This is a genomic window from Aliidiomarina sedimenti, assembly GCF_003986955.1.
GTDB lineage: Bacteria > Pseudomonadota > Gammaproteobacteria > Enterobacterales > Alteromonadaceae > Aliidiomarina > Aliidiomarina sedimenti.
Genome location: NZ_PIPN01000001.1, coordinates 865,074 through 922,744 on the forward strand (window position 1 = coordinate 865,074; position 57,671 = coordinate 922,744).

A 57,671-nucleotide genomic window follows, 5' to 3' on the forward strand; every position below is an offset into this window, starting at 1 on the left:
CGCCGCCTGTATCAGGTTCATAAAGAGACCGCCAATCCAAACCATCCATTTACGAAGTTCTCGGTCGGCAACGCGAAAACCCTGGTCGGAAACCAGGATGGAAGTCTGCAACAGCATTTACAGGCATTTTTTAAGCGCTGGTACCATAGCGCGAACATGACTCTGGTTCTGGTCGGGCCGCAATCGTTAGATGAGCTTCATGAACTGGCTTCCACTTATTTTAGCGACGTTGCTGAGATTACCCGGGGTAGCACCGCGCAAGTACCGGAATCCATCAGCGAGCCGCTCTACACCGAGGCGCAAAAAGGGGTCGTTATACATGTGCGGCCATTAAAAAATGCCTGTCGCATGATCCTCACCATGCCCCTGCCCGGCATCAACGACGATTACCCGTTCAAGAGCACAAGCTTACTTGCTCACATGCTCGGCTACGAAGGGCCTGGAAGTCTCTGTTCTGAGTTAAAAACGAAAGGCTGGATTACCGACCTGTCTGCCGGAGGCGGCATCAGCGGCAGTAACTTCAAAGACTTCAATTTTAATATTCAGCTTACCCAGCGTGGCTTAGACAATTATTTGCAGGTAGCGCACTTTATCTTCAATGCTATCGACGCGTTGCGCCAACAGGGTATTGAAGACTTTCACTATCACGAGCGGCAACAAATGGTGGCGCTGTCGTATCGTTATCAGGACGCTATCCGCAGCATTGATTTAGCATCGCAGTTATCCATTAACATGATGCATTACGCCCCTGAACATATTATTTCCGGCGACTATCTGATGCAGGGTATGAACCACAGTAAGCTGTCCAGCCTGCTCGACTACATGCGCCCTGAGCACTGCCGGTTAATGCTTATTCATCATTCACTGCCGGTCAATCAGACGACCTCGCTCTACGACACCGCGTACCGTGCTGAGAAGTTCAGTAGCGATCAGCTGCGCGCGCTCAATCACGAGCCAGAGCAACCGCTGTGCCAGTTCCCGTCACCTAATCCGTTTATCCCCCAACAGGTTGAACCACAGCCGCTGCGTGAGCCAAGTGCAGGATTACCTCGGCTGTTAGCCAGTGCCCCGGCATTGCAGTCATGGCACTTGCAGGACGCCGACTTCCGGGTTCCCAAAGGACACATATACCTGTCACTGGTCCTGCCTGAGGCAACAAATAACACCCTGGCATTCGCTCATGCGCGGGTATGGTGTGAACTGGTTCTGGATAAACTCAATGAGCGCTGCTACGACGCAGAAGTAGCTGGCATTCAGTTTAATGTCTATCCACAGCAATCAGGGATCAGCATTCATGTCAGTGGTTTTTCTCAGCGCCAACCAGAGTTGCTGCAGCAAATTATCAAAGCGCTGACTGATTTCGAGTTTGATGAACAGCGTTTCAACGCCATTCAGCAGCACCTCTATCACAACTGGATCGCCCTCAACCGGCATAAGCCGATTAACCATCTGTTCACGGTTCTTAATCAAACCCTGCAGCGCGGTTGCTATATTGGTCCCGACCTCGCCGCTGAGCTGAAAACGATGACCGCGAGTAAGTTTCAGCATTATATGCCGGAAATCTTCAGGCAAATGAACGCGATTATGCTGATTCATGGCGATTGGCCCATCGATACCGCACAGCAACTAACCACCATGGTTACCCAGGGTCTGGGCTTACAGAACCGTCCCCAGCAAGGTCCACTGCGCGAAGTGCGGCTACTCGAGCCAGGCCGTGACCAGCGGTTTCATTGCCGTCTGCCTCACCCAGACAACGCCATTGCCTATTTCTGTCAGGGGCAGTCGTTAAACCTGGAGGAGAAAGCTCATTTCCTGCTGTTAAACCAACTGATTTCGCCGGGCTTCTTTTCCGAACTACGCACTGAACAGCAGCTGGGGTACATGGTAGGAACCAGCTATGTACCTATGAACGGACGCCCCGGCCTGCTGTTTTATGTGCAGTCCCCGCATGCCAGTCTGGATGAGATGGAAACTGCGATCCGGGATTTTATTCGCAGTTTCTGTGAGCAGTTAATTGAGGTGCCGGATGCTGTATGGCAATCCGCCAAGCAAAGCGTCATTGCTCAGCTAACAGACCGCGACCCGAATTTGCGGGTTCGTGCGCAGCGGATGTGGACCAGCATTAATATTAATGATACCGACTTTAGCCTGGCTCAGGCTATGGCCGATAAAGTGAGCAGTACGCAACTATCAACGCTGGTCGAGTCTGCCAGTAGTCGGTTACTTACCCAGGCCGCTGCGCTGTGGCTTACTTGCGAAAGCGAAGAGAGTCAGGCTGAAGGCCGGGACCAGTAAACTGGTAGCTTCTCCGATACGTTAATCAGGCGTGGAAGCTATCCGGGCTTGGGGTGGCACAGTTGGATGCGCGCAAACCCAGTAAACGTTTATGCGTATTGAACATAGGCAGTAGCAAAGGACCCAGCAAGAGCCCTAACAGACACCAGCGTTTAGCACCCATGGCGTTTTTAAGTGCCTGAATGTAAAAATAAACTGCGGATAACACGCTAATAACGGGTAGAACTAACATACAACCCCCTTTACTTAAGACCCCTATTGTACAAAAAAAGGGCGGTGAAATCACCGCCCTTTTCAATTCGCTTAATTTGTTAACCCGTGTTGTTAGCTCACATTGTTAGCCCACATTGTTAGCCATAGAAGCGAGTCTTGTCCTTAGCCATCTGCTGTAACAGCTCACAAGGCGCGTAACGGCTACCCTGCTCTTTTTCCAGGCGGCGTAACGTCTCAACCACCTGCTCGATACCAAGGCTATCCATGTAACGGAATGGGCCACCCAGGAACGGCGGGAAGCCGATACCAAAGATAGCGCCGATATCACCGTCCCGTGGGGAGCGAATAATATCTTCCTGCAGACACCAGGCCGCCTCGTTCAGCATCGGATAAATACAGCGCTCAACAACTTCATCCTGTGACAAACGTTTCTGCGGCGAAATTCCCAGTATCTGATACACGCTACTGTCGACTTCCTTGCCTTTTTTGCCGCCCTCGTATTTGTAGAAGCCCTTCTTCGTCTTACGCCCCTTACGGCCATCTTCCAGTAACTTATCAAACGCATTTGGCGCGGCAAAACGTTCGCCTAACTCGTCCGTCAGAATCGGTGCAACCTTGGCTCCAACGTCAATACCAACCTCATCCAGCAAGGTGATCGGGCCTACCGGGAAGCCGAATTTAACCAGCGATTTATCGAGGTGTTCGATTGGCTCTCCGTCAAGCAGCAAACGGGCCGCTTCGTTCATATACGGGGCCAGGATCCGGTTCACGTAGAAACCAGCACCGTCCTGCACGACGATAGGTGTTTTACCCTGTGCTTTGGCGAACGCAACCGTGGTGGCGATGGTTTTCGCCGAGGTTCCCGGGTGAGTAATAATTTCCGCCAATGGCATTTTCTCGACCGGCGAAAAGTAATGCAACCCGATCACCTGCTCAGGACGTTCTGCCTTCGCCGCAATCTTGGTGATAGGCAACGACGATGTATTGGTCGCAAAGATAGTCTCCGTCTTCGCATGTTGTTCAATATCTGAGACCATTTTTTGTTTCAGGTCCAAGTCTTCGAATACCGCTTCCACCACCAGATCGACATCTTTAAAACCGGAGTAATCCGTCGTCGCACTCAGCATCAGCATCTGCTTTTCAAGCTCTGACTGACGTATAATCTTGCGCTTCGCCTTAGGCTTGAGCAGCTTATAATGGTAGTTCAGTGCGTTCTTAATACCTTCCTGACCAATATCTTTCAGTCGTACCGGCAGTTTGGCTTTGCTAATCGTGACATGGGCAATACCACCACCCATTAAACCACCACCTAACACCGCAGCTTTTTTTACTTTATCCGGCTGCACGCCATCGGCACCTGTCTCTTTTTTCATTTCCGTAGTGGCAAAGAAAATATTACGCAATTGCTTGCTCTGAGCCGTCATCGCGAGTTCGCCAAAGTTCTTAGCTTCCAGTTCAAGTCCCGCTTTGAAGCCTTTACTCATACCGTGACGTACGGTATCGATAATGCGGTCAATCGCCGGGTAGTTGCCCTGCGCTTTTTTCTGCGCCTGTTCCCGTGCTTTATTGAACAATACTGAACTGAGAGGCCCTTCCAACACCTTTTGCATGGTGCCCTGCTTCGCTTTGGCTTTCTTTGGTTTGCCTTTCTTGGCCAGCTCTACCGCCGCATCGAGAAGAATACTCTCAGGCACAACATCATTCGCTAACGCCAGCTTTTTCGCCTGCTTCGGTCGCAACTGTTTACCCGTCAGCATCATCGTTAAGCCCTGCTGGACGCCGACAATGCGTGGTAACCGCTGAGTACCGCCAGAACCTGGCAACAGACCCAACTGCACTTCCGGAAGCCCCATCACGGTCTTTGCTGAGTCCGAAATAACCCGGCCGTGACATGCCATCGCCAGTTCAAGACCACCACCGAGACAGGCACCATGAACCGCGGCAATAAACGGAATCCGTTGTCCTTCGATACGGTCAAATAACGCTTGCCCCTGGCGCGCCAGGCTCTCCGCATCGGCTGCCGTCTCACATTCACTGATCATGCGAATATCAGCGCCCGCCACAAACGACCCGGGCTTACCGCTGATAAGGACAACCCCTTTGATTTCACTGTCATCTTCAATTTTATCCAGCAGCGTCGTTACTTCATCTGCAAAGCTCGACTTCAGCGTGTTCATACTTTCTCCAGGGACATCGATGGTGATAATCGCAATGCCATCGTCCCGCTTGGTTAAAGTAAAAGCGCCCTGCTGCGTATCCATTTGCGTTAACTCACTCATTATTCTGTCTCCAGGATCATCGCTGCACCCAGACCACCTGCTGCACAGGCCGTCGTTAGTGCGGTGCCGCCACCGCGTCGTTGCAGTTCATTCAACGTTTGGGTAATTAAACGAGTGCCGGTCGCGGCAAACGGATGACCATACGCCAGTGACCCACCCATAACATTGAACTTGTCCATATCAATTTCGCCAATCGCCTGACTGCGGCCAAGCTTCTCTTCAGCGAACTTCTTGCTGGCAAACATTTTCACGTTGGCCAGTGTCTGCGCCGCGAAGGCTTCGTGCATTTCAATTAAATCCAGGTCACTGAGCTGCATTCCGGCGCGCTCCAGTGCCAGCGGGGTGGCGTACGACGGCCCCATCAACATGTCTTCCCAAACGTCGATGGCACTGAATGCATAGCTACGAATATAGCCAAGTGGTTTGTAGCCAAGCTCTTTTGCTTTGCTTTCAGTCATCATGATAACCGCGGAAGCACCATCGGTCAGAGCCGTCGAATTGGCGGCTGTCACCGACCCGTGTTTACGATCAAAGACCGGCCGTAACTTTGCATAGCCATCTTCTTTTGAGTCTGAGCGAACCGTATTATCACGCTCCAGGAAGTCAGTGTACGGCGCAACATGGGCTGCCATCACTTCTCTGCTCAGCTTGCCATCTTCCCATGACTGGTGGGCTAAGGTATGCGAGCGGTGAGCCAGTTTGTCCTGATCCGCCCGGCTGATTTGATGAGTCTTCGCCATTTGTTCAGCCGTTTCGCCCATGCTCAGACCCGTTGAGTACTCAGCAATTGCAGGCGGAACGGGCAACAGGTCTTTAAAGCTCAGACGCTTAAATATTTTCAGCCGCGCACTCAGACTACGAGCTTTGTTAAGGTCGACCAGCGCGTGCGCCAGTTTACGCGACACCCCAATTGGCAATACCGACGATGAGTCTGCACCACCAGCAATACCGACCGAAATATTACCGGCCATCATCGCTTCAGCAATATTCACTGTCGACTGGAAACTGGTCGCGCAGGCCCGGCTAACACTATACGCATCGGTGGTAACCGGCAGCGTAGTCCCTAATACAATTTCCCGCGCAATGTTCGGCGCAGAGGGCATTTGCACGACCTGACCAAACACCACTTGCTCAACCAACGCTGGATCTAAATCGGAACGGTTGATAAGCTCCTGAACGACCATTTTTCCCATGTCCAGAGCTGGAACGCCGTGGAAATAAGTGGCTTGTTTTGCGAACGGTGTACGCAGACCATCGACGATGGCAATACGCTCCCCGTTCGCGGTCTTAATCGACTGTGCTGAAGCTGACATAGAACTCCCCTATACGGTTACTGGTCAGACCACGAATTATTACCCTGATTCTAACGTCAAATTTAGCAGATTTAAACCATTGATTTTCGGTACACTGACCTTATTACCCGAACTATCCTGGCACTTTAATATCAGAGTGTGTGCATAAGAATAGACGAAGACGCAACAATCACGAGAAGGACATAGCATGGCAGTTCACGCCTTTAAACAATTACGAGACTTTCTCAACAGTCAGGTTATCGGCCAGCCGGAGCTGACTGAGCACCTGCTCATTGCCCTCCTTGCGGATGGTCATTTATTGGTTGAAGGCCCGCCAGGCCTGGCCAAAACCCGAGCAGTCAATGCTTTGGCTAAAGGTATTGAAGGTGACTTCCACCGGATCCAGTTCACCCCGGATTTACTCCCGGCCGACCTCACCGGAACCGACATTTACCGGCCTGAAACTGGTGAGTTCAAGTTCCAGCGCGGTCCTTTATTTCATAACCTGATCCTGGCCGATGAAATTAACCGTGCGCCGGCGAAAGTTCAGTCCGCGCTACTTGAAGCAATGGCGGAACGGCAGATCACGGTGGGAAAACGAACTTATAAGTTGCCCCCCCTGTTCACCGTGATGGCAACCCAAAATCCGATCGAGCAGGAAGGGACCTACCCGTTACCAGAGGCGCAACTGGACCGTTTCTTGTTGCATTTAGTCCTTGATTACCCGGACGCAGAAACTGAACAGCGCATTTTGCAGCTAACCCGCAACGAATCCATTCAGGGCGAACACAGCATGCCGCAACCGCTTAGTCAGAATGCTATTTTCGCGGCACGTCAAGCCACCCTCAGCCTGCATATGGAAACCTCAATCGAAACCTATCTGGTCCAGCTGGTGATGGCCACTCGCCGCCCCGCCGCTTATAGCGACGAGCTGGCAAGCTGGATTGAGTATGGTGTCAGTCCGCGTGCTTCAATAGCACTTGAGCGTTGTGCCCGGGCGCGTGCCTGGCTGCTGGGCCGGGACTTTGTCACCCCTGATGACGTTGCGGCAGTGGCGCATAATGTGCTGCGTCACCGCTTGATCCTTAGCTATCAGGCAGAAGCCGATGGTGTCACCGCGGATAAAGTTCTGGATACCATTTTACAATTAGTGCCTGCGCCATAAACCGATGTCAATTCAGCGAATTCAGCCTCAACAAACCAGCACAGAGTGGTTAAATGCGTTACAAAGTAGCGGCCACAGCCTGTGTCTGGACGAACTCCTCGCCTACCGCCAGTTGCGTACGGTCCAGCTTGGCCGGCAAAACCGGCTACCGGCCCGCGGCCGCAGCGGCAGTAGCCTGAGTAAATTGAAAGGCCGCGGCATGGAGTTTGATGAAGTGCGCCACTACCAAAGCGGCGATGACATTCGCGCCATCGACTGGCGGGTCACCGCACGCACCGGCAAAGCACACACCAAGCTATTCCGCGAAGAGAAAGAACGTCCATTGTTCTTTTTTGTCGACTTAGGCCCCAGCATGCAGTTTGGCAGCCAGCTGTTGTTTAAATCGGTCCAGGCCGCCCACGTCTGTGCGGCGCTTGCCTGGCAAGCTGCCTACCGTGGTGATCGCATCGGCGGTCTGGTTTTTAATCAACGCCGCCATGTCGAAGCCAAACCTCTGGGGCGCGATAAGGGCGTGTTGCGTTTTCTGCATCATGTCACCGAACTGAATAACGAAGTTGGGCCAATGCCAGTCGCCGGGACTTTTGCCAGCAACCTGAAACGTTTACGCCAGGTGGTTAAAACCGGCGCTCAGGTCTATTTACTGAGCGATTTTCATCAACTCAACGAGAGCATGGTCAGCGACTTGCGAGCGCTTAGTCAGCACAATGCGGTGCAGGCTATTTTGCTCAGTGATCCGCTTGAACACGAATTACCGCAGGTCCAAGCAACCAAAGTTCAGGCCGTGGATGAAGACTTTACCCGCGAGTTCTGGCTTGGCGATAAACGGACCAACGCTATCTATAAACAGCAAAGCAGTGCCTGGCTGGACAAACGGGTACAGCTTCTGGCGCAGGCACGCATCAGCACCACCTCGATCGATGCCAGCCAGCCACTGTCACTGCAGTGGCAGGAGTTGCAGCGATGAGTTCAGATCTTGGCTTACATGACATTGCCGATACCTATAGTGTCAGTTGGTGGCCTCTGGCCTGGGGTTGGTGGGTACTTATCGCTCTATTGATAGTACTTCTCGGCGGTGTGTGTTTCTGGCTTATACAGCGGGCCCGTCAGCGGCGCGGTATGCGCCTGTTGCGGGCACAGCTTAAACACCCGTTACCCTCGTTGTCTGCCGTCAATCTGACCCTCAAACAGGCTGCCTTGCTCTATTACCCACGCCAGCAAATAGCGGCGTTGCATTCTGAACAATGGCAGGCGTTTCTCCTAGAGCAGTTGCCGCCACACAAGCAAGCCGCTTTCGCGCCGCGCTTTAATCAATTTCAGGCGGTCCAGTACCAGCCGCACGACGCAGCTACGGTTGCCGCGTATCAGCAGCTAATTGCTGACTGGGCGAGTGCGGCCTGGCCACCTAAGCATCGCCAGGGAGCTGCGTAATGTTTGAATTTGCCCTTTGGTGGGTCTGGTTTCTGCTTCCGTTACCCTGGATAGTTCGTAAAGTCAGCCCCGAGCAACGTCAGTCACAAATTCCGCTTAGCCTGCCCAGAGCCGCGCGTTTTATTTCGCCGCGACAGGTTCAGCACCCCGGAAGAATTCGCCTTTGGTTACTCCCCGGCCTGGTTTGGCTTGCATTAATAGCCACCCTCGCACAACCGCAATGGGTTGGCGAACCGGTTCCCATGCAGCAAGAACGGCGTGAAATGATGATTGCGCTCGATTTGTCAGGCAGTATGCAGGCCGACGACATGACGCTTAATGGGCGTCAGGTCACTCGTTTACAAGCCGCTCACAACATTCTTGCTGAATTCATCGAGCGTCGCCATGGCGACCGTATCGGCCTCATCGTGTATGCCGACAATGCGTTTGTGTATTCGCCGTTAACCTCCGATCTGACGGCGCTGGCTCAGCTTGCCCGCGAGGCTCAACTGGGACTGGCTGGTCAGCGAACCGCGTTGGGCGATGCCATAGGCCTGGCCATCCGCACCCTGCGTGAACGTGATTCCGAGAACAACGTTATCCTCCTGCTCACCGATGGCATGATCAATTCAGGCGCTATCGATGCCCGTGAAGCTCTGACTCTCGCACGCAATGGCGGCATCCGCGTACATACCGTTGGTATCGGATCGGATGAAATGGTGGTACAAAGCTGGTCTGGAGAGCGACGCATCAACCCCAGTGCCGAACTGGATGAAAGCTTCCTCAATGAGCTTGCGTCTGTTTCTGGCGGTGACTATTTCCGGGCCCGTAACGAAGCTGAAATGCGCCGCGCGTATGACATTATTGACCAGTTAGAACCCGTATTGGGTGACGACCAGTATATGCGCCCACGCACCGCTCTGGCCCACTGGCCATTGTCAGTCGCTTTTACCTTAAGCCTGTTCTTGCTGCTGCAACGACGCCTCCACCTGCGCCAGTTACGCGCTCAGCCACGAACGAGGAGACGCTAATGGAAGACTTTCACTTCCTCCGCCCCGGGTGGTTATTCAGTCTAATCGGACTTGTTGTCCTGCTCCCCTGGCTGTGGTCACAACTGGGTCGTAACAGTGGCTGGCAAAAAGTCATTGCCAGTCATTTACAGCCGGTTCTTTTGGCTCCCAGCGGCGCAAGCAGTCGTCGCACCGCGCCACTGCTGATACTTTGTGCCGCCTGGGTAATTGCCAGCCTGTCCCTGGCCGGCCCGGCCTGGGAAAAAGCCCCAGCTCCGGTATATCAAACCGAACGCGGTACGGTGATCGTGATGGATATGAGCATGAATACCCGGGCCACTGACATTAGTCCTGACCGTCTTACCCGGTTACGCTTTAAGGCTTTGGACCTTGTCGCTGAACTGGATGACGCCCAGATCGGCCTTATCGCCTATGCCGGCGATGCATTTGCAATATCCCCGTTAACCCACGACCACGGTAATATTCAGGCGATGGTGCCCGCCATGTCACCAGAGATCATGCCAGTGGCTGGCAATTATCCACTACTTGCGATGCGCGAAGCAGACCGCATGTTGCGCGATGCCGGATTCGAACAGGGTGAAATTTATTGGTTTGCAGCCGGCATGGAACAGGATGATCTGCAGGAACTCACCCAGTTTTTCCGCTCACGTCAGCATCGGGTCAGTACTATTATCGCTGGCGATGACGAAAGCACGCCCATTCGCTTAAGCAGTGGCGAAATGCTTCGCGATACCCTTGGCCGCATAACCATGGCCCGGCTTAACCCGAGCTTCTTTGAGCGTGTCAGTGTCGCCACCGGCGGTGTTAGTGTGCGGGTAGAAGCCGGTAACAGCGATATTCAACGCGTTATTGACCAGGGACCACTGAATGAACGTGCCGGCGAGCAAGCCGATGATATGAGCAGTGACCAGTGGATTGACCGCGGCCCTTATCTGGCCTGGCTGTTACTTCCTCTCGCCTTGCTAATGGCACGTCGGGGTGCATTGCTATGTCTGCTTTGCCTTCCTTTCGCAGCGTTCCACAGCCCGGTCTCAGCACAGCAGCAGACGCAAAACGAAGTGCTTGATAACGCATTTCAAAATCGTCAGCAGCGCGCTGATGAAGCCTATCAGCAAGGCGATTATGAAAAGGCTGCCTCTCTTTTCCCCGACCCCATGATGCGCGCCAATGCACTGTATCGTGCAGGTGACTACGCAGCGGCCTTAAGCGCTTATTCGGAGACAGGCGATAGCGCCGAGCGCTGGTACAACAGCGGCAACAGCCTCGCCCAGCTTGGTCAGTTCGATGAGGCGATCGAAGCGTACCAGCGTGCCCTGGAAAAGCGTCCCGGATGGTCTGAAGCGGAGCAGAATAAAGCCAAAGTGGAGCAAATGCGCGAACAGCAGCAACAAAACGAGTCGCAAGGTGAGCAACAGAGCGAAACCGATGAGCGGGAACAGTCCGATCAAAACGAACAGGGGCAGTCTGACGATCAGCAGCAATCTGATGAGCCGGAAACAGGGTCTGATAGCGCACCGTCTCCGCCTTCGGATGAGCAGCCTGAAAATCAAGCCGAAGAGGAAACAGAAAGCGAGCAGTCAGAACAGCAACAAGAGTCGGAATCCGAGCCCGGCGATGAGTCAGAGCTGGACGGACAGCCACCAGCGACTGCACAAGATCAGGAGAGACTAAACGAGGATGATCTTAGCGATGAAGAGCGTGCCGAGCTTGAACAGCTGTTACGACGGATGGAGAGCGACCCTGCTATTCTACTGCGTAACCGCATGCGACTGGAGGCAGAGCGTCGCCAGTATAATCAACCACCAAGAGGAGCCCGTCAGCCGTGAGTCATGCTAAATACTGGTTAAGTCTAACCCTGCTCGCGATTGCCCTGCTGCATTCCGGCTCTGCATTTGCGCTCACCGTCAACGCTGAGGTCGATAAAAATCCGGTCATTGTTAACGAATCATTCACCCTGACCGTCACCGCGAGCGATGATTTACCACGCAACGCATTTCGCAACGATACATTGCTGCGTGACTTCGTCGTCGGCGCCACCTCCGTTGACCGTTCAACACGACTTATCCAGGGTCAAATGAGTCGGCAAACACGCTGGCAAGTCACCTTAGTGGCGCGACGTCCGGGCAGCTATCAGATCCCCGCTTTCGAGATAGACGGTCAGCGCACCTCACCGATTCAGCTCGAGGTGATTGAAGCCAGCGAGAGCGAGAACGAGCGAGGCCCCGTGTTTGTCACTGCCAGCATCGACAATGACAATCCTTACATTCAGCAACAAGTCCGTTACACCGTTCGTTTGCACCTGGCACAGGTACTCGAAAGCGGTTCAATAAGTCCGCCCGAAATCGACCACGCCGATATTCAGCAAAGTGGTAATGACGACGAAACTCAGCAGTTAATCGATGGCACACGCTACCGGGTAATTGAACGAACCTATTTTATTACTCCCCGTCGTAGTGGTGCGATTACCATAGGCGGTAGCCGCTTTGACGGACAAATTCGCGATAGTAGCGAACGTAGCTTCGCCTCATTCAGCCGTCCACAAAGTGTGACTGCATTGGCGCCCGATATTGAAATCAATGTGCGGCCGCAGGTTGAAAGCTTCGATGGTCGCTGGTTACCCAGTAAACAAGTGGTCCTGAATGATGAGCTTGATGACCAGCAGCGCTTCATCGTTGGTGAACCTATAACCCGTCATATCACGCTAACAGCTCAAGGAGTCCGCGACGAACAGCTGCCTGATATCAGCACCGATTACCCGGCTGGTCTGCGTTACTACGCTGAGCGAACCGAACGGGAAAGCTACAGTCGAGATGGCGAACGTATTGCGCAGGCGACCTTCCGTGGGGTGATTTTACCGTCACAGCCAGGCACCTTTGAATTGCCAGCGGTCGAAGTAAGCTGGTGGGATGTCGAAGACGAGCAAATGCGCACCGCGCGTGTTGAAAGCCGGGAAATTACCGTGCACGCCCCGGCAGGTGGAATGCCTTCTCCCTCAGCTCAGCCCGCCGACGGGTCCTCCACTGAAGATCCCGCGGCAACCGATTCTGCAACAGGGGGTGAAACTGAAGATACAGCAGAGCGCTCCGCCGATGTCAGCAGCCCAGGTGCAGACCGCACTGCCACGGACGCTGTATGGCAAATTACCAGTGTCGTACTATTCATTCTCTGGTTGCTGACCCTGGTCATCTTTGCCTGGTTCTACTGGCGTACTCGACATCGTCAGCCTTCACCACAGCCGGCTCAGACAGCCAGTGACAAGGTTCCGGCTGCAAGCCGCAAGCCACTGCAGCAGCTGAAAGTTGCCTGCCGTGCCAATCAGCCTCAGGCCGCACGCCAGGCACTACTCGCCTGGGTCAACAGCACCACCACGGAGCATCATTGTGCAACCCTCGATGACGTCAGCAGCTATTTCGCCAGTACGTCATTGACCGCTCAATTAAACGCCTTGCAAGAGGCACTCTACCGACCACAAAGCCAGTGGCAGCAAGGTGATGCGCTATGGCAAAGCATTCAACTGCTGCACCGGCGCCACAAACAGCAAACCGATAACCACCGCCTTCCCCCGCTCTATCCCACCGGGCGTTAGCGCAGCGATGGAGCCACGGAAAACAAAAAAGCTCGTGTCTTATGACACGAGCTTTTTAATTTATTGCTGAAGAACTAAGTATTAAAGATTACGGGTAATACTCGCGTCTTCTTTCAAAGCTTCCATAATTGCACGGTAAGCAGCGTCTGCGTAACGGTTTTCAAAACGCTGACGCAGTTCACTAGCACCATCGTCACTCACTTCACCTTCGGTGACGTCAGTCAGCGCGACAATGGCTACGTCGCCACCGCGTAGCTCAGCGATATCGGCTGAAACCGCATCGTCAGACGGCGCTGGTAACCGGAATAACTGGCTAACCACGCCTGCTGGTAACTCCGAGTCGTTGCGCGAAACGTCGCTAAAGCTTTCAGCCTCAACACCCTCAGGCAGTTCGCCAGCGCGGTATTGGGCCAGCAATTCATTCGCTGCCCGACGAGCTTCGTCACGCGCTTTACGCATCACCAAAGCTTGTTCAATATCACTGCGCACGTCATCCAGCGGCGTCAGACTCGCGGGTTCATACTCGTTCACACGCACAACGTAACTGCGCTCATCGACTTCAACCAGTTCACTGTTGAGGTTGTCGCGCAACACGTCGGAATCAAACACTGCATTCAGTAAACGCTGATCTGCAAACTCATTCACGCCCTCACGGTCCATCCATTCGCTGCGCTGGATGTCCAGCCCAGTTTCTTCAGCGGCTGGTTGCAAGCTCTCTGGTGCTTCGAAACTAACCCGCGACAGGGTCTGCTGCAGCGTAAAATACTGCTGCTCAGCTTCCTGCTGGCGTAAGTTTTCTTTAATGGTCTCAGCCACTTCTTCATAGGGGTCAAGCTGAGTTTCGCGTAGTGAGGTCAGTTTAACCAAGTGAAAACCAAATTCTGATTCAACGATATCAGATACATCACCCTCATTATCCAGCGCAAAACCTGCATCTTCGATATCAGGGTCGATCATACCGCGTTCAAGGCGTCCTAACAGGCCGCCATCCTGACCACTAAAGGTATCGTCCGAATACTCAGCTGCCAGCTCGGCAAAGTCTTCACCAGCTTCTAGGCGGCTGGCAATGTCTTCAATCCGACTGCGCGCGTCGGCGTCATTACCTTCGACCAGAATATGCGCGATCTCGCGACGTTCAGGCGTTCGGAAATTGCCAGGGTTCTGCTCATAGAAGTCCCGTGCCTGAGCATCATCAATGCTGACCGACTCAAGAATGTCATTAAACTCGAGCACGATATAGTCAACGCGAACTCGCTCGTCGGTTTCAAAACGCGCTTCGTTTTCGGCATAAAAGGCTTCGATTTCGTCTTCGCTGACACTCACAACATCGGTGTAGCTCTGTGCTGGTACGCGGATGTACTCACCGCTACGACGCTGATTCTGAAGGCGCTGATACGCTTCTGCTTCGCTCGGAAGCATGAATTCAGACATCAACGCGCCTTGCAGGAAGGTGGTGCGGCCAAGTTCGCGCACCATGTAATCGCGAAATTGCTCAGGCGTAAACCCAGCATTCGTCAGCAACGCTACATAGCGGTCATTGTTGAACTGACCATTAATCTGAAAATCCGGCATGTTGCGGATAGCATCACGGATCTGCTGTGGACCAGGGCGAAAACCCTGCTCACTTGCAAACTGAGTCGCCAGACGTTCTTCGATCAAACGTTCAAGCACACCCTGACGGAATTCGCCCATGTAATCTTCGTCGGCGAACAGCGTTTCCACAAAATCGCCAAGTTCGTCTTCCATCTGAGCACGTTCATTCTGATACGCACGGTCAAAGTCCGTACGAGAAATCTTTTCGCCATTCACCTCGGCCACATGGTCGTCGGCATTTCCACCCAAATAGCCACTCACCCCGGTCAGGGCAAAGGTAAGGATAATCAGGAAAAGGATAATTTTAGCGACGGGTCCCTTGGAACCTTCACGAATCCTATCGAGCATAATGCAATCTCTTTATCGGGTTAATTACTGTCTGCTATTTGTTAAACTAACTATAAAAAAAGCGCACCGAATCCGGTGCGCTTCTTAAGTCGTCACCTCGCCAGATACTAACACAATTAGTCTCTGCGGGTGCAGTTTTCGCTAACAAAAATGGCGGAGTGGACGGGACTCGAACCCGCGACCCCCGGCGTGACAGGCCGGTATTCTAACCAACTGAACTACCACTCCAAATTAAAGGCACCCTCGCGGGTGCCTTCAATGTATTTCTTTGTTGCCTTGCTTAGTTAACGGCGTCTTTTAACGCTTTACCAGCTTTAAAAGAAGGCACTTTGGCAGCAGAGATCTGGATAGTTTCGCCAGTTTGCGGGTTGCGGCCAGTGCGCGCAGAACGCTCACGAACGCTGAAAGTACCAAAGCCAACCAGAGCAACCTGGTCGTCATTTTTCAAAGCTTCTGTTACTGCATCGATCATCGAGTCTAAAGCACGACCTGCAGCCGCTTTCGAGAGTTCAGCATCTGCTGCAATTTTGTCTATTAGCTGAGACTTGTTCACAGTATCATCCCCTTACATTGTTATTATGGAGTTCCTTGGAACCATCAAAAAAATGGGCCAGAAAAGTTTATAACAAGCTTATATCTTTAGTTCAAGGTACTAGTGCTTTTACTAAAGTATTTGCGAAAGTCCTCTATACCTTGCTCAGCAAGGGCTGGAGTAACTTTCCTAAGGCTATCACAGTCGTTGCGTATGAAAAGCCTTTTTCAGCATTTTTAACAAGTTTTTCGTTAAAAAAGTGCCTCTCGCCTATTTTTTCTTCCCTGCACCCGCCACTTTTACTGCATTTACCGGGTTATTCTCCAATGCCAGCTGTAAAACCTGGTCAATCCATTGCACCGGATGAATGTCTAAATCACCCTTGATGTTATCTGGAATTTCCTTTAAGTCACGTTCATTATCTTTCGGGATCAGGACGCGGGTGATCCCACCACGGTGGGCTGCCAGTAGTTTCTCTTTCAGCCCGCCGATAGCAAGAACTTCACCACGCAGGGTAATTTCACCCGTCATGGCCACATCCGAACGCACCGGATTTCCCGTCAATGAAGACACTAATGCAGTGACCATTGCAATACCAGCACTGGGTCCGTCTTTGGGCGTCGCGCCCTCGGGCACATGCACGTGCACGTCGCGTTTCTCATAAAAGTCGTCGGCGATACCAAGCTTGTCGGCACGGCTACGAACCACCGTCATGGCGGTGCTAATCGACTCTTTCATCACGTCACCAAGCGAACCGGTGAAGGTTGTTTTCCCTTTCCCGGGCACACTGGTCGCTTCAATGGTCAGTAAATCGCCACCAACCTGAGTCCATGCCAGCCCAGTCACCTGACCTATCTGGTTGCTCTCTTCTGCTTTGCCAAAGTCAAAACGCTGCACACCAAGGTAGTCTTCAAGCTCTTTGCCGGTAATGGTTATCGACTTGGTATCTTTCTTAATCAATATGTTACGAACTGCTTTACGGCATAGCTTAGAAATTTCGCGTTCCAGATTACGCACCCCAGCTTCACGGGTGTAATAGCGAATAATTCCGGTAATAGCATCATCCGCAATTTTTAGCTCATTCTTACGTAAGCCATTTCGCTCCATCTGTTTCTCAACTAAATGGCGCTTGGCAATATTGAGCTTTTCATCTTCGGTATACCCGGATAGCCGGATAACTTCCATCCGATCCAGCAATGGCGCTGGAATGTTCATGCTGTTTGATGTCGCCACGAACATAACGTCAGACAGGTCGTAATCAACTTCCAGATAATGGTCGTTAAAGCTGCTATTTTGCTCCGGATCCAGGACCTCAAGCAACGCCGAGGCGGGGTCGCCGCGCATATCGGACGACATCTTATCGATTTCATCCAGCAGGAAGAGCGGGTTACGTACCCCGACTTTGGCCATTTTCTGGATCAGTTTGCCCGGCATCGAACCAATGTAAGTCCGACGGTGCCCACGGATCTCAGCTTCATCCCGCACCCCACCGAGCGCCATGCGAATGTACTTGCGCCCCGTCGCCTTAGCAATCGATTGGCCAAGCGAGGTCTTACCAACGCCGGGAGGCCCGACCAAACATAAAATCGGACCTTTTACTTTACTGGTACGTTGCTGCACCGCCAGATACTCGATAATCCGCTCTTTAACTTTCTCCAGACCATAGTGGTCGGCATCCAGAACTTCTTCGGCTTTGGCCAGGTCTTTCTTCACCCGTGAACGCTTTTTCCACGGAATCGATACCATCCAGTCAATGTAGCCACGCACCACTGTCGCTTCTGCCGACATCGGCGACATCATTTTCAGTTTCTGCAGCTCGGCTTTGGTTTTGTCGCGGGCTTCCTCCGGCATTTGTGCATCTTCAATCTTCTGTTCAAGCTGCTCAAATTCGTCGACACCGTCCTCGCTCTCACCAAGCTCTTTCTGAATCGCTTTCATTTGCTCATTCAGGTAGTACTCGCGCTGGCTCTTTTCCATCTGTTGCTTCACGCGACTGCGGATTTTCTTCTCCACCTGAAGGATATCGATTTCACCTTCCATCATCGCCATCAGATGTTCAATACGCTCACGCACATCGATGATTTCCAGAGCATGTTGCTTGTCAGCCAGTTTCAACGGCATATGTGCCGCCATCGTATCGGCCAGCCGGTCAGCATCCTCAATCCCCTGCAACGAGGTAATAACTTCCGGAGGAATTTTCTTGTTCAGTTTGACGTAGCCTTCAAACTGATTCATCGCTGAACGGACCAGAATTTCTTCTTCTTTCTCATCTAAAGGCGCAACGTCAAGCAGTTCAACGTCACCCTGAAAGAACTCATCGCTGTCTTCAAATTCAACAACTTTACCGCGCTGCTTACCTTCAACCAGCACTTTTACCGTGCCATCGGGTAATTTCAGCATCTGTAAAATAGTGGCAACCGCACCAACCTGATAGATATCCTCAGCGTGTGGCTCATCGACGCTGGCATCTTTTTGCGCGACCAGGAAAACCTGCTTATCACGGTCCATCGCCTCATCAAGGCAGCGAATCGATTTCTCCCGCCCGACAAATAACGGAATCACCATATGCGGGTAAACCACTACATCACGCAGTGGCAGCACAGGAAGGCTTAAGCGCTCGCTGTTCTTATCTGTCATCATTATCTCCATTTCGGCGCTAATAAAGTTACTATGTTAAATATGAGGTCTTGGCTATAAAGTTCAATAGCTAGCACAAAAAAAGGGCCAATAAGGCCCTTTTTTTCATTCAACTGCTGATTTATTCAACTTATTCGCCAGATGCCTTCGCATCTTTCTTGTTGCCATAAATCAAAATTGGGTCAGATTCACCGTTAATTACCGTTTCGTCAATCACCACTTTACTGACATCTTCCTGAGATGGCAGATCATACATGGTGCCCAACAACACATCTTCAACGATAGAACGCAGACCACGAGCACCAGTATTGCGTGCCAATGCTTTACGCGCTATCGCACGTAAACCGTCATCACGAAACTCCAGTTCAACCTCTTCCATTGCCAGCAACGCTGCATACTGCTTGGTCAGTGAGTTCTTCGGCTCTTTTAAGATTTGCACCAACGCATCTTCATCCAGCTCATTGAGGCTGGCTACCACTGGCAGACGCCCAATAAACTCTGGAATCAGACCGTATTTGACCAAATCTTCCGGTTCAACCTGAGCCAGAATATCGCCACTCGGTTTGCTCTTCTTGGCTTTAACTTCCGCCGAGAAACCAATACCTGCACCAACCGCCAGACGCTGCTCGATCACTTTATCCAGGCCCGAGAACGCCCCACCACAGACGAACAGAATCTTAGAGGTATCAACCTGCAAGAACTCCTGTTGTGGATGCTTACGTCCGCCCTGCGGAGGAACCGATGCGATGGTTCCTTCAATCAGTTTAAGCAGTGCCTGCTGCACGCCTTCGCCTGATACGTCCCGGGTAATCGAAGGGTTATCTGACTTGCGTGAAATCTTATCGATTTCATCAATATAAACGATACCACGTTCCGCTTTTTTCGGGTCGTAATCACATTTTTGCAGCAGCTTCTGAATAATATTCTCAACGTCCTCACCCACATAACCGGCTTCGGTCAGGGTGGTGGCATCCGCCATCGTAAAAGGCACATCGAGGAAACGGGCTAAGGTTTCTGCGAGCAGCGTTTTACCACTACCCGTTGGCCCGATCAGCAAAATATTACTTTTGCCAAGCTCTACATTTTCGTACACACCAGAATTGAGCAAACGTTTATAGTGATTATAAACGGCCACCGACAGGACTCGCTTCGCGCGGTCCTGACCAATTACGTAATCATCCAGGTTTTTCCGGATGTCATGCGGCGTCGGTACGTCATCTTCATCACGCTGCGGAGAAATTTCTTTAATTTCCTCGCGCAGAATGTCATTACACAGGTCGACACACTCGTCGCAAATAAACACCGAAGGGCCGGCGATTAACTTGCGTACTTCGTGTTGGCTTTTGCCACAGAAGGTACAGTACAGTGCTTTACCTTCTTTCTCGCCGTCGCCGCTTGTTTTATCTGTCATCTAACTCTCCAGCGCTGATTCTCTGCTGACTGATTCTCCTGACTACTATTTGTTGCCTCGATGAGTCAGTACAGAGTCCACAATACCATATTCCACCGCACTCTGCGCACTCAAAAAGTTGTCACGGTCGGTATCCATAGCGACCCGCTCAACATCCTGACCGGTGTGCTCAGCTAAAATACGGTTCAGTTTATCTTTAATATACAGAATTTCTCTGGCATGGATCTCTATGTCCGATGCCTGGCCCTGGAAACCGCCTAAAGGCTGGTGAATCATCACCCGCGAGTTTGGCAGGCAATAGCGTTTGCCCTTAGTCCCCGCGGCCAGTAAAAATGCGCCCATGCTGGCGGCCTGGCCCATACACACAGTGCTCACATCATTTTTGATGAATTGCATGGTGTCATAAATGGCCATACCGGCGGTAACCGAGCCACCTGGTGAATTGATATAGATATTAATGTCTTTTTCCGGATTCTCAGATTCCAGAAATAGCATTTGCGCCACTATCAGGTTGGCCATATGTTCTTCAACCTGGCCACAAAGGAAAATAACACCCTCTTTCAGTAACCGGGAATAAATGTCAAACGAGCGCTCACCCTTCGAGGTTTGCTCAATGACCATAGGCACCAATGCGGCCATTGGATCAGGGGTAGAATTGTGCATAAAACGAAATGCTCCTTAATAAAAATGGCTCGAGTGAAATCCCACCCGAGCCATTAAACCAATTCCGAACTAATTCAGCAATGCTTATTGCTGTGGCGGATTCATCACCTCGTCAAACTTCATCTGCTTCTCAGTGGTCTGAGCTTTTTCCAGAATCAGTTCAACTGCCTGCTCTTCCAACGCCATATTACGAACCTGCTGCATAAGCTGTTCGTTGGTGTTGTAGTAGTCGATCACTTCTTGTGGATCTTCATACGCAGACGCAGTGGTTTCGATCAGTTCTTTGACCTTAGCGTCATCTACTTTCAGTTCGTTGGTGCGAATAACTTCACCTAGCAAAATACCCACTTGCGCGCGTTCTTTCGCTTGCTCTTCAAATAGCTCAGCAGGCAGTTCAGGCATGTTCTTGGCGTTGTCGCCAAAACGCTGCAGGGCCTGCTGACGTAAGGTGTTCACTTCCTGCTCTTTCAGTGCAGTCGGAACTTCAACGTCGCTATTGGCAGCCAACAAGCCTTTAATCACCTGTTGCTTAACCTTGTTATTGACCGCGCTTTTCAGTTCGCGCTCCATGTTTTTCTTCACTTCAGCGCGCAGCGCATCGACACCACCTTCGGTGATACCAAACTGAGCCACGAACTCATCAGTCAGTTCAGGCAATTCCTGCTCTTCAACTTTCTTCACGGTGATCGCGAATTGAGCCTTCTTACCTTTCAGGTTTTCAGCGTGGTAGTCATCCGGGAATGCTACGTCGATGGTTTTTTCTTCGCCGGTCTTCATGCCAACGATGCCATCTTCAAACCCTGGAATCATGCTGCCTTTACCCATTTCCAGTGCGAAGTCTTCAGCTTTACCGCCTTCGAACTCTTCACCGTCGATGCTACCTACGAAGTCGATAGTGACACGGTCGTCTGCTTTTGACTTCCGCTTCACTTCTTTCCAGCCAGCGTGTTGTTTACGCAGCGTATCCATCATGGTGTCGACGTCAGCGTCAGTCACGTCCGCGACCGGCTTTTCAACTTCAACTTTTTCCAGATCTTTCAATTCAATTTCTGGATACACTTCAAAAATCGCAACGAATTCTAGGTCTTTACCTTTCTCGTTGGTTTTTGGTTCAAATTTTGGTGCGCCAGCTGGGTTCAGCTTTTCCTGAATCATCGCTTCAACGTAATGCTGCTGCATAGTTTGCATCGCAACATCCTGGCGAATGGCCTGGCCATAACGCTTTTCAATCACGCTTACCGGTACTTTACCCGGGCGGAAGCCATCGATACGGGCACGACGAGCTTCTTGTTGAACCTGCTTCTTAACTTCGTTATCGATTTTTTCTGCCGGCACTGTAATCGTTGCGCGGCGCTCTAAACCTTGAGTTGTTTCTACGGAAACCTGCATTACTAACCTACCTCAACATCACCTGGATGGCTGCTCATCGAGTCGCTTATTTGAATCGCTTGGATGAGCTCACGTTAAAAATTGACGCGACATTATAGCCAGCTGCGCCGCTCACGTCGAGAACTGCGGCCAAATTTCTCAACAAATACTGCTAATTGACAACGAAGTGGACTAAGGTAGTTTTAACAGACTGCTCGGACAGCTGAGTCAACAATAACAATCATAAAGCAGGAATCACTTACCATGCACAACACATTCTCAGAGGCCCTTATTGAGCAGTTACCAATAGGCATTCTATGGCGCTACCTCGAGCCTGACACGGCTAGCCAACGCGTCTATTGCAATCCCGCCGCCCAGCGCTTATTGAAGCTCAATAAACGCGACATATCAATGCCTGAAATCGCCGCTCTGGCGCTGACCCTGGATACTGAACTTAGCATCAAAAAAACCAGCGAAGCTTTGTTACCCAACCCGATTCAACAGGCACTGGATGGGGAACTGATTGACCGCCGGGATCTGCTGTTCGGCCAGCTCCCGCTCCATCTCAAATCGCTTCGCTTCAGCGTCAACCAACAACAGGTCTGCGCGGCTCTGATCCAGCCACGTGATCATCGCCTGTTTATAGAGTCAGCAGAAACCGGTGACATGTCAGGTATTGAGTTATCTCTGCGCGATACCCTGGCATTTGATAAATTGATATCTGAACTCTCTTCGCGGCTGATTAATGCTGAAGGCAGCCAAATCGACCAGCATATAGAAGCCGCATTGGCAGCCATGGGCCAGTTCGGTCTGGCGGACCGCTGTTATGTATTTCAGTTTAACGCCACCCTGGACCAGATACATAATAGCCACGAATGGGTCCGCGAGGGAGTAAGTGCCCATCTTGACGAGCTACAGCACATTGCGCAGGAGGATCTCCCCTGGTTCTTTGCCAACATGCGCGAAGAAGGGCTAATGGTAGTTCACGATGTCGCCACATTGTCTGCCGAGGCGAGCAACGAACGCGAACTATTCGACAGCGAAGATATTCGCTCAATCGTCTGTGTGGCTATGCAGGCAGGTGGCCAGCTGATCGGCTTTGTTGGTTGCGATATGGTCGCCCGCCAGCGTCACTGGTCAGAAGCGGATATTCGCCGCCTTAAGCTTGTGGGAGAAATCATTGCCCAGGCATTGCAAAGCCAACAATATCTGAAAGCGCTTAGCGCCACCCAGCGTCAACTGATCGAAGCCAACCAGCGATTACATCAACTGGTTGGTGAGGATAGTCTGACTGGTTTAGCCAACCGCCGCCAGTTCGACCATGAACTGGATACCGAAATGCGTCGTTCGATGCGCCAGCAGCAACCACTAAGTCTGATGATGATTGATGTCGACCACTTTAAATCGTTTAATGACACCTATGGTCATTTAAATGGTGACGATGCCTTGCGCACCGTCGCCAATTTATTACACAGCCACTTTAAACGCAGTGGCGAACTGGTCTGTCGTTTTGGCGGTGAGGAGTTTGCTGTGTTATTACCGGGCGCCAATAAAAGCCAGGCGGTGGAAAGCGGCGGCCACCTGCTGGAAAAAATGGCTCAGCTTGGTATTCATCACGCCGCTGCAGAAAGCGGTTTGCTAAGTCTTAGTATTGGCATTGCCTGCGCGCCGGAAGACTGTGGAGATGACCCCTCCGCATCGGCAGCGATTCTCGCTAACAACCTCTTACAACAAGCCGACCAGGCTCTCTACCAAGCGAAAAAGGAAGGACGAAATTGCGTTATCAGTACTCTGTTGCAACCGAGCCAGGCGTTGTATGACTCAGATGAGTAATCGCACACATCGAACCACCACTGAGGGGCCGTTTCTGCGCCACTGGCAGGCTGAAATTATTCGTCAGCGTGAACTGCACTGGGGCCCCGTGGCTGACGACGCGGCACGACGGATGGCGGCTACCTGCAGCAACCCGGATGACAAATTACTGACCCGTGCGGCTCGACTTTGCCACGACCTCGCTCTTGATAATGACATTCAGCGCTATCGGCGACTACTCACATTAACCCTAAGCCTGCTGGCCCTGCTCGCAGTGATCAGCGGAATCGCCTTAGCCAGCAGCATAAGCCCCCAGCACGCTCGCACCATTAGTTTATTAGATGCCATGATAGCCTTATTGCTGATTAATACACTGCTCATGATCGGCTGGGCGGCTGGCATGCTTATCCGCAGCAAGCCAGGCGGGATAGGTGCCTTCTTACTGCACTATATGCCTGGTTTGGTACGCAGTCCGTCGTTACTTCCCATTATGCAGGCGCATACCAGCCTGGCACTGCACCAGGGGTTGATGCGACCCGCCTTATCGGCCGTTACTCATGGCTTCTGGTTACTGCTGCTCGCGACCACCTTTATCACCCTGGTAATCCGTTTTATTGGCTTCGATTACCAGTTTGTATGGCGCACCACCTTACTCAGCGAAACCAACGTGGCTACCCTGGTCGAGGTCCTTCATATTGTGCCGGGGCTTTTTGCGTTTGAGCAACCGTTGGTCACCTTCGGCGCCACTGGCGATGCAGCAAGTCAGCGCGCAATTGCTATCTGGTTACTCGCTTGCCTGTTCTTTTATGCCATAACGCCAAGAGCGCTGCTCTTCATTGGCTGCGACCTGTACCGCCGCTACCGCTTAGCCAACTTAAAGGTAAACTGGCAGCTTGCCGGCTTCAGTGAGCTGCGTGAGCAACTCGCCGATGCGCCGTCAACTGATACGGATACCAGTGACAACAGTATCAAGGTACTGCCAACACAAACTACTTATCGCCATTCTGTAATCAACAGCGATCCGGCATGGTTTACCCTCGAATGGCCACTCAGCGAGGCTCTATATATACCGCTGGCGGAACTGCCGATAACGCCTTTAGGTAACGTCAGCTCACGCGAAGAACGCCAGCAGCTGCTGACCGGGATTGCCCGCCACCCGCGCCAAATAATGGCAGTTATCAACCCCGAACTGACCCCTGACCGCGGCAGCCTGCGCTTGCTTGCGGAGATCAGTTCACACTGTCCGCTGGCGTTATTTGTACCCCCGGGAGGACGCAGCCAGCTATGGCGGAACAGCCTCGACGAGCATCTTAAATTGCCAGTCTTACAGAACAAAGAGGAGGCTGAGGCATGGCTTCGCACCCTTTAAAATTAGCCATCGTTGGTCACACCAACGTGGGCAAAACCTCTTTACTGCGAACGCTCGCGCGGGACAGTCTGGTCGGCGTGGTCGCGGCAAGCCCGAGCACCACTCAACAGGTTGTGGCTGGTCGTATTCGTACCGATGATGGCGAGCAAATTGAGCTGTTTGACACCCCGGGACTGGAAGATGGAATTGGCCTGTTTGATTATATGTCCCGTTTGCAAACCGCCACCAACCGGCATGACGGCCCTGCTCTGTTGCAGTCGTTTCTGAGCAGTCCGGAAGCAAAGGGCCAGTACGCTCAGGAAGCCAAAGTCATTGCTCAGCTGTTAGCCAGCGATGCTGCACTCTATGTCATTGATGCCCGTGACCCAGTCTTACCCAAGTTTCAGGACGAACTGGCGGTTCTTAGTAAAAGTGCCCGCCCTATTCTGCCAGTGCTTAACTTTACTGCCAGCAAAGCCCATAACGCTGAAGCCTGGCATCAGGCCCTGGCGCGGGTCAATCTGCATGCATGGGTCGAATTTGATAGCGTCACGCCTCAGCTGGATGGCGAAATAACCATTTATCAGCGTCTGCAGACCCTGCTCCCTGCATGGCGCGATCACCTGCAGCGTTTTATACATGGGCTTGCCAGCACTCAATCACGGCGTTATCACAATGCCTGCCAGCTTATCGCTGAGTTAATGATTGACTGTGCCGCCTTGCGGGAGCGTATCACGCCGCAGGCAGACGACGCTTTAAAGCAGCATATCAACAGCTTGCAGCAGCACGTGCGACGACGTGAACAGAGCTGTGTTCACGGCTTATTGAAGCTTTATAATTTCACCCCTGAAAGTGTCAAAATTGACGCCATTGCGATTCAGAACGGACGCTGGGAACTCGACTTGTTTAGTCCACAAAGCCTGCGTCAATTTGGTATTAAAGCCAGTGGTGGTGCCGCCACTGGTGCTGCCGCCGGCGCTGGCATCGATGTGTTATTGCTGGGTAGCAGCATGGGTGCAGGGACACTGATTGGCGCCGCTGCCGGCGGGCTATGGCAAAGTTGGCGTAATATGGGCAAACGACTGCAACAAAAATGGCGTGGTTATCGTGAACTCACCGTGGATGACGCCGTACTTAAATTATTGCTCAGTCGCCAGCTTCAACTGTTGCAGGTACTCACTCAGCGAGCCCATGCCGCCACGCAGCCAGATGCGGTCGACAGCGAGCGGCTTTATAGCCGTCTGCAACAACAGGAGTACCTGTGGGAGCTCATACAGCGCGCCCGCAGCCACCCTGAATGGTCGTCGGTGCTAGCGCCCTCCTTTATCGATTCAGAAGCTCGTCAGCATTTACACACTAAACTAACCGAGCAGTTGACAAAGGTACAAATTCCGTCAAAGTAGGAGTTCAGAATCATAATAATAAAAGTGCGTATGGCAAATTGGATAGCAACACTTTCACTTAGTATGCTGTCGCTGACATTAGTGGCGTGCAGCTCGACTCCTCCCTCATCGCCACGAAGCTCGGTGGCTGCAGAGGGTAATACGCTGGTCGTCGATGGTTTTATCAACCAGAATACAATAAGCCAGATTAAACAGTTTACCGCTCAGCAGCGTTTCACCAGTCTGCGGGTAAACAGTGAAGACGGAGAACCGCTGGCGGCATTGCAACTGGGTAACTGGATTCATCGCAATGATCTGGACGTTACCGTAGATGGCGTATGTCTGCGTGCATGTGCCAATTACATTTTTACTGCGGGCAACGATAAGCACTTGCGGCCGGGCAGTATTGTGGCATGGTCAGGTGGTGCACTCGAAGACTCCTGGACGCAGCAATATCAGAACTACCTGATGCCTGGTGTGCGTTACATTCTGGAAAATTACCTCGATCGCCTCTATCGCCGCGAAGCCCGTTTTTTTGAACGCACTGGTGTCGACCAGAAAATTACTATCTATGGTCACCATCCGGAATCAGGGTGTAGTGAACAACAGGCGAAAAACGGCTTTTATTACTCGGTTCCTCACTTACTGCGCATGGGCGTGACTAAAATCTATACCGACGCCCACTGGAGCGATGCTTTTGCGCATTATCCCGAGCAATACTGTGAAGTTGAGCTAAGCTCTGAACTAGAGGTTTTTACTATATAAAACAATAGAGTGAGGTATTAATGGCGGTTCATAAAGGACGTATCAGGATGCCGCAGGTGATGGTCAACCACGAAGGTGGCCCCCGTCATATCGGTGTTGAACTTGAAATGAGCGGTTTGTCCATTGATCAGCTCGCCGAAGAAGTCGCCACTCAGCTAGACCTCACTATCGAAAAAACCAGCCGTTACCAGTATAACCTGCGCGGTGATAAAGACGGCGACTGGCTGGTTGAACTCGACTTTCAGCTGCTCAAAAAAATGGGCGAAGAGGAGCGAGACGAAAAAGACTTCGGCAATGACATCGAAAGCCTTCTTGAAATGGTTTCCAAGCCTCTGGTGCCGCATGAATTAGTCAGTCCGCCATTAGAGCTTAAACGCCTCCCCGAAGTTCAGGTACTGATTGAACGCTTACGCAACGCGGGCGCTAAGGGGACCTCTGAATCGGTGCTGAATGCCTTCAGTATGCAACTGAACCCGGAAACACCGGCGCTCGACGTAACCACGCTGACAGCCTATCTTAAGTCATTTCTTTGCCTCTACGAGTGGTTGTTTGAAGAAGCCTCGATCAATATGACGCGGCGTATCACCACCTATGTCGACCCGTTTCCCCGTAAGTACGTAAAGAAAGTCCTTGCGCCAGACTACTGGCCAGAGAACTGCGAAACTCTGATCCGCGATTATCTTATCGACAACCCAACCCGCAACCGGGCACTGGACATGTTGCCGTTGTTTTCGCACATCGACGCCGATCTGGTCGAAGAATACACCTCCGATCCTTTGATTAAATCGCGTCCGGCTTTCCATTATCGACTGCCAAACTGCGAAATTCATTTACCTGACTGGGGCATCCATCTGGCCTGGGACGGTTGGTTGCAGGTCGAAGCACTGGCGCAGGACAAACGACGCCTAAATGCCTGTGCCAAAGCCTACACACGAGTTTTGAACGCGCCATGGTGGCAACGCTTACTCAGTGGAAAAGGCCGTGCCTGGCATCGCCAGTTAGACCGCAAGTGGCTGGTTAGTTTGGGCAATTCTGATTGTTGATGGTTTCCAAAGCAAGCAAACCCGTTATCGCCATTACCGGACCCAGTCGGGGTGCATGGATGCCTCGACTCTGCGTGGCACTCGCTGTGCGCCGTTATGGTGGCCAGCCGCTGCAGTTGCGCCCGGGTGATGATGTAACCTCAGTTGATCCGGATGGGTTGGTTATTACTGGGGGGCATGACATTGACCCGGTGCTGTACGCTGGCGAACCTGAGGTCCACCCCAACTACGACAAAGAGCGTGATGCCTTCGAAGGCGAGGTAATCCGCTACGCGTTACAGCATCACCTGCCACTGCTTGGTATTTGCCGCGGGGCCCAGTTGCTCAATATATGCCGCGGCGGAAGTTTGCACCAGGAACTGAAAAGCCGGCGCCAGCATACGTCGAATCGCTGGACCATACTGCCGTTAAAAACCTTGTCTGTGCGTATTCCGAGCCAGCTGCATCAATTGCTCCGCTGCAGTCCGTGTAAAATTAACAGTCTGCACAATCAGGCGATTGCCGAGGTCGGCGAAGGGTTTGAAGTCAGTGGCCGTGATTTGGATGGCATCGTTCAGGCTATCGAAGACCCGGGCGAGGACTTTTTGATTGGTGTGCAGTGGCATCCGGAACTACTGATTTTTATTCGCCGTCAACGGCGCTTATTCAAACGACTGGTCAAAGTCGCGACGTTACGCCTGAATGCTCGCCCCCAGTGATCCTGTTAGCTCGACAAAGTCTGCATGTGCGGTATCCGGTATCTCCACCCGCATCTGCACCTTATCGCTGTATCGAGTCTCGACGAGTTGCCCCTGATGCTGGTCGAGAAAATGACGAACAACCTGCTCGTGGGCAAAATTGCAGTGAACATCAAGCGCGGTCATCGGCTGCTGTTCAGTAGTTGGTAACTGAGACAGCACCCGTTCCGCGGTACCCGAATACGCCCGCACCAAACCGCCCGCGCCCAGTTTAATGCCACCGAAATAACGAATCGCTATCACCACCACATTGCCGACCCCCTTATGCTGAATGACGTTCAACATTGGTTTCCCGGCAGTTCCCGACGGCTCACCATCATCATTGGCAGCGGCATGCGTTGCAACCTCTGGCCGGCCCAACAAGTAAGCCCAGCAATGATGACGCGCATCAGGATAGTGCTGCTGCGCTTTGGCAACCCATTGCAGGGCTTCTTCCCGCGTCGCCGCAGGAGCTGCCCAACCAATAAAGCGGCTCTTTTTAATCACTAATTCGTCAGCCACAAAAGCCGCCGCGGTTTTAAACGTCATGCGCTTTTTCTAATGCCTGTTGCAAGTCGCTCAGGAGTTCCTGCGCATCCTCAATCCCGGTCGACAAGCGCAGCAAATCAAGCGGCACCGGTGTGTTTTCGCCTTCGATACTGGCCCGATGTTCAATCAGACTTTCAACACCGCCAAGTGACGTGGCGCGCTTCCATAACCGCGTATGTGCGGCCGTCTTTATCGCGCTATGTTCGCCACCGGCAACCTGAATTGAGAGCATACCGCCAAAACCACCGGGCATTTGTTGTTTTGCCAGCGCATGATCCGCGGCACTGGTTAAGCCTGGGTAATGCACCTTACTGACCAAAGGGTGATTATTTAATGTGGTAGCAAGCAGCATGGCTGTTTCACAAGACTGACGCACCCGAATATAAAGTGTTCGCATCCCCCGCAACAGCTGATTAGCGTCTTGCGGGCTCAACACTGCGCCACCGCCCCGGCGGATACTGCGGATGCGTTGCCAGAACGGCGAATCACCCGCACAAATCAACGCGCCAGCAATGACGTCAGAATGACCATTCAGATACTTGGTCGCGGAGTGCATTACGATATCCGCCCCCAGCGCGAGTGGCTGGCTTAACACCGGCGTTGCGCAGGTCGAATCGACCGCCAGCAAGACATCACTGCGCTTACAAAGCGTAGCAATTGCCGCAACATCACTCAGTGTCCACATTGGGTTGGCCGGGGTTTCCAGCCATACTAAGCGGGTCTCGCCCGGGCGAATAGCAGCGTCTACTGCATCAACGTTAGTACAATCGACCAGCTCGACATCGAGCCCCCATTCCTTGGCAAACCCAAGCAGCCAGTTACGTAACGACCAATACATCACCTTAGGCGCTATGACATGATCACCCGGCTTGAGTGCCTGAAACACTGCCACCGCAGCGGCCATACCCGAACCAAAAAGTAACGCATCCTGACCCTGATCGAGTTCCGCCAGCAAACGCTCAACAGGTTTATAGGTTGGATTATCGTCCCGTGAATAGACATGACCACTGCGATATTGATTATCAGCGTCACGCAAATAGGTCGTCGCGGCGTACGTAGGTAGTACAACCGCACCGGTCTTATCGTCAGTTAAACCTAAGCCCTGAGCAGTTAATGTCTGCCCTGACCAAGGGGATTTCGAGTTTGCCATGTGTTGCTTCCCTGGTTGCCCCCTGGCCGCTGGCGGCGAATCAGTCGCCGCGCAAGTCGCTCAGGGTCTTTCGTATGTCTTGTAGTTGGGTGGAAATTTCTTCATGTTCATCCCCCGGCATATTCTCCGAGCCAGAGGTTAATAGTCGGTTTGAATCCAGTTCCCAGCTTTCCAGAACGCGGATTTTTTGCTCTAACGAGAGTGCTGGCTCAGTTGCCACTTCTGCGGGTGCCGAGAAATAATCTGACGGACTTTGAACCACTTTTTCAATATCCATAACCTGCCTCGATGTCTTAGTTGCTAAACGTATCTATCTATTAGTTAAGCAGAATTCAAGCACTTAGCAACCATCGATAACAAGTTCCCGCTATTTCTCCCACTAGCTTACTTTACTCACTACCGATTGCGTAATACTCTCTGCGCCCAACGCCACAAATTTTGCGATTCAGATCTATTTTGCCAAAAATACTATCAAGTTCAGACAGCGAAGCAATAGCGAAAACTCGCCATTGGGTCGAGGCATTTATTGTGCCTTTGAATATTTGCCCCTTTGCCAGACGCGAAGTCGAGCGCGCGAGTATTCGTTATCAACCTTTGGCATTTAGCAGTGACGATGAGTTTTATGATGCCCTGCTCGCTGAGCTGAATCTGTTGCAAGATGACAGTGAGCTGGAAACGACGCTGCTAATTTTACCGCAACTGGATGACAGCTTCGAAGCTTTCCTTAATACCGCTGGGTATGCAGAACAGATCATAGCGCTTGAAGGTTTTACCGGGACCTATCAGGTTGCCCACTTCCACCCTGAGTATATCTTTGCCGACAGTGATCAGTCAGACGCCGCCAATTACACCAATCGCGCGCCTCATGCATGCCTGCATTTGCTCCGCGAAGCCTCGTTAGAACGGGCAATTCGGGCACATAAACAGGCTGATCAGATCCCGGCAGACAATATCAAAAAATTAAGACAGCTAGGTCTCGACAAGATGCAGCAACAATTTCTTGCTTTATGCGAGGCGCCGAAAAAACACGAAAACGAGAATACCGATTAGAAAACCAGATAGTGAAACACAAGAGGAAGTAGATAACAGGAAGAGTAAAGATGGTCGGCGATGCAGGATTTGAACCTGCGACCCCTTGGACCCAAACCAAGTGCGCTACCAAACTGCGCTAATCGCCGACAAATAGGAAATGGGGTGGATGATGGGACTCGAACCCACGACAACCGGAATCACAATCCGGGGCTCTACCAACTGAGCTACACCCACCACAGGGTTGTTCTGATCGCTGAATCGCGTTGCCGTGGCCGCGCAAGTATAGAGTGACTGGCACGCCCGGCAGGATTCGAACCTGCGACCGACGGCTTAGAAGGCCGTTGCTCTATCCAACTGAGCTACGGGCGCGCTGCACGTCCTCCAGCTCACTGAAGAAAGTGGTCGGCGATGCAGGATTTGAACCTGCGACCCCTTGGACCCAAACCAAGTGCGCTACCAAACTGCGCTAATCGCCGTACTTTCTACGCCCGTTATCAGCTTCAGACACTGCTTCCCGAAGGAACAATTCGTGGCTGACAACGGGGGCGAATATTACCGTTAAGCTTAGGAAGCGTCAAACGTTTTTTCCGGAAAACTGTTTGTTAGCCTATTTTTGAAGCAACCTGCTCAGGGTTCCTCCAGTTTTACTCAAAAGTGCTGCCTTTATCTGTCCTTATTGCGGATTTTTTGTAACAATATTCAGCCATCAGCGGCATAGATCTCTCGTCGATACCTTTTAGTGATACCAGGTGGCATCTCAACATGGCAAATTCAGAACACGCAGCATTGATTGATGGCAAAGCCATCGCCCATACCATTCGCCAGGACGTTAAAAAACAAGTAGCAAAGCATATCGCCGATGGCCATCGCGCGCCTGGTCTGGCCGTGGTTCTGGTGGGTCAGGATCCCGCCTCACACGTTTATGTGGGCAGCAAACGTAAAGCCTGTGAGGAAGTCGGTTTTGTCTCCAAAGCCTATGACCTGCCGGTGACTGTCAGCCAGCAACAGCTCGAAGCGCTTATCGACGAACTCAATGATGCCGCCGATATCGACGGAATTTTAGTCCAGCTGCCGCTGCCTGCAGGGCTTGATGCAACCAAAATCATTGAACGGATTAAACCGACCAAAGATGTTGATGGCTTTCATCCATACAATATTGGGCGTCTCGCACAACGTATACCAGTCCTTCGCCCCTGCACACCGAAAGGGATAATGACCCTGCTTGCCTCGACCGGCGTCGACCTGCACGGGCAACATGCCGTCATTGTCGGTGCCTCCAATATTGTTGGCCGCCCGATGAGCCTGGAACTCCTGCTCGGTGGCGCAACCACCACGGTTTGTCACCGTTTCACCAGTAACCTTGAAAAGCATGTCCGCGAGGCGGATATCGTGGTCGTCGCGGTCGGTCGCCCGGCGTTTATTCCAGGCGAGTGGATTAAACCTGGCGCCGTGGTTATCGATGTAGGCATCAACCGTATGCCAGACGGTCGTTTATGTGGGGATGTGGAGTTTGAAAGCGCCGCTCAGCGCGCCAGTTTTATTACCCCGGTACCAGGTGGGGTCGGTCCGATGACGGTTGCCAGTCTGATGGAAAACACCCTGCAAGCCTGTGTCGAACTGAACGACCACTAGTCCTGCTCCAGCTCTGTCATTGAAACCCGCAGCGGTGCCTGTAACTGAGCCGCTGCTTTTCCTTTTACCGCCATCATGGGTGCCCGCCCGACCCGCTGCAGATTACAGTACTGCTGGTTAATATCCAGCGAGTAACGCAAAAAATAACCGATCATGTCGGCAACCATAGGTACCTGCAGTGGCTGGCACCAAACCAGCTCAATTTGCAGCGTCCGCGCTCTAAGCCATAACTGACGCTCATCGAAGGGCATTGCATCCAGTCGGGCCAGGGCAAAGTCGGTGTCCAGCTGGTAATAACGCCGTCCTTCGTCTGTAACCAGCGTCCCATAACGACGGATCTGAGTATTACTGGGGTGAACCCGTTTAACCAAAGGTACGTGAAGCACACGTCCGGGCATGGGTCGCATCCGCTTCTCCACTACTTCAAAGGTTCGCAACCGATTGAAACCATCTAAACTAGCCTGACGTACCACGTGCATAGCCGTGCTCTGTACCAGCTGGAAGCACAAAAACAGCCATAACAACTGAATCCCTCCTAAGCCGATGACCATCACCAGTGGTAACACCCACAGCGTCTCAACCAGGCTTTGCCCCCGCTCCGCCTTCACAGCACGTCTGCGGTGGGCAAAATACGCGGGGTCAGCAAAAGCAAGGTTTCGCTGCGCAGCTGCGTGGTATCACGGCGCCCACCAAACAGAAAACTGAGCAGGTTACGTTGTTCACGCCAGTGGCGCCGTGAGTTTTGCAGCCCCGATATGAGCAGGGTTTCACCGTCTGCGACCATCGCTTTCATGAAAAATTTCTTGCGGTTGGTGTGCGGAGTTTGAATTGTCTTTTCGCCAGAGGTGATCTGATCAATCGCAATCAGATCAGAAAGACTGGTCGACAGTTGCATCACCACTTGCTGATTGGCCACTTTCGGCAATACGTACAATTCAAAGCCGGTCGTAACCACCCCGGGGATAAGCAGATCACTACTGCCAACATTGGCGGTGGCTGTACTGCCCGCTGACGCCAGGTAGGTCGCATTGTCCTGCAGCACTATTTTGGCGATCTGATTATTCAGGCTGACTACCCGTGGGTGCGTACTCACCTCAACCACACCTTGCTCAGACAACGCGTCGATGAGTACCTGAGACCCGTCAAAGCGGCCACCCTGGCGGGTATAACCGAGCTCAGCGGTATTGCTCATGCTACCGGCAGACTGAGCGAACGAACTGGCAAAGTTGACGATGCCGCTCCCTGACGTCGACTGATAAATCAGATCCCAGTCAATCCCGACTTGCTGACTATCGCTGAACGACACGTCGATAATCTGCACGTCAACCGCTACTTGCCGGGTTAGACGCTGATTTTGCTGCAACAGGTACGCTCGCACCTGTTCCACGTATTGGGGGTAGTCCCGTACCAGTACCGAGGTCGAACTTTGGTTAATAGCGAGCTCACCTTCAGCAGACAGCAACAGGGTCAGCGCCAGTTCAAGATCATTCCAAACCGATAAGGATTCACTGGTAAAGTTGAGGTACTGGCTGCTATCTTCGCTTGCAGGAGCAGTCTGCAACACCGACTGCTGAGTGGTAGTGCGCTGTGCCGGCGTATCTTCACCGAGGAAAAAATTGGTCGTTCCGGCGAGAAAGGCGACATCAAACTCAGCCATCTCGAAGCGCCGCGCCGTCACCATCTGCGCCTCCTGCTGCAGATAAATCCCGGTGAGCAAACTAATTTGCTGCAAAGCCTCACTCAACGTGCCGGAAAAAGCAAGAGTTACTGGCTGCTGTGGGTCAATCTGATCAAGTAAACGCACACTCACCCCTTCCGGTAACAACAGTTCACGCAGTGCCTGTTGCAACGGATAACCATCGAAGGTGAACTCGGTCCACTGCTGTCCCCAGCCGGGTTCAGGCCCGTCCATCGGTAACGAAGGCACAAAGAAACCACTATCCAGCTGCACCAGTGAAGGTTTGCTTGTGCGTTGCGGCTCAGCATAGGCCGCAGCGAGACTGTCTTCAGCATGCGCATACGCCTGCTGATACCCTTTAGAGGCACTGCAGCCTGTGAGTATCACTATCATCACCGCAACCGCGCCTGCGCGCGTCTCGCCGTTCACAGCGCCTGCTCCATGGCAGGTCTGACTACCGCAATGTGATTCGCGTACAACGACACCTGAAGCTGATAGGGGGTTGCCAGTTGCTCAACCAGGGCTAACCCGTGCTGACCCTTTAACCTGTAATCCGATGGCCACTGCTGGTCGCTGGCTGCCGTCCAGACCACCTGCTGAATTTGCAGATGTTCACGCAACAAGCGCTCGAGCTGAGGGCGCAAAGGACCGGCTCGCAACCTGAAGGTCACCAGCGGCTGCTCTGCAACCGTTTTGGCGACCATAGCAGGGATAACTAACGGAGGGCACACGCTGAGCGCGAGTGCCCGGGGACTCACTACCATTGGGGGGACCACAATCGCTATCCATGCGAACTTGTGCATCAGCAGGCTCCTTGCTGAAAATAATAAGCGGAACCCCAAATTTAGTTAGTGACAGCTAGTCACGCAATCGAACTAGCTGCTTTTCTTCGTACGCTTTGTCGTCTTTGTACTGGTTTTGCGTTTCGTTGTGGCTTTTTTACGCGGACTGCTTTTCTTCCCTTCGACCTGTTTCCAGACACCGTTCTCATAATGGGCCTGCCAGCCGGTCGGCTTTTTATCCACTTCTGTCATCACATACTGTTTCTTTTCCTTGCGACTGAAGCGAACCACAGCATCGTTGCCGTCATTGTCTTCAGTGGGTGCTTCAGCAAGGTAATGAAACTTTTCCGCCAGGCGATCCTTAAAGCGCACCAGTTCTTTGACCGTCACCGCCCTGGTCTCACGCGATTTAGGGAAGGTACTGGCCGACAAGAAGATGCCACTGGCGCCATCCCGCAACACGAAATAGGCATCCGATTGCTCACATGGCATCTCAGGCAGGTGTACCGGGTCTTCTCGTGGTGGCGCGGCTTCACCACTTTTCAATAACTTACGGGTGTTCTTGCATTCATCATTGGTACACCCGAAGTACTTGCCAAAACGGCCACTTTTTAGCTGCATGTCAGAGCCGCAGCGGTCACACTCGATCAGCGGACCATCGTACCCTTTGATCTTAAACGTACCCTGCTCGATAAGATGACCATCACAGACCGGATTATTACCGCATACATGCAACTTGCGTTTTTCATCCAGCAAGTAGCTGTCCATGGCGGTTCCACACTGAGGGCAACGTTTCTTCGCCCGCAGAGCCAGCGCTTCGGCTTCTTCGTTATCTTCGTCCACCTTCACTGCTTCATCACCGGAGACCAGATTAAGGGTCTGCGTGCAGCGTTCTTTGGGTGGCAGGTTGTACCCGGAGCAGCCCAGGAAGACTCCGGTCGACGCGGTACGAACACCCATCTTGCGACCACATTTCGGACAGTCGATATCGGTAAGGACCATTTCGTTGCTGCGCATGCCACCGTCTTCCGGCGGTAGCTCAGCTTTATGCAGATGGCCTTTAAAGTCTTCATAAAACTGGTCAAGCGCCTGTTTCCAGTCCGCCTTCCCTTCAGCGATATCATCCAGCCGCTGTTCCATTTCCGCGGTGAAGTTATAACTCATCAATTCAGCAAAGTTTTCAGTTAGCCGATCGGTGACGATCTCGCCCATTTTTTCGGCATAGAAGCGTCGTTGTTCGACCCGGACATAGCCCCGATCCTGAATCGTTGAAATGATCGAAGCGTAAGTCGACGGTCGACCAATACCGCGCTTTTCCAATTCTTTAACCAGAGAGGCCTCAGAGAAACGCGCTGGTGGCTTGGTAAAGTGCTGCTGCGGATCCAGTGCTTCAAGCGCCAGCGTATCGCCTACTTTTACATCCGGCAGTGACGCGTCCTCTTCGCCTTTTCGTTTCCCTGCTGGCTGTACTTTGGTCCAGCCAGGGAAGCGCATCACTCGACCGCGCGCTTTCAGCTCATAATCGCCAGCGGCGACCGTTAATGAGGTCGAGTCATACTCGGCAGGCGTCATCTGACAGGCCACAAACTGGCGCCAGATAAGCTCGTACAAACGCTCCGCATCACGGTCCATGCCTTGTAACGTGCCTGATTTAATCATCACATTAGACGGTCGAATGGCCTCATGCGCCTCTTGTGCATTGGCCTTTTTGCCGTAGAAGTTAGGCTTTTCCGGTAAATATTTAGGACCAAACTCATCTTCGATAAACTTGCGTACGCTACTCAGCGCATCCTGACTCAAATGGGTCGAGTCGGTTCGCATATAGGTAATGTAACCCGCTTCATATAATCGCTGCGCCATGGTCATAGTTTTCTTCACCCCAAAGCCCAGCCGGGTACTTGCCGCCTGCTGTAAGGTTGAGGTAATGAACGGGGCCGTAGGACGGCTTTTGGTTGGCTTATCATCACGCGCACTAACCGCATACGACGCCGTTTTTAACGCATCCACAGCGGCCATTGCCATGGCTTCATTGGTTGGTTTGAAAGCCGAGCCGTTAAAGCGCATAACCTGCATCCGCAGGTCCGCTTTTTGCGCCGCAGTTAAGTCCGCATGGACGTCCCAGAATTCTTCCGGAATAAAGGCTTTTATTTCCCGTTCACGTTCCACCACTAAACGTACAGCCACTGACTGCACGCGCCCGGCACTTAGGCCACGGGCTATTTTTTTCCACAGCAATGGCGAAACCATGAAACCGACCACACGGTCCAGAAAACGCCGGGTCTGCTGCGCTTCAACACGCGACACATTCAGCTCCGATGGCTGTGCGAATGCATCCTGAATGGCTTTTTTGGTGATCTCATTAAATACCACCCGCTGATAGCGCTCTTCATCCCCACCAATCAGCTCTTTAAGGTGCCAGGCAATGGCTTCCCCTTCGCGGTCCAAATCCGTTGCCAGATAAACCTTATCGGCTTTTTTAGCCAGACTTTGTAATTCTTTGACCACCTTTTCTTTACCCGGCAGCACTTCATAGTATGGTTTCCAGCCATGCTCAGGGTCGATCCCCATGCGCCCGACCAGGTTAATATAATCGCGTTCTGCGCGGTATTTAGCTTTCTCATCCGGTGCCATCTTACGCACCTCAGCTGGCGACTTAGTCGGCGCCTTTTCCACACTTCGGGTTGGCAGATCACGCACGTGCCCGACACTCGACTTCACGATGAAGTCGTTGCCAAGGTACTTATTAATAGTTTTTGCTTTTGCCGGAGACTCGACGATAACGAGCGATTTTGCCATGGCGTTATTAAACTCTTTGGTCGGAATAAAGAACAACGAGGTCTTATATAAGCCCTCGTTGCAGGTTATTCAAGCGAATGTGTAAGTTGATTCCTTTTTTAAGATATATCGGTAAACGAGCCGAGTGACAACCCACAGTCTTCACAATAGATGGAAATTCGGCCACTTTGCATACTTATCCAGCTTTGGTCAATCCTGCTACAGGCCTTGGCAATTAAGGCTTTCAAAGCGACTGAAGACACGTATAATGGCCCAGTTGGAAATTTGAATTGTTTTAGGGAGCCGAGCTAGATGCAGCATTTTGAAGTCAATTTTGACGGTCTTGTAGGCCCAACGCACAATTACGCGGGTTTGTCGTTTGGCAATGTGGCGTCGCTGAGCAATGCCCAGGCAGCCTCAAATCCGCGCTCTGCGGCCAAGCAGGGTCTGCGCAAAATGAAAGCGCTGCATGACATGGGCATGGTCCAGGGTGTGCTTGCTCCGCAGGAACGGCCGGATGTTGATACCCTGCGGCGCTTAGGATTTACCGGCAACGATGGTGACGTTCTGGCCAAAGCAGCCAGCCAGGCGCCTGCTATTTATCGCGCTTGCTGCTCAGCATCAAGCATGTGGACAGCCAACGCTGCCACCGTGTCACCCAGTGCCGATACTGCCAATGGCAAAGTCCATTTTACCCCGGCCAACCTGACCAATAAATTCCACCGCTCACTGGAACCTTTAACCACCGGGCGCATTTTAAAGGCGATGTTCAATAACTCACGTTACTTCGAACACCACCTTCATTTACCTGACAATGAGCATTTCGGGGATGAGGGCGCAGCCAACCATACGCGCCTCTGTCAGCAGTATGGCAATGCCGGCGTAGAGGTCTTTGTCTATGGTCGTTACGCCTTCGATAGCAGCAAGCCGGCACCACAGCGCTTCCCTGCCCGGCAAACCTTTGAGGCCTCTCAGGCAGTGGCCCGTTTACATGGACTGAGCGACGACAATACGGTATTTATGCAACAGAACCCGGATGTCATCGATCAGGGTGTATTCCACAACGACGTGATCGCGGTTGGCAACCAGAATGTGTTGTTCTACCACGAGCAGGCCTTTGTCGATACCCACAGCAAACTGCACGAAATAGAAAGCAAACTAGGCGCTCAGATGCACTTCATCGAAGTGCCAACATCGGCGGTTAGTGTGCAGGATGCAGTCGACACCTACCTGTTCAATACCCAGTTAATCACGCTACCGGATGGCAAGATGATTATCGTGGCGCCGACCGAATGTGAAGAGCATGCGGGCGTGTCCGCCTACCTGCAGGAACTTGCTGCCGGCAATGGCCCGATCAGCGATGTGCGTTACTTCGACGTTAAACAAAGTATGCGCAATGGCGGCGGACCGGCCTGCCTGCGACTGCGCGTGGCACTGAATGACGAAGAGCTAAAGGCCGTCAATCCGCACGTGGTGATGAATGATGCACTCTTTGAACGTTTGAATCAGTGGGTAGATAAACATTATCGCGACGAGTTAGCGGTGGCCGATTTAGCGGATCCTCAGCTGCTGCTTGAGTCGCGTACTGCACTGGACGAACTGACCCAGCTCATGCACCTGGGCTCGGTCTATCCGTTCCAGCAGGACTAGCAACACGCGGCGCGGGAAAATTTTAAAAGGGCCCATAATTATTCCAATTATGGGCCCTTTTTAGTGCTGCTCAATTAGCGATTTTAAATCATCTAATCATCCAGATTATGCAGCTCCAGATTCGTCTCTGCCTCGCCTTCTTCGTCCCGCGTCGAGTCATTGCGCGCCGCATCGAGACGATCCAGATAGCCCTGACTCACGTCACCAGTCACATAGTGGCCATTGAACACCGAGGTTTCAAACCGTTTGAGCTTGGTGTTTTCACTCGCTACTGCCGCAATCAGGTCGCTTAGGTCCTGGTAAATCAGGCCATCTGCTTTAATAATTTTGCACACTTCATCGACTTCACGGCCATAACCAATCAGTTCGTTGGCGCTCGGCATATCGATGCCATATACGTTCGGAAAACGAATTTCCGGTGCCGCAGAAGCGAAGTACACTTTCTTCGCGCCAGCATCACGCGCCATCTCAATGATCTGCTCAGACGTGGTCCCACGTACAATAGAGTCATCCACCAGCAACACGTTCTTGCCTTTGAATTCGGCGCTAATCGCATTTAGCTTACGACGCACCGATTTACGCCGTTGGGTTTGTCCCGGCATGATAAAGGTACGGCCAATGTAGCGGTTCTTAACGAAACCCTGCCGGTAGGGCAGGTTTAGCACGCGCGACATCTCCAGGGCGATATCACAGGCTGTCTCCGGGATCGGAACGATAACGTCGATGTCCAGATCTGCATAGTCGCGCTTAATCTTCTCACCCAGCTTGCGGCCCATATTAATGCGGCTCGCATACACTGAGACCCCATCCAAAAATGAATCAGGACGGGCAAAGTAAACATACTCAAAAATACACGGATTATGCACCGGGTTGTCTGCCACCTGACGGCTGTATAGCTGACCCTGCTCAGTAATGTAAATGGCTTCGCCTGGCTCTACATCACGCATGTAAGTAAAACCGGTGCCGTCAATGGCCACACTTTCAGAGGCTACCATGTACTCGGTACCCTGCTCGTTTTCACGCTTCCCGATCGCCAGCGGACGAATGCCGTAGGGGTCACGAAACGCTACCATGCCATGTCCAATCACCATCGCCACCACCGCATAGGCGCCGCGAGTCAAACGATGCACTTCGGCTACCGTCTTAAAGATATGCTCTTCAGTGAGTTGCATCGCATCGGTTTTGGTAAGCTCGTGGGCAAAGATATTGAGCAGGATCTCAGAATCTGAGGTGGTATTGATATGGCGCCGGGCTGAATCAAATAACGACTGTTGCAGTTCCTCAGCGTTGGTCAGATTGCCGTTATGTGCCAGCGCAATGCCAAATGGTGAATTCACATAAAATGGCTGAGCTTCGGCTGAACTGGACGAACCTGCAGTCGGGTACCGCACGTGGCCAATGCCAACATGGCCCGATAACCGTTTCATATGGCGTGTATGGAATACATCGCGCACCAGACCGTTGCCTTTACGCAAGCGCAAGGTGCCACCGTCAATGGTCATAATACCCGCCGCATCCTGACCACGATGCTGTAACATGGTTAACCCATCATACAAAGCCTGATTGACTGGTTGGTTACCTACTATCCCAACAACACCACACATGCTTTTGTCCTCGCTAAACGTCTTGTTGCAAAAAGCTTGAAGAGTTCTCCAGATAACTGAAGAACCACTGAATATAAATCTTAAAATGAGGGATAAGGCGGGAATCCTGCCACCAGGTTTCATCACTCATGTCGGTAAAGGAGTCGGCAAAGAAGAGCAGCGCACTAATAATCAGCACCCCGCGCAGCGCACCAAACACCAAGCCTAATACCCGGTCCGTGCCACTCAGGCCTGTTTTAACCACAAGCTGACTAAGCATGAAATTGAGCAGTGCACCGACAATCAACGTCAGCACAAAGAGAATCGCAATGGCGGTTGCATTGCGCACCATGTCATCCTCAATCCGGCCCAGATACAAAGCGAGGTCGGCATAAAAATGTTTGGCGATAAAGAATGCGCCGATCCAGACTGCCAGCGACATGGCTTCTTTGACGAAACCGCGAACCAGGCTGATCAGCGCAGATAGCGCAATCAACCCTAAAATAAGAAAATCGACCCAGAGCATAGTTATTCCGGTGTTGGCTGATAGGGGACGAGCTGACCTTCGAGGCCTGTCAGTGCGTTTAGTTCCGCCAGTTGGCCACGTAAACGCTCAGGGTCAAAATCGGGGCCGACCATCAACACCTGCAATTCACCATTATTTCCGCGGACGGTTCGGCTAAATGCATTATACCCCTCGTCCTGCAGTTGGTTGACTAAACGTGTAACATTATCGGTATTGCGAAATGCACCGAGACGAACGACCCAGGCTGGCATGTCGGAGTTCTGGTCACCCCCGTCGTTTGCATTGTCGTCTACATTGTCGTCTGAATTCTGGCCAATCGTAACGCTAACAGGTTCAGGTGGACTGGAAAACTCTTCTTCTTGCACAGGTCTTGGCTGAGCCTGATCGACCCGTTCTTCAAAATCTTCCGGGAACTCAACGGTGGATTGTTCGACCGTCAATGCAGGACGCAGTGGAATGGTTTCCAACGCCTCGTCGCGCGAACGTTTTTCGCCGTCCAGTAAGTCAGGCAGAAAAATAACGGCTAACGCGACTAAAATAGCGGTACCTACGATGCGATTTTGCAACGGACTTGCCAAGCGCTCAGCCCTCCAGTTCGTATATGGCCTGAATTGTCAAAAACGAGCCGAAGCATAACACGATATCACCCTCTTCGGCATCTGTTAGTGCAGATTGATATGCGCTTGCCACTGTCGCAAAGGTTTTACCCTTACGGTCAGCCAGCGCAGCAGCCAGCCTTTCAGCAGATGCCCCGCGCGGCCCCGGTGTCGCGGCAAGATACCAGGTCGACACCTTATCGGTGAGGCAGGCTAATGTCCCTTCTATATCTTTATCTTTCAGCATGGCGCACACAGCCAGTACTCGCCTACCCGGCCAGCGCTCACTCAGTTGCGAGGCAAGATAGGCGGCAGCATGAGGATTGTGTGCGACATCAAGAATAACGCAGGGCGACTGGCTGAATACCTCCAGCCGACCAGGCAATCGAGCCTCTGACAGCCCTTTTTCAATGGCTGCGCGATCAGGGATGACCGGAAGATGCTGCAGCACCGTCAAGGCAGTCGCCGCATTGACCAGCGGTAATTGAGGAAGCGGGAGCTTATCCATTATCACCTGATGGGACGGATTGACATAGCACCAGTGGTTTTCGGACGTGCGCTCAAAACTGAAATCCGTATTCACGCAGATGAGGTCGGCGCCAATGGTCTGTGCGTGGTCAAGTAGCCGCTGAGGCGGATTAGGATCGGCACATATCGCAGGTTTCCCTGGGCGATACACCCCTGCTTTTTCAAAGCCTATTTGCTCGCGGTCATTGCCTAAAAATTCAACGTGGTCGATACCGACCGTGGTCACCACAGCGACATCAGGTTCAACCAAATTAACCGCATCAAGCCGCCCACCGAGACCGATTTCGAGAATTGCAATATCGACCGAGTGCTGTTCAATCAGCCATAAAGCGGCCAGAGTCGCAAATTCAAAATAGGTCAGGCTGGTGCTGCCACGGGCTGCTTCAACTGCCGCAAAGGCGCGACAATGATCAGCATCCTCGAGTTCACGACCATTAATACGGACGCGCTCGTTGTAACGCAAAAAATGAGGGGAGGTATAGGTCGCTGTGCGTTGACCAGCAGCTAACAGCATCTGTTCCAGGTAGCGAACCGTCGAGCCTTTGCCGTTGGTGCCAGCGACCGTGACAACAAAAGGCGCAGGTTTAGCAGCAGAAAGCGCATTGGCCACCTGACCAATGCGCTCTAAACCGAGATCTATTTCTTTATGATGCTGCTGTTGCAGATACTCAAGCCAATCGGCCAGCTGCCAGTCAGTACGAGCTTCAGGCAGTGAGGACTCTGTGCTCATACAAGTCAGGACTCAGAGGTATCAACCGGCTCTGCCGGTGCATCCAGTCCCTGCATTTTCGCAAGCAGTGACGCCACCCGGTCACGCATGTCGCGACGATCTACAATCATATCGATAGCGCCATGTTCGAGTAAAAACTCACTGCGCTGAAAACCAGCGGGCAGTGTTTCACGCACGGTCTGTTCGATCACCCGTGGCCCGGCAAACCCGATCAGGGCTTTAGGTTCACCGATATTAACATCCCCAAGCATTGCCAGACTCGCAGACACGCCACCCATAGTCGGGTCAGTCAGTACCGAAATATAAGGTAAGCCTTTCTCGCTCATACGCGCCAGCGCTGCTGAGGTTTTGGCCATCTGCATCAGCGAGAACAACGCCTCCTGCATACGGGCGCCGCCTGATGCGGCAAAACATACCAGCGGCATATTCTCAGCCAGGCATAACTCTACTGCTTTAACGAAGCGAGCACCAACCACGGAGGCCATCGAGCCGCCCATAAAGTTGAATTCGAATGCAACCGCGGCGACTGGGATGCCTTTCAGCTTGCCGCGCATCGCCACCAGTGCGTCTTTCTCACCCGTTGCTTTTTGCGCCGCGGCAATCCGATCTTTGTATTTTTTTGAATCGCGGAACTTAAGAACGTCCTGTGGTTCCAGGTCAACGCCCAGCTCCTCACGGCCATCCGCATCGAGAAATCCATCCAGGCGCTCGCGAGCCGTGACTCGCATATGATGGCCACACTTCGGACAAACGGATAAGTTACGTTCCAGATCTGCGCGGTAGAGAATGGCCTCGCAGCCGGAGCATTTGCTCCACACCCCTTCCGGGATATTGCGGCGCTTATTGGCTTGCGGTTTGGCAAGAATTTTTTCGATCCAGCTCATAAATTGCGTAACCTTACATACTTAATTCTGCGGCAATTAAAGCATACTACGCCGTCAAATTGCAGTAAAAAGTGGTCTTAGTAGTTGCCCGCACCCCCGTTTCGTCGAGTAATGCAGGCAGGTCTACCAGAATAATGGCCCCCACGCCCAGCGCGGCAGCCCAAAGTGTTCAGGGTAAGTAACATCAACCAGATACAAGCCATTTGGCTTTGCCGTGGCTGCGGCCAGGGTCCGGTTTCGTCCTTCCAGCAATTGCGCCAGCCAGTCAACGGGCTGCTCGCCTTGCCCTATCATTATCAACGAACCGACGATATTACGCACCATATGGTGCAAAAACGCATTCGCCTTTACTTCCACCAGAATATAATCGCCGCGCTGTTGAACATCGATTTCCTGCAGGTTGCGATACGGCGTATTGGACTGGCAATGAGCCGCCCGGAACGCGCTAAAATCGTGTTCACCAAGCAATACCGGGGCCGCTTGCTGCATCCGTCGGACATCGAGCTGGTGATAAATATGAGTCACGCCAGCAGCAAGGATCCCCGGCCGTGTCGGACTGTTGTAAATGACATAGCGATAACGGCGGGCGGTCGCGCTAAAACGCGCATCGAAATCGTCACTAACCGGATGCATCCAGCGTACCGCGATGTCTTTTGGCAGGTTACTATTCACCCCTAACGTCCAGGCCGGTTCGGCCCTGTCCACATCGACGTCAAAATGAACCACCTGCCCCGTGGCATGGACACCTGCGTCAGTGCGTCCGGCGCAGATAACGCCCACCGGATGGGCAGCAATTTTGCTTAGCGCTTTCTCCAGACAGCCTTGCACGGTTGGCATGCCTTGCTGGCGTTGCCAACCGTAATACTGCTGGCCACTGTACTCGACCCCTAATGCAATGCGCATAGTGATAACGCCCTCATTAAACTACGATTTCGATTGGGCGCACATTATACGCATTTTGCTCCGCGGTTTAACTATCGATACGGGCTAACAACTCTTTCGCTTCATCCAGCAGCTCATCAGACGCCTGAGCAATCACAGCTTCAACGGTCTGTCGGGCTTCTTCTGTTTCTTCCATTTCCAGATACGCACGAGCTAAATCAAGCTGAGCCGCTAAGTTGTCTTCTTCATCAGCGTGGCGCGAAGACTCTGACTGCTGGTCATCATCTTCCGCACTCTCGTCGCCACCCGTGCTATCCGCATCGTCCATGATGTCATCAATTTCGAGGAATTCATCATCGCTCTGCTCTTCGTCGTCATCAAAATCGAGTGACTCTTCAGCGTCCAGTTGTTCTGATTCTTTGACATCGGCAGGTTGCTCGTCGGCCGTTGCCTGGTCATCTTCTTCGTTATCAGTTTCGGTCGCGGTCGCGGCCTCCGCATCGTCCTGCTGTGACTGTTGAACCATTGCATCGGACTTAGCCAACAGCGATTCGATATCCTCTTCATCGATTTCATCATCCAGATCATCGTCTTCCAGATCTTCCATCATTTTATCGAAATCGAATTCATCGTCATCGCTTTCGTTATCCAGATCCAGAGGCTCGTCATCGTCGTCACCGGCAGCAAATAATTCACCCGGTGCCGGCTCTTCTTCGTCCGTCAACTCATCGTCCGCCTGCTCATCCGGGGCGCTCGCCTCAGTTTCTTTCGCTGGCTCGTCTGTCGCGGTGGCAACTGGCTGTGCTTCGTCGCCGTCGGCCTCATCGAGGTCGCCTGCATTCTCTGTATCGTCGCTTACTTCGTCGAGAGCACTCTCATCAGCGGCGTCCTCGTCAAGACCTTCTACGTCCAGCGAGTCGTCTTCGAGATCAAGACCTTCAGAATCGCTGTCGTCCTCTTCGGTGGCTGTAAACGGGTCATCGCTAACTAAATCATCCGCGTCATCCTCGTCATCACCACCGGCAAACAGGTCATCGAGGTCTGACTGACTCAGCTCGCTGTCACCTTCATCCAGGTCATCACCTGCATCGGTCTTGTTGCTATCGTCTTCAGTGGTGGCCGGCTTGTCGTCCTCAGCATCGTCCTGTGGATAATCTTCTTCCAGCGTATCAAACTCACTCAGATCAAGATCATCCATATCATCATCGAGCTGAATGCTGTCGTCATCGTCTTCATCCGGCACCAGCATTTCGTCTTCCAGTGCCGACAGGTCATCCCCGTCATCATCATCCATGTCATCAAATTCAGCCATCGCCTCGTCCAGCTCGAAGTCATCTTCATCCTCGTCGCTGGTGGCCATCATACTGGCGGCAGTCGCGTTGTCGGTGGTGGCTTTGCTACCGCTCGCAGACGCGGCTACTGGCGCAATCGCCGGGCCGCGTCGACGCAATACCATTGAAGCAATAATAATCAGCAATAAAGCAGGCACAAATGCCAGAAGGCCCAGAGCTAACGGATTAGTCATGATGCGGTTGGCGAGATCTTCTTCCTCCGCCACTTCTTCCATCGCCTGCTGTTGCATCCGCAGTTCCTGCTGATCTTCCATCAGCGCCTGCAGTTGTTGCTGGAACTCATTTTCATCAACCATATTGGTTTGAATCTGATCCAAGGCAACGGCTATCGCATCAATGCGCTCGCGCAGTTCTTCGTTGGCAGCGTAAACAGATTCAGTATTGTCAATTGACTGAGCTAACCGCTGGCGAAGGTCACTGAATTCTTCTGCATAGTTGTCCCGAATTTCTTCTAATGCCTGTTGCGCATCAGTGCGGGTTTGCGCTAGCAGACTATTACGTTGCGCTGCCGTAATATCGGCTTCACGGCGGTTGTTCTGCACCTGCCGGTTACTCTGTTGTAATTGGTCACCGAGCTCAATCTGGCGCCGGGCCGCCTCGGGGTTAACCATCTGGATTTCCTGCAAACTAGGCAGTCGCAGGAAAAATCCGGTTTCCATGGCGTTCGGATTATTATTAATAAAGGCATGCGGGTTCGCCTGCACAATGGCCGCCATCACCTGTTGCACGGTGACACTCGAATGCGGTCGGGCCTGGCTGGCAATACTCCATAAGGTATCTGCACTAGTGATAGGTCCATAACGTTCGTTGCCGTTGCGGACATCACTTTGTTCCGAGCCTGCTGGCCCTCGAATAACAACCGGGTCGCTTTGCTGCGCGGCAGCGGAAAAAGCGCTCAGGGTAGCTAGAATCATCGGCACGATGAGCAGCACGGATCCAGATTTCATAAGTATTCCCTATGTGTTTTATTTTTATCTAAGGGCCCAATTTCGGACGAAGGCAGTGGGCCGTTCCAGAACACACTACGCACCTCATACTATAAACCAGGCACGTACCTGATTCTATAACGGCAGCAGGACAAAAAACTATATGCTGATTTGACTCAGCAGACGCATTTTTTAATGTGCCTCACTCCCCCTACCAGTAGTCACGTAGTAAACACTCACCGATTTGCACACTGTTGGTTGCTGCGCCTTTACGGATATTGTCACCAACCACCCACAGGTTAATTCCATTCGGATGCGAGATATCATTGCGTACGCGGCCGACAAAGACCTCATCGTGTCCGGCCGAGTCGCCGACCTGGGTTGGAAACTGCTCGCGCTCATCCATTAACTTAACGCCTGCAGCGTTACGGAGTAAATCTTTCACCTGCTGCGCGTCAATTGGCTGCCGTGTTTCCAGATGGATCGCTTCGGCGTGACCGAAAAATACCGGCACTCTGACTGCTGTCGCGTTAACCCGAATATCAGTATCGGCAAAAATTTTCTGCGTTTCCCACACCATTTTCATTTCTTCTTTGGTGTAATCATTGTCTAGAAACACATCAATTTGCGGAATGCAGTTAAACGCGATCTGCCGGCTGAAGGCTTCAATGGTCGGTTGTTTACCATTCAGTAACTCAGCAGTCTGGGTTGCCAGTTCAGTCATTGCTGACGCTCCCGCACCAGATACAGACTGGTATGTCGACACGTTAATACGGTCAATACCGACTGCCTCATGAATAGGCTTTAACGCTACCAGCATCTGAATCGTTGAACAGTTCGGGTTAGCAATGATATTGCGGTTACGAAAATCCGCCAGTGCGCTGGCGTTGACCTCTGGCACCACCAGCGGGATGTCCGGCTCATAGCGAAAATGTGAAGTATTATCGATCACCACACATCCAGCCTCTGCAGCGATCGGCGCATACTGCGCACTGACACTGCCACCGGCAGAGAAAAAGGCCATATCGACCTCACTCCAGTCAAAGCCCTCAACGTCCTCAACGGTCAGGCTTTCACCACGAAACTCAACTTCCTGCCCTGCCGAACGGGCACTGGCCAATGGAACCAGTTTGTTAACCGGAAATTTACGCTCTTCCAGACATTCCATCATTTGTTTACCAACCAGGCCAGTTGCACCTAATACTGCTACATTCACCGACAAAGACATCGTGATTCCTCAATTCAAAATAAAAAACCTAACTCCTGCAAACGCTGCTTTGTTGCCTCGTTTACACCGTCACCGCACTGCAGGCGATGACTTTTCAATTCATAACGTACCGCATAATCGCGCCGCAACTGGTCGAAACCTTGCGCATTATGACCATAACGCCGCATCAGGCTGTCATCCTGCCATATCGGATAGTTGCTTAAAAGCCACTGGGTTAAGGTCGTTTGCTCTGGCATTTGCTGACAGTGCCAGTTTACCATGGGTGGCGTCGGCATCAGCGCCGTCCACTCAGGTTGATGTCCACCCCAGCCAAACTGTTCGGCGCAGGCATCATACAACATCCGGGTTCCGTTCACCTTGCCGTTTAGACTGTGTCCGGCAATATGCGGCGTAGCGATATCAACCAGCGCCAGCAATCCGCTGTCGATGGTGGGCTCTCCTTCCCATACATCGAGGACCAGCCTTACCCTGTCCGACGCAGACTCCTGCAATTGTTGACGCAAGGCGGTGTTATCGATCACGGCGCCACGCGAGGCATTGATCAGAATCTGCGGAGCAGACAAGCGGGCAAGTTCTGCTGCACCGAACATATGATAGGTTGGGTCGTTGGTGCCCTTCTCCATCGGCACATGCAGGCTGATAACATCTGCCTGCAATACCTGCGCGAAACTGGCACTGACAAAGCTGGCCTCACGCCTGGCTCTGGGCGGATCGTAATACACCACATTTAACCCCAGCGCCTGCAATCGGCGTCCGGTCGCGCTGCCCGTGTTACCTGCACCGACAATGGCAGCGGTGAGCCCAGTCAGCGCCAGCGCATATTTTTGCGCCACGGCCAGCAACGCGGTCAGAACATACTCAGCCACCGATTCGGCATTCGCACCCGGGCTACTGGCAAAGGCAATATCGCGGGCCTGCAAGGCATCGGTATCAATATGTTCAGTGCCAATAGTCGCGGTGCCGACGAATTTAAGCGCCGCCGCTTTATCGAGAAGGCTGTCATCCACCCGGGTGATCGAGCGAACCAGCAGCACCTCGGCGTCCTGCAATTCGTCGTCCGCAGGTTCACGCCCGCTAAACGTGACCACCTCACCATGCGCAGAAAACACCTGCGGGGCGTAAGGAATATTGTCCGCGATTAGAAATTTCATAATGACCGTTCGATACTCCCCGTCAGTAGCGCCGCACCTGAGTTCATAAAAAAAGGCAGCCATGGCTGCCCTTTTACTATATAAAAAATCGTCTTAATTAGCTGTTAAATTCCCGCGCTCACGCTTAGCTGGTAAATTTGCGAAATACCAGACTTGCGTTAGTGCCGCCAAAACCGAAGCTATTTGACATAACCAGGTTCAGGTCGGCCGCTTTGCTCTCGCGCACAATGTCCATGCCAGCCGCTTCATCGTCCAGATCATCAATATTAATTGACGGGGCAACAAAGCCATCGCGCATCATTAACAACGAGAAAATCGCTTCATGCACACCAGCCGCACCTAACGAATGCCCGGTCATTGCTTTGGTTGCACTCAGCATGGGTGTCTTGTCACCGAAAACCTGGCGAATCGCTTCCAGCTCTTTAACGTCACCGACCGGCGTACTGGTACCATGGGTATTTACGTAATCAACTGGCGCATCTAAATCCTGCATTGCCATTTTCATACAACGTACAGCGCCTTCACCTGACGGAGCGACCATGTCGTAGCCATCAGAGGTAGCACCGTAACCCACGATCTCAGCGTAGATTTTTGCCCCACGCGCCAGCGCAGTTTCAAGCTCTTCAACCACCAGAATGCCGCCACCGCCCGCAGGAACAAATCCATCACGGCTTTTATCGTAGGTTCGCGATGCTTTTTCAGGGGTGTCATTGTATTTAGTGCTCAACGCACCCATCGCGTCGAACTCCATACCCAGCGTCCAGTGCAACTCTTCACCACCACCGGCGAAAACACGATCCTGTTTACCTAACTGAATAAGCTCCAGCGCGTGGCCAATGCAGTGAGCACTGGTCGCACAGGCTGAACTAATCGAGTAGTTAACACCTTTAATTTTTTTCGGTGTCGCCAGACAAGCTGAGGTCGATGACGCCATGCAACGTGGCACCATGTATGGGCCAACACGCTTAACGCCTTTTTCGCGAAGAATATCCGCGGCTCCAACCTGGTGCTCGCCGGAGGCGCCACCTGAACCAACCACTAAACCGGTTCGTTCATTGGAAATCTCTTCATCGCTTAAGCCAGCATCGGCTAATGCCTGCTCCAGCGCAATGTATGCATAAGCTGCGGCATCACCCATAAACCGCTTAGCTTTGCGGTCAATAAGTTCGTTCACATCCAGTTTCACGTCGCCCCAAACCTGACAACGTAAGCCCATTTCAGCAAAGCTTTCCGAGCGGGTAATGCCCGAGCGGCCTGTTCTCAATGATTCAAGAACTTCTTCCTGGTTGTTACCAATGCTTGATACCACACCAAGGCCAGTAATAACTGCACGTCTCATTCTATTGTCCTATCTTACAATTTGTCGGTATCATAGCGCGTTCAGTAGCAAACGAAAATGGTCGCGTTGAGTGGTCAGCTTAGCTGAGCTTTCCGACGCTGTCTCCTGCGTTGCTATAACGCTGACATTTACTGGATTTTCGCCTAACCGCTGGGGCTATATTTTGAGTCATTCTATTCAGCCTGCCGCCATCCATTTCAACCAATCAGGCATGCCAATATCCGATCTCTTTGATGATATTTATTTTTCCAATCAGGATGGCCTGGCCGAAAGTCATTACGTTTTCCTGCAGGGCAACCGGCTACCTCAACGTTTTCGCAATCTGCCCGCCGGCACACCGTTCGTGGTCGCCGAAACTGGCTTTGGCAGCGGTCTCAATATGCTGTTGACCGCCTTTGAATTTTTACGCCATGCGCCAGCCGACGCTCATTTGCATTTAGTCAGCTTCGAACGTTACCCCATGACCAGCGCCAGCATCCGCCAGGCATTGCAACATTGGCCGCAATTGCAAGCGCTGGTGGAGCAACTCGTTAGCTGTTACCCGCCGCTGGTCAGAGGCTGTCACCGGCTGAATTTACATCCGCGTATTACTCTGGATTTGCATTTCGGTGAAATACTGGACGCTCTGCCAGCCTGGCAGGTTGCGAATCCGAAGGTGGTCAACGCCTGGTATCTGGACGGGTTTGCGCCCAGTAAAAACCCACAAATGTGGCAGCCTGACTTGTATCAGGCAATGGCTGCAGCTGCAGCGGACACCTGTACACTAGCCACTTTCACGTCCGTCGGCAAAGTCCGCCGGGGCTTGCAGGATGCGGGCTTTGCGATGCGCAAACAGAAAGGGTTCGGCCATAAACGGGAAATGCTGGTTGGCAGTCGGGTGCAACCACAGTCACCCAAGCTGCGAGCACTGCAAAAAAAATCAGTGCCACAAACCATCGCCGTTATCGGTGGTGGCATCGCCGCAGCGAGTGTGGCTCAGGAGCTTAAGGCATACCGCCAACGGTATAGTAGCGGCGACAAGAACAGTCTTAAAATTATTCTGCTGTGCCAGGACTCGACCCTGGCTGCGGGCGCATCCGGCAATGCCCAGGGTGCGGTCTATCCGTTACTGCAGGCGGATTTTACCCCAACTACTGAGTTCTACACCCAGGCATTTGTTTACGCACGCCAATTCTATCAACAGCATGCACCATCGTTATGCCACTGGAGCGGCGTACTGCAGCTCGCCTTCAATGAGAAAATGGCAACCCGCCAGCACCATAGTATGCAGCGTAGCTATTATCCCGCCGACTTCGCTACGTTAGTGGATGCCACTCAGGCGTCGGCTATCAGCGGCATACAGTGCAGCAGCGGTGGGCTCTGGCTGCCCTCGGCTGGTTGGCTCAACCCTGCGCGCCTGGTCGAACAACTTATTTCTGAAGCCGTCGACGAATTGCACCTGAATACCCGGGTAGAGCAGGTTGAAAAACAGCAGGCTGGATTTTCCATCGAGACCAGTCAAGGCACTATGCACGCTGAGCAGGTGATCTGGGCGAGCGGAGCTAACCTTCAGCAATTAAACCACAATCAACTTGATATCAGGCCCGCCGCCGGACAGGTTACTCAGATCAAGGCAACGGTCGCGACGGCCGCGCTAAAAGCCGTGATTTGCCACAAAGGCTACCTGACCCCGGCGGATTCAGGTCAGCACTGCCTCGGCGCTACCTTCACCAAATTAGCCAGCGGCGAAACAGACTATCAAGTCCACGCGGATCACGATGCGGCAAACATTGCACTAAGCGAACGTTATTTACCCTTAGCGATAACCGAGAGCGACTGTGTTGCAGCGCGAGCCAGTGTTCGCGCGACCACCGCCGATCACCTGCCGCTGGTCGGCCAGCTGCCGCACGCACCACCCGGGGTCTGGGTACTAGGCGGATTAGGCTCGCGCGGCTTTACCAGCGCGCCCTGGTGCGCGCGTCATTTGGTTGACCGTATCTTTGGCCTGCCGGGCGCCACGACCCACCGCGTTCAACGTGCCATTGACAGTAGCCGCTTACTAAATCGGGCTCAGGCAAGTCCCGCGCGAGCGCGCAGCTTGAGATAGAGGTTTTCGACGTGAATCTGATCCGCTGGTGTCAGCTCATGACTGGCATCAGCAATAGCTTTCTCCAGCGCAGGCCATAACGAGTCGCCTTGTTGTTCACCCTGCAAGCTCAACTGCGCCGCCACCAAATCGAAGTGACCTCGCAAATAGCCGCTGGCAAACAATTCATCGTCGCTGCCGTCTATCACCACATCGTCAAAAACGGGTTCAATTTGCTCTAAAAGTTCATCCAGGTTTCGTGCATTAGATTCTGCTAAGGGTTGGCTCATGGCTACTGCGTTCCTATGTTAAGCATTGCGCGGGCAGCTTTCGGGCTGCATCGAACGTGGCGCCAGTATACGCAGTCGAAAACAGGCTGTCATCCATCGCCTCTGCAGCGGAAAGTTTGTTAAACTACGCCGAGTAACCCAAGCCTATCAACCCAAGCCCTGTCAGTACCGAGGTCAGCATGAGTTTTAAAATCGGATTGTTTTACGGGTCAACGACCTGCTACACCGAAATCGCAGCGGAAAAAATCCGCGATTTCATTGGCGATGACATCGTCAATCTGCATAACATCAAGGACGAACCGCTGGCCCTGACCGCTGAGTACGATATTCTTATTTTCGGTATCTCAACCTGGGACTTTGGCGAGCTTCAGGAAGACTGGGAAAATCAGTGGAGTGACGTCGGCGAACTGGATCTGAGCGGCAAAACCATTGCTTTGTTTGGTATGGGCGACCAGAACGGCTACGCCGAGTGGTTTCAGGACGCCCTAGGCATGCTGCACGAGCATATTGCTGCGCCCGACATTACCCGGATTGGCTTCTGGCCGAACCAGGGCTATGACTTTATCGCCTCCAAGGCACTGAATACCGATCAGTCGCATTTTGTGGGCCTCGCTCTGGATGAAGACTGCCAGTATGAATTAAGCGACCAGCGCATTGCCGACTGGTCCACCCAGATACTGAATGAAATTGCGGACAGTATCTAACTGGTAGTTTACTGGCTGGTGAGTGGCAACGCCTGGCGGATCCGCTCTATCAGTTTATCTGCTTCATCGTTGCTATAAGATTTCGCCGGGTACTTACCCCATACCGGATCAGGCCACGCCGGGTCCTCAGTGTAACGCACGATATGGTGGATATGCAGCTGTGCAACCACGTTGCCCAGCGCCGCTACATTCAGCTTATCGCCCTGAAAGACATCCATCAATGCGCGACCCAGGGTTCTCGATTCAAGTTGCAGTTGCCCATAATCGGCTTCGCTGAGTTGATACAACTCACGAATATCAGCGCGCCGCGGTACCAGGATGCACCACGGGTAGTGCGCATCATTCATCAGCAATACGGTAGACAACGGCAATTCTGCGACCACCCGACAATCACGCTGCAAACGCGGATCCAAGGTAAAGGAATCGGTCATAACTGCGTCCTTGTAAAAACTAAACATAAGGGCTTAAAAGAAATAGTAAGCAATGCCCAAACCTTGCTGCCGTTCACCGGAGCTAAGCAGGTTGAAGTTGAGCGATACGGAGAGTCGTTGCAACACTCTGTACTCTGCTTTTATTCCGAGCATGGCGTTGTGCTCGACCGTTCGCGATGAACTTAGCGTCGGCTCAACGAAGTGCGGGCTGCGGATCCCACGTTGCATATAGCCAACCGTCGTTACCCAGGAGAAATACTCACTGACCCAGAAACGTTTGCCAGCACCAACTGACCATCCGTACGTTCGTCCCCGACGGGTTTCGTACTCGGTCGCTCCGTCGTCGTCGGTACCCGTTTCACGCAGATAACGTAACTGGCCACCACGACTGAGCGTAGCTTCCACTAACCACTGGTTGTGCCATTGCCAGCGCAGTGCCAGGCCAACTTCATTAAACTTATCGTCAGCAAGCCAGTCGCCTTCGGCGGCAATATCAGTGTATCGCGACTGCAGCCCCTGGACTTCAAGGGCCAGCCCGGCCGCCGGCTGATCCGCCTCTGCTGTGCCGGACCACCAGGCCCAGCACAGCAAACAGCAAACAAAGGTCGAATGGACCGCTTTCACCGACAGCAGACTCCTAGTGGCGCTGACGCTGGTCGTCATCACGGAATAAATTACCGAAATAGCTGTCATCAAGCCAGTACGGGCGCTCCGACGTATTGGCGATTTCCTCGCCGATCGCGTAGTTAATCTGCGCGAATAGCGCGCCAAAGTCGTAACGGATTTCTCCGTAGGCTTCAGTCAGGCTTGGAATATCATCCATTGGTCTGTGGTATTGCTCAGCGAAAAACTGGCCCCACACAGCACCACCGTCTTCCTCTTCATCCTGCGAAGTAAAACCAGTCATCAGGAAGACCGCTGGAATACCGCGCTTGACCAGCATGTAGTGGTCAGAGCGGGTAAAGATCGCCTGCTCAGGCATTGGGTCAGGACTGGAATCAATCCCATACCGGCCAGCCGCACGTTCAACCACATCACCCAGACTTGAGTGAGCAGAGCCGAACGCGACAACATCCGCAAACGGGTACAGCAACACTGGCATATCCAGGTTAACGTTGGCTACCATCTGCGACGCTGGTACCGGCGGATTCTCAGCAAAGTAGTCGGCGCCTAAAAGCCCTTTCTCTTCGGCCGTCAGGGCGACAAACATCACCGAGCGGCGCGGACCCTCACCCCGTTCTTTGGCCTCCGCAAACATGCGTGCGGTTTCAAGCATAATGGCGACGCCAGAGGCGTTATCCAGCAGGCCGTTAAAGACTTTATTATCGGTACTCATATCGCGGGCCAGACCGAGGTGGTCAGAATGCGCGGTGTACACCACATACTCATCTTTCAGCTCCGGATCTGAGCCTTCCAGCACAGCAATCACATTCGGACTTTGCAATTCTTCATGCGTTGACTGCCGGGCTAAGGTCGCCTGCCCTGGCAGCGCGAAGCCCTGCGGGCTTTCTTTCTGCTCAAGTGTAGCAAGGACGTCCTCCCAGCTTTGTGCAGCTCCTTCGAATAATACATCAGCCGCTTCGTAATGCAGATACGCACTGCCTTCAATACTGGTATGACCCTGTACTTCCCCTGCCTCATTTAACCAACGGACACTTGGCGCGTTCAGATACATCAGCGATGTTTCATAAGGCCGCACTGCTTCACGCTCCGGCGTATGCAAGGTAACAATCCCCACCGCCCCACGGTCTGCCGCCAGTTCCGTTTTCAGGCGGCTCAAATGCGCTGCTTCTTCACTCGGTAAATGCTCCGGGCGGCCATTTAACATCACCACAATTTTTCCATCCACGTCCAGCCCTGCGTAGTCATCAATCGCAAAGGTGTCAGACACCAGACCATAGCCGACAAATACCATCTCGGCCGTTATGCTCTGTTCAGTGGCAGCAGCGCTTGGCCCGGTAAAGAACGCTTTCGGATACTCCAACTCGATCTCATTACCCTCTTTATGCACCACAAAACTGGCACTGTTAGCGACCAGACGGGTCTGCCGCGCCGGCATCCACTGGTAGTAGTCATCCTCGCCATAAGCGGCTAAGCCAAGCGCCTCAAAATGAGCTGCAATATACGCCGAAGCAATATCGTGGCCGCGACTGCCGGTATCTCGTCCTTCCAATAGATCGTCGGCCAGAAACTTCATATGCGCACGCACTGCATCTTCGCGCGCTTGTGGTTCTGCCGAATTCGTATAGCCACCGCTATACCCGGCACAGGCAGTCAGTGAGGCAGCTAACAGACCTGCTGCAATAAACTTCGCTCGAAACA

At 52.6% G+C, this 57,671-nt stretch carries 48 protein-coding genes and 5 tRNA genes (2 of these 53 cut by a window edge); 18 read left to right on the plus strand and 35 right to left on the minus strand.

The window, feature by feature from the left end; genetic code table 11:
* A protein-coding gene (locus tag CWE12_RS04200; RefSeq protein ID WP_126788392.1) for an insulinase family protein crosses the window boundary here: on the plus strand, positions 1–2,295 show its 3' portion. The gene continues 468 nt to the left of window position 1, outside the view; the window shows 2,295 of its 2,763 coding nt (coding positions 469–2,763); the start codon falls outside the window, past its left edge; the stop codon is at positions 2,293–2,295.
* A 25-nt stretch (positions 2,296–2,320) separates the two neighbouring features.
* Here CWE12_RS04200 and CWE12_RS04205 read toward each other — a convergent pair whose 3' ends face one another.
* From CWE12_RS04205 to fadI, 3 genes are all read right to left on the minus strand, one after another.
* Entirely contained in the window at positions 2,321–2,527 is a 207-nt protein-coding gene (locus CWE12_RS04205) for a hypothetical protein (RefSeq protein WP_126788393.1), read from the minus strand.
* Positions 2,528–2,645: 118 nt separating this feature from the next.
* The gene (fadJ, locus tag CWE12_RS04210; RefSeq protein ID WP_126788524.1) at positions 2,646–4,769 is read right to left on the minus strand and encodes a fatty acid oxidation complex subunit alpha FadJ; all 2,124 of its coding nucleotides are present in this window, start codon (positions 4,767–4,769) and stop codon (positions 2,646–2,648) included.
* A 17-nt stretch (positions 4,770–4,786) separates the two neighbouring features.
* Complete coding sequence (gene fadI, locus CWE12_RS04215; protein ID WP_126788394.1) at positions 4,787–6,100, minus strand: acetyl-CoA C-acyltransferase FadI; 1,314 nt, start codon at positions 6,098–6,100, stop codon at positions 4,787–4,789.
* Positions 6,101–6,287: 187 nt separating this feature from the next.
* On the opposite strand from fadI, the gene CWE12_RS04220 reads away from it, so the two are divergent.
* Genes CWE12_RS04220 through CWE12_RS04245 form a run of 6 tightly spaced genes read left to right on the plus strand, consistent with a single transcriptional unit; the run spans position 6,288 to position 13,268 of the window.
* Entirely contained in the window at positions 6,288–7,244 is a 957-nt protein-coding gene (locus tag CWE12_RS04220; RefSeq protein WP_126788395.1) for an AAA family ATPase, read from the plus strand.
* 4 nt (positions 7,245–7,248) lie between these two features.
* Entirely contained in the window at positions 7,249–8,208 is a 960-nt protein-coding gene (locus tag CWE12_RS04225) for a DUF58 domain-containing protein (protein WP_126788396.1), read from the plus strand.
* Positions 8,205–8,672, plus strand: coding sequence for a DUF4381 domain-containing protein (locus CWE12_RS04230; RefSeq protein ID WP_126788397.1), 468 nt, complete (start codon positions 8,205–8,207; stop codon positions 8,670–8,672). The genes CWE12_RS04225 and CWE12_RS04230 overlap by 4 nt, the downstream gene beginning before the upstream one ends.
* Complete coding sequence (locus tag CWE12_RS04235; RefSeq protein ID WP_126788398.1) at positions 8,672–9,682, plus strand: VWA domain-containing protein; 1,011 nt, start codon at positions 8,672–8,674, stop codon at positions 9,680–9,682. The genes CWE12_RS04230 and CWE12_RS04235 overlap by 1 nt, the downstream gene beginning before the upstream one ends.
* Entirely contained in the window at positions 9,682–11,508 is a 1,827-nt protein-coding gene (locus CWE12_RS04240; RefSeq protein ID WP_126788399.1) for a tetratricopeptide repeat protein, read from the plus strand. The genes CWE12_RS04235 and CWE12_RS04240 overlap by 1 nt, the downstream gene beginning before the upstream one ends.
* A complete protein-coding gene (locus CWE12_RS04245) occupies positions 11,505–13,268 on the plus strand; it encodes a BatD family protein (protein WP_126788400.1) in 1,764 nt (587 codons plus the stop codon). Before CWE12_RS04240 ends, CWE12_RS04245 begins: the two co-directional genes overlap by 4 nt.
* Before the next feature lie 81 nt (positions 13,269–13,349).
* On the opposite strand, the gene CWE12_RS04250 is transcribed toward CWE12_RS04245, so the two are convergent.
* From CWE12_RS04250 to tig, 7 genes are all read right to left on the minus strand, one after another.
* On the minus strand, positions 13,350–15,209 hold the full coding sequence (locus tag CWE12_RS04250; protein ID WP_126788401.1) for a SurA N-terminal domain-containing protein: 1,860 nt from the start codon (positions 15,207–15,209) through the stop codon (positions 13,350–13,352).
* A 151-nt stretch (positions 15,210–15,360) separates the two neighbouring features.
* A tRNA-Asp gene (locus CWE12_RS04255) sits at positions 15,361–15,437 on the minus strand.
* Between the two features lie 52 nt (positions 15,438–15,489).
* Positions 15,490–15,762, minus strand: a complete 273-nt coding sequence (gene hupB / locus CWE12_RS04260) for a nucleoid-associated protein HU-beta (protein WP_111569533.1) — start codon at positions 15,760–15,762, stop codon at positions 15,490–15,492.
* A gap of 249 nt (positions 15,763–16,011) precedes the next feature.
* Positions 16,012–18,378: an endopeptidase La gene (lon, locus tag CWE12_RS04265; protein WP_126788402.1), complete on the minus strand. Its 2,367-nt coding sequence runs from the start codon at positions 18,376–18,378 to the stop codon at positions 16,012–16,014.
* 130 nt (positions 18,379–18,508) lie between these two features.
* A complete protein-coding gene (clpX, locus tag CWE12_RS04270) occupies positions 18,509–19,789 on the minus strand; it encodes an ATP-dependent protease ATP-binding subunit ClpX (protein WP_126788403.1) in 1,281 nt (426 codons plus the stop codon).
* 45 nt (positions 19,790–19,834) lie between these two features.
* Entirely contained in the window at positions 19,835–20,452 is a 618-nt protein-coding gene (gene clpP / locus CWE12_RS04275; protein ID WP_126788404.1) for an ATP-dependent Clp endopeptidase proteolytic subunit ClpP, read from the minus strand.
* Between the two features lie 84 nt (positions 20,453–20,536).
* Positions 20,537–21,841, minus strand: a complete 1,305-nt coding sequence (gene tig, locus CWE12_RS04280) for a trigger factor (RefSeq protein WP_126788405.1) — start codon at positions 21,839–21,841, stop codon at positions 20,537–20,539.
* A gap of 243 nt (positions 21,842–22,084) precedes the next feature.
* On the opposite strand from tig, the gene CWE12_RS04285 reads away from it, so the two are divergent.
* From CWE12_RS04285 to CWE12_RS04310, 6 genes are read left to right on the plus strand one after another with little or no spacing between them, the layout of a single operon-like run.
* The gene (locus CWE12_RS04285; protein ID WP_126788406.1) at positions 22,085–23,653 is read left to right on the plus strand and encodes a GGDEF domain-containing protein; all 1,569 of its coding nucleotides are present in this window, start codon (positions 22,085–22,087) and stop codon (positions 23,651–23,653) included.
* Positions 23,646–25,001, plus strand: a complete 1,356-nt coding sequence (locus tag CWE12_RS04290; RefSeq protein WP_157981921.1) for a DUF2868 domain-containing protein — start codon at positions 23,646–23,648, stop codon at positions 24,999–25,001. The genes CWE12_RS04285 and CWE12_RS04290 overlap by 8 nt, the downstream gene beginning before the upstream one ends.
* Entirely contained in the window at positions 24,983–26,383 is a 1,401-nt protein-coding gene (locus tag CWE12_RS04295; RefSeq protein WP_126788408.1) for a GTPase/DUF3482 domain-containing protein, read from the plus strand. Before CWE12_RS04290 ends, CWE12_RS04295 begins: the two co-directional genes overlap by 19 nt.
* 30 nt (positions 26,384–26,413) lie before the next feature.
* On the plus strand, positions 26,414–27,127 hold the full coding sequence (locus CWE12_RS04300) for a hypothetical protein (protein WP_126788409.1): 714 nt from the start codon (positions 26,414–26,416) through the stop codon (positions 27,125–27,127).
* Positions 27,128–27,147: 20 nt separating this feature from the next.
* The gene (locus tag CWE12_RS04305; protein WP_126788410.1) at positions 27,148–28,170 is read left to right on the plus strand and encodes an amidoligase family protein; all 1,023 of its coding nucleotides are present in this window, start codon (positions 27,148–27,150) and stop codon (positions 28,168–28,170) included.
* A 59-nt stretch (positions 28,171–28,229) separates the two neighbouring features.
* Complete coding sequence (locus CWE12_RS04310) at positions 28,230–28,868, plus strand: gamma-glutamyl-gamma-aminobutyrate hydrolase family protein (protein ID WP_198675680.1); 639 nt, start codon at positions 28,230–28,232, stop codon at positions 28,866–28,868.
* Here CWE12_RS04310 and CWE12_RS04315 read toward each other — a convergent pair.
* From CWE12_RS04315 to CWE12_RS04325, 3 genes are read right to left on the minus strand one after another with little or no spacing between them, the layout of a single operon-like run.
* Complete coding sequence (locus tag CWE12_RS04315; protein ID WP_126788412.1) at positions 28,842–29,435, minus strand: YigZ family protein; 594 nt, start codon at positions 29,433–29,435, stop codon at positions 28,842–28,844. The two genes, CWE12_RS04310 and CWE12_RS04315, sit on opposite strands and share 27 nt — an antisense overlap.
* On the minus strand, positions 29,425–30,585 hold the full coding sequence (locus CWE12_RS04320; protein WP_126788413.1) for a trans-sulfuration enzyme family protein: 1,161 nt from the start codon (positions 30,583–30,585) through the stop codon (positions 29,425–29,427). The genes CWE12_RS04315 and CWE12_RS04320 overlap by 11 nt, the downstream gene beginning before the upstream one ends.
* 40 nt (positions 30,586–30,625) lie before the next feature.
* Positions 30,626–30,862, minus strand: a complete 237-nt coding sequence (locus CWE12_RS04325) for a hypothetical protein (protein ID WP_126788414.1) — start codon at positions 30,860–30,862, stop codon at positions 30,626–30,628.
* Between the two features lie 179 nt (positions 30,863–31,041).
* Between CWE12_RS04325 and CWE12_RS04330 the strand changes: the two genes are divergently transcribed.
* A complete protein-coding gene (locus CWE12_RS04330) occupies positions 31,042–31,635 on the plus strand; it encodes a DUF1415 domain-containing protein (protein ID WP_275540975.1) in 594 nt (197 codons plus the stop codon).
* A gap of 51 nt (positions 31,636–31,686) precedes the next feature.
* Here the strand turns inward: CWE12_RS04330 and CWE12_RS04335 are convergent.
* The 4 genes from CWE12_RS04335 to CWE12_RS04350 form a co-directional block, all read right to left on the minus strand.
* Positions 31,687–31,763, minus strand: a tRNA-Pro gene (locus tag CWE12_RS04335).
* Between the two features lie 12 nt (positions 31,764–31,775).
* A tRNA-His gene (locus tag CWE12_RS04340) sits at positions 31,776–31,851 on the minus strand.
* Between the two features lie 58 nt (positions 31,852–31,909).
* Positions 31,910–31,986 (minus strand) — tRNA-Arg (locus CWE12_RS04345).
* Positions 31,987–32,016: 30 nt separating this feature from the next.
* A tRNA-Pro gene (locus CWE12_RS04350) sits at positions 32,017–32,093 on the minus strand.
* A 286-nt stretch (positions 32,094–32,379) separates the two neighbouring features.
* Between CWE12_RS04350 and folD the strand changes: the two genes are divergently transcribed.
* Entirely contained in the window at positions 32,380–33,249 is an 870-nt protein-coding gene (gene folD, locus CWE12_RS04355) for a bifunctional methylenetetrahydrofolate dehydrogenase/methenyltetrahydrofolate cyclohydrolase FolD (protein WP_126788416.1), read from the plus strand.
* Here the strand turns inward: folD and CWE12_RS04360 are convergent.
* From CWE12_RS04360 to topA, 4 genes are all read right to left on the minus strand, one after another.
* Positions 33,246–33,857 (minus strand): hypothetical protein, encoded by a 612-nt coding sequence (locus CWE12_RS04360; protein WP_126788417.1) that lies wholly within the window; start codon positions 33,855–33,857, stop codon positions 33,246–33,248. The two genes, folD and CWE12_RS04360, sit on opposite strands and share 4 nt — an antisense overlap.
* Complete coding sequence (locus CWE12_RS04365) at positions 33,854–35,356, minus strand: hypothetical protein (protein ID WP_126788418.1); 1,503 nt, start codon at positions 35,354–35,356, stop codon at positions 33,854–33,856. The genes CWE12_RS04360 and CWE12_RS04365 overlap by 4 nt, the downstream gene beginning before the upstream one ends.
* A complete protein-coding gene (locus CWE12_RS04370; RefSeq protein WP_126788419.1) occupies positions 35,353–35,730 on the minus strand; it encodes a hypothetical protein in 378 nt (125 codons plus the stop codon). Before CWE12_RS04370 ends, CWE12_RS04365 begins: the two co-directional genes overlap by 4 nt.
* A gap of 72 nt (positions 35,731–35,802) precedes the next feature.
* Positions 35,803–38,505: a type I DNA topoisomerase gene (gene topA / locus CWE12_RS04375; RefSeq protein ID WP_126788420.1), complete on the minus strand. Its 2,703-nt coding sequence runs from the start codon at positions 38,503–38,505 to the stop codon at positions 35,803–35,805.
* Positions 38,506–38,796: 291 nt separating this feature from the next.
* Between topA and astB the strand changes: the two genes are divergently transcribed.
* Positions 38,797–40,134: an N-succinylarginine dihydrolase gene (gene astB / locus CWE12_RS04380; RefSeq protein WP_126788421.1), complete on the plus strand. Its 1,338-nt coding sequence runs from the start codon at positions 38,797–38,799 to the stop codon at positions 40,132–40,134.
* A gap of 92 nt (positions 40,135–40,226) precedes the next feature.
* Here the strand turns inward: astB and purF are convergent, their stop codons facing one another.
* The 10 genes from purF to fabB form a co-directional block, all read right to left on the minus strand.
* On the minus strand, positions 40,227–41,738 hold the full coding sequence (gene purF / locus CWE12_RS04385) for an amidophosphoribosyltransferase (protein WP_126788422.1): 1,512 nt from the start codon (positions 41,736–41,738) through the stop codon (positions 40,227–40,229).
* A 13-nt stretch (positions 41,739–41,751) separates the two neighbouring features.
* Positions 41,752–42,243, minus strand: coding sequence for a CvpA family protein (locus CWE12_RS04390; RefSeq protein ID WP_126788423.1), 492 nt, complete (start codon positions 42,241–42,243; stop codon positions 41,752–41,754).
* 2 nt (positions 42,244–42,245) lie between these two features.
* Positions 42,246–42,821 carry an SPOR domain-containing protein gene (locus CWE12_RS04395; protein ID WP_126788424.1) on the minus strand — a complete coding sequence of 192 codons (576 nt, stop codon included), beginning with the start codon at positions 42,819–42,821 and terminating at the stop codon, positions 42,246–42,248.
* A 4-nt stretch (positions 42,822–42,825) separates the two neighbouring features.
* Positions 42,826–44,097 (minus strand): bifunctional tetrahydrofolate synthase/dihydrofolate synthase, encoded by a 1,272-nt coding sequence (gene folC / locus CWE12_RS04400; protein ID WP_126788425.1) that lies wholly within the window; start codon positions 44,095–44,097, stop codon positions 42,826–42,828.
* Between the two features lie 5 nt (positions 44,098–44,102).
* Positions 44,103–44,981: an acetyl-CoA carboxylase, carboxyltransferase subunit beta gene (accD, locus tag CWE12_RS04405; protein ID WP_126788426.1), complete on the minus strand. Its 879-nt coding sequence runs from the start codon at positions 44,979–44,981 to the stop codon at positions 44,103–44,105.
* 123 nt (positions 44,982–45,104) lie between these two features.
* Entirely contained in the window at positions 45,105–45,884 is a 780-nt protein-coding gene (truA, locus tag CWE12_RS04410) for a tRNA pseudouridine(38-40) synthase TruA (protein ID WP_126788427.1), read from the minus strand.
* A 67-nt stretch (positions 45,885–45,951) separates the two neighbouring features.
* Positions 45,952–48,162, minus strand: coding sequence for a FimV/HubP family polar landmark protein (locus tag CWE12_RS04415; RefSeq protein WP_126788428.1), 2,211 nt, complete (start codon positions 48,160–48,162; stop codon positions 45,952–45,954).
* A 190-nt stretch (positions 48,163–48,352) separates the two neighbouring features.
* A complete protein-coding gene (locus CWE12_RS04420; RefSeq protein WP_126788429.1) occupies positions 48,353–49,369 on the minus strand; it encodes an aspartate-semialdehyde dehydrogenase in 1,017 nt (338 codons plus the stop codon).
* Between the two features lie 14 nt (positions 49,370–49,383).
* Positions 49,384–50,520: a 4-phosphoerythronate dehydrogenase gene (locus CWE12_RS04425; protein WP_198675681.1), complete on the minus strand. Its 1,137-nt coding sequence runs from the start codon at positions 50,518–50,520 to the stop codon at positions 49,384–49,386.
* A gap of 124 nt (positions 50,521–50,644) precedes the next feature.
* Entirely contained in the window at positions 50,645–51,859 is a 1,215-nt protein-coding gene (gene fabB, locus CWE12_RS04430; RefSeq protein WP_126788431.1) for a beta-ketoacyl-ACP synthase I, read from the minus strand.
* Between the two features lie 163 nt (positions 51,860–52,022).
* On the opposite strand from fabB, the gene mnmC reads away from it, so the two are divergent.
* The gene (gene mnmC / locus CWE12_RS04435) at positions 52,023–53,945 is read left to right on the plus strand and encodes a bifunctional tRNA (5-methylaminomethyl-2-thiouridine)(34)-methyltransferase MnmC2/FAD-dependent 5-carboxymethylaminomethyl-2-thiouridine(34) oxidoreductase MnmC1 (protein ID WP_126788432.1); all 1,923 of its coding nucleotides are present in this window, start codon (positions 52,023–52,025) and stop codon (positions 53,943–53,945) included.
* On the opposite strand, the gene CWE12_RS04440 is transcribed toward mnmC, so the two are convergent.
* Positions 53,909–54,214 (minus strand): YfcL family protein, encoded by a 306-nt coding sequence (locus tag CWE12_RS04440; protein ID WP_126788433.1) that lies wholly within the window; start codon positions 54,212–54,214, stop codon positions 53,909–53,911. The two genes, mnmC and CWE12_RS04440, sit on opposite strands and share 37 nt — an antisense overlap.
* Before the next feature lie 179 nt (positions 54,215–54,393).
* On the opposite strand from CWE12_RS04440, the gene fldB reads away from it, so the two are divergent.
* Complete coding sequence (gene fldB / locus CWE12_RS04445) at positions 54,394–54,918, plus strand: flavodoxin FldB (protein ID WP_126788434.1); 525 nt, start codon at positions 54,394–54,396, stop codon at positions 54,916–54,918.
* A gap of 8 nt (positions 54,919–54,926) precedes the next feature.
* On the opposite strand, the gene CWE12_RS04450 is transcribed toward fldB, so the two are convergent.
* The 3 genes in view from CWE12_RS04450 to CWE12_RS04460 are tightly spaced (at most 33 nt apart) and all read right to left on the minus strand, a layout consistent with a single transcriptional unit that may run on beyond the window.
* Complete coding sequence (locus CWE12_RS04450; protein ID WP_126788435.1) at positions 54,927–55,349, minus strand: HIT domain-containing protein; 423 nt, start codon at positions 55,347–55,349, stop codon at positions 54,927–54,929.
* 33 nt (positions 55,350–55,382) lie between these two features.
* Positions 55,383–55,973: a hypothetical protein gene (locus CWE12_RS04455; RefSeq protein ID WP_126788436.1), complete on the minus strand. Its 591-nt coding sequence runs from the start codon at positions 55,971–55,973 to the stop codon at positions 55,383–55,385.
* 13 nt (positions 55,974–55,986) lie between these two features.
* On the minus strand, positions 55,987–57,671 hold the 3' portion of the coding sequence (locus tag CWE12_RS04460; protein WP_126788437.1) for a M28 family metallopeptidase. 1 nt of this gene lie beyond the right edge of the window; the window shows 1,685 of its 1,686 coding nt (coding positions 2–1,686); the start codon is cut by the window's right edge — 2 of its three bases fall inside, at positions 57,670–57,671; it ends in the stop codon at positions 55,987–55,989.

Coding starts and splice junctions, on each gene's coding strand:
- CWE12_RS04205 (WP_126788393.1), bottom strand. CDS start 2,527: ATGTTAGTTCTACCCGTTATTAGCGTGTTATCCGCAGTTTATTTTTAC.
- fadJ (WP_126788524.1), bottom strand. CDS start 4,769: ATGGATACGCAGCAGGGCGCTTTTACTTTAACCAAGCGGGACGATGGC.
- fadI (WP_126788394.1), bottom strand. CDS start 6,100: ATGTCAGCTTCAGCACAGTCGATTAAGACCGCGAACGGGGAGCGTATT.
- CWE12_RS04220 (WP_126788395.1), top strand. CDS start 6,288: ATGGCAGTTCACGCCTTTAAACAATTACGAGACTTTCTCAACAGTCAG.
- CWE12_RS04225 (WP_126788396.1), top strand. CDS start 7,249: ATGTCAATTCAGCGAATTCAGCCTCAACAAACCAGCACAGAGTGGTTA.
- CWE12_RS04230 (WP_126788397.1), top strand. CDS start 8,205: ATGAGTTCAGATCTTGGCTTACATGACATTGCCGATACCTATAGTGTC.
- CWE12_RS04235 (WP_126788398.1), top strand. CDS start 8,672: ATGTTTGAATTTGCCCTTTGGTGGGTCTGGTTTCTGCTTCCGTTACCC.
- CWE12_RS04240 (WP_126788399.1), top strand. CDS start 9,682: ATGGAAGACTTTCACTTCCTCCGCCCCGGGTGGTTATTCAGTCTAATC.
- CWE12_RS04250 (WP_126788401.1), bottom strand. CDS start 15,209: ATGCTCGATAGGATTCGTGAAGGTTCCAAGGGACCCGTCGCTAAAATT.
- lon (WP_126788402.1), bottom strand. CDS start 18,378: ATGACAGATAAGAACAGCGAGCGCTTAAGCCTTCCTGTGCTGCCACTG.
- clpX (WP_126788403.1), bottom strand. CDS start 19,789: ATGACAGATAAAACAAGCGGCGACGGCGAGAAAGAAGGTAAAGCACTG.
- clpP (WP_126788404.1), bottom strand. CDS start 20,452: ATGCACAATTCTACCCCTGATCCAATGGCCGCATTGGTGCCTATGGTC.
- tig (WP_126788405.1), bottom strand. CDS start 21,841: ATGCAGGTTTCCGTAGAAACAACTCAAGGTTTAGAGCGCCGCGCAACG.
- CWE12_RS04285 (WP_126788406.1), top strand. CDS start 22,085: ATGCACAACACATTCTCAGAGGCCCTTATTGAGCAGTTACCAATAGGC.
- CWE12_RS04290 (WP_157981921.1), top strand. CDS start 23,646: ATGAGTAATCGCACACATCGAACCACCACTGAGGGGCCGTTTCTGCGC.
- CWE12_RS04295 (WP_126788408.1), top strand. CDS start 24,983: ATGGCTTCGCACCCTTTAAAATTAGCCATCGTTGGTCACACCAACGTG.
- CWE12_RS04300 (WP_126788409.1), top strand. CDS start 26,414: ATGGCAAATTGGATAGCAACACTTTCACTTAGTATGCTGTCGCTGACA.
- CWE12_RS04305 (WP_126788410.1), top strand. CDS start 27,148: ATGGCGGTTCATAAAGGACGTATCAGGATGCCGCAGGTGATGGTCAAC.
- CWE12_RS04310 (WP_198675680.1), top strand. CDS start 28,230: ATGCCTCGACTCTGCGTGGCACTCGCTGTGCGCCGTTATGGTGGCCAG.
- CWE12_RS04315 (WP_126788412.1), bottom strand. CDS start 29,435: ATGACGTTTAAAACCGCGGCGGCTTTTGTGGCTGACGAATTAGTGATT.
- CWE12_RS04320 (WP_126788413.1), bottom strand. CDS start 30,585: ATGGCAAACTCGAAATCCCCTTGGTCAGGGCAGACATTAACTGCTCAG.
- CWE12_RS04325 (WP_126788414.1), bottom strand. CDS start 30,862: ATGGATATTGAAAAAGTGGTTCAAAGTCCGTCAGATTATTTCTCGGCA.
- folD (WP_126788416.1), top strand. CDS start 32,380: ATGGCAAATTCAGAACACGCAGCATTGATTGATGGCAAAGCCATCGCC.
- CWE12_RS04370 (WP_126788419.1), bottom strand. CDS start 35,730: ATGCACAAGTTCGCATGGATAGCGATTGTGGTCCCCCCAATGGTAGTG.
- topA (WP_126788420.1), bottom strand. CDS start 38,505: ATGGCAAAATCGCTCGTTATCGTCGAGTCTCCGGCAAAAGCAAAAACT.
- astB (WP_126788421.1), top strand. CDS start 38,797: ATGCAGCATTTTGAAGTCAATTTTGACGGTCTTGTAGGCCCAACGCAC.
- purF (WP_126788422.1), bottom strand. CDS start 41,738: ATGTGTGGTGTTGTTGGGATAGTAGGTAACCAACCAGTCAATCAGGCT.
- CWE12_RS04390 (WP_126788423.1), bottom strand. CDS start 42,243: ATGCTCTGGGTCGATTTTCTTATTTTAGGGTTGATTGCGCTATCTGCG.
- folC (WP_126788425.1), bottom strand. CDS start 44,097: ATGAGCACAGAGTCCTCACTGCCTGAAGCTCGTACTGACTGGCAGCTG.
- accD (WP_126788426.1), bottom strand. CDS start 44,981: ATGAGCTGGATCGAAAAAATTCTTGCCAAACCGCAAGCCAATAAGCGC.
- truA (WP_126788427.1), bottom strand. CDS start 45,884: ATGCGCATTGCATTAGGGGTCGAGTACAGTGGCCAGCAGTATTACGGT.
- CWE12_RS04415 (WP_126788428.1), bottom strand. CDS start 48,162: ATGAAATCTGGATCCGTGCTGCTCATCGTGCCGATGATTCTAGCTACC.
- CWE12_RS04420 (WP_126788429.1), bottom strand. CDS start 49,369: ATGTCTTTGTCGGTGAATGTAGCAGTATTAGGTGCAACTGGCCTGGTT.
- CWE12_RS04425 (WP_198675681.1), bottom strand. CDS start 50,520: ATGAAATTTCTAATCGCGGACAATATTCCTTACGCCCCGCAGGTGTTT.
- fabB (WP_126788431.1), bottom strand. CDS start 51,859: ATGAGACGTGCAGTTATTACTGGCCTTGGTGTGGTATCAAGCATTGGT.
- CWE12_RS04440 (WP_126788433.1), bottom strand. CDS start 54,214: ATGAGCCAACCCTTAGCAGAATCTAATGCACGAAACCTGGATGAACTT.
- fldB (WP_126788434.1), top strand. CDS start 54,394: ATGAGTTTTAAAATCGGATTGTTTTACGGGTCAACGACCTGCTACACC.
- CWE12_RS04450 (WP_126788435.1), bottom strand. CDS start 55,349: ATGACCGATTCCTTTACCTTGGATCCGCGTTTGCAGCGTGATTGTCGG.